Consider the following 56,463-nt stretch of genomic DNA (forward strand, 5'->3'; position numbering starts at 1 on the left):
TGTGCAGCATCCACGGAATTGGGGGGAGAAGCCGTGGACAAACCGTGGATGAAAATCCGTTACAGGACAAAGACTTAGGGTCTGATCCACGGTTTCGGGGGAATTTTAGGTGTGTGTGTGTCTGGCTGAGCGGCGAGAAAGACGCGGCTTACAATCAACCGCTAATGGCCATTTTCAGCCGTTCGTTCGCTCAACTCGAAAGGCCGTTTTCACTTCGGAAACGGTGGTCGTGGCGGAAAGCGAGTTATTCGCCCTAGCGTATTTTAGTATTATCAAGCTCGTCTACAGTTGCCATCACCACAGCCTCGGCATACTTAAATGCCTTCCGCTTTGCGGAGCCACGGTTCCCCCTGGAGACTACAGTCTTTTAGATCTAGCGTACGCGGTTATGTATCCAACATTCCAACAAGCACGGAGCGACGTTTAAAAAATGGGAAAGCATAACAAGCGCCCTCGCAAAACCAAGCGAGCATTTCCGGACGAAGCATTCTCCTACGGCCCGTTCCAAGTCGCCCGGTTTGGGAAGCAAGTCATGCTGACATCTAACTGGACTGAAGAGCAACATGCACAGGTCCTTGCAAAATTGTCGGCCCGGTACGCCTCTGTCGTTCAGGAGATAGACGACGTTGTCAGGCGGATCGTCTCTGTGGTAGGTGTTCTGCCGCCAGATAAACTATTGACTCGGGCATGGCAGGAGCAGGTCATGTCTAGCCGGCACATTCAGGTCGAGTCGGACGTAACTCAAGATGACGCTATTGCATTGCGGATGATCGACTATGTGCAAAGCGTGATCGCGGCGGCTCCGCGGGGCGGAGTGCAAAAGAGTGAGCTATCCGACGAGGATTGGAACGATCTTCGAATCGACATCGCCGCGCTTTTCAAAAAATTGAATTTCGAGTATCCAAGCTGCGCGACGGCTCATCGAAAAGCGACCGGGACAGTGTACGACGATGCAATGGAGGAGTTCTTTGTTCGCGCCCAGATGCATTGGTGTAATGTTCGGGGCGACTACTATCAGGTACATCAAGTCGACGCCATCGCAGATTTGCTGAGAAGCCAGTCAAAACTGATCGAAGCAGCATATGGGATCCCGTCGGACTGTCTTGTGGCGGAACTCAAGAAGATTTGGCGGTCGTTGATTTTTGGCCTTCATGAGGCAATGACTTCGATGATGAACTTTCACACCGAAGTCATGCCGGAAGTCCAGCGGATGATTGAGCAGAACGAGGCCGACTTGGAGTCTCAATCTGTAGGTGAATTTATTCTTGCGGTAGCTGAACGTCTTGGTCATGGCGACACCTTGACTCGAAGCGCTGGCGCGCTCGGGAATATGGATCTCTTCGACCTTCGAAAGGTTACGGATTTGCCAGTAGCCTTTCTCGACGATTTCTCGTGGGCGCCGGGCCAAGAAACAGATTTTCTTGCCGATGGCGAGTTCAGCGGCTGGCCGCTCCGGATCCAGCCGATATTCCGACGACCGTTTCTGAAACTCAACAATACGTACTACTGCTTCGAACTTCATTCGCTTTTTGACAACTTCTATCGCCAGCTAGAAAAACGAATATTTCAGCAGTCAGAGGCTGAAAAACAAGAGTGGATCCGGAACCGGAAGGAAGTCTCGGAAAACCTACCGGTGGATTATTTCAGCCGACTGCTGCCAGGGGCGACCGTACTTCGTGAGATCTACTATCCGATCGTCTCGGAATCTGGCAGCGCAAAAAATCTAGCTGAAGCCGATTGCGTCATCATTTACGACGACCACCTGTTTATTATTGAGGTGAAGGCCGGTGCTTTTACTTACACCTCACCTGCCAATGACCTACCTGCGTACGTCAAGTCATTGGAAGCACTTGTCGCTGCGCCAAGCAAGCAAGGACAGCGGTTTCTGAAATATTTGGAAAGTGCTGACGAGGTCGAAATCTTCGATGCCAAACATCAGCCAGTCGTCAAGCTACGCAAGGGCGATTTTCGTTGCAAGACCATTTGCGCAGTCACGCTTGACCCGTTTACCGAACTCGCAGCTCAAGCCCAGCATCTGCACAAAATTGGAGTTGATGTTGGCGAGGTGCCAGTCTGGTCCCTTTCGCTGTCAGACCTGCGTGTGTACGGCGACATCTTCGCCGGCCCACTCGATTTCCTCCACTTTGTCGAGCAGCGCATGCGTGCCGCGTCGTCTGACAGACTTCAACTTGACGACGAACTGGACCACCTCGGGCTCTACCTTGAGCACAACAACTACGCGATGCACGCCGACGATCTTTCGAATACAGGGGCGCGATTGTGCTTCAACGGCTATCGTTCTGCGATCGACGCGTACTTCTCAGCTAAGCTCAAAGGAGCCGATGAACCAGCCTTGCCGACGCAAAAAGTTTCCCCTCGACTCCGAGAGCTTATCGATTTCCTAGCGAAGCAAAGCCAGTTCCACCGCTCCCGAATCGCGAGCTACCTGCTCGATCTTGCTGGGGATTTGCGGTCGGACTTGAGCAAATGGATTGATGAGGAGCTAGCGGAGATCCCCAAACGCGGTCGCTGTTTGCCCTTATCGACGGTCGGTAACGTCCGGTTGACGATATTTGTAAACATCGAAGGGATAGTCGAGCAGAGCCACGAGAAGGCCACTGAACATGCGCAAGCCGCCATGATTGCCACTGGCGAATCGGACCGTGTTCTGCTTGAGTTAGCGTACGGGCCCAATGGCCCCGCTCGAGTCTCGATGTCGACCGTCTCGTTGCAGGGAATTTCTCGCGAAAACCTGGAACAACTGAGAAAGGCCGCGACCGATTTGAAAAAGAAACGCCTAGCGCGATCCGTCGCCAATTTTGGCAAAGTCGGTCGCAATGAGCTTTGCCCGTGCGGAAGCGGCAGGAAGTTCAAGCGATGCTGCATACCTAGCCCGTGAGCGGTCAGGAAACCTAGCCATCTCGACATTCACTGACCATCGGGTGTTTCAAAGCGGCCATAGCTATAGCCGTAAACGAATGACGGCAATGGGTCGAAATTTGCCATTCAACAATGGCAATGATTCAGCGCTGGGGGCATCGACGGGGGCATTTCAAAAAATCAACACCAAAAAATACATTAAATATCAATAATTTGAAACACCAATTCTACACCTGTCGGGGGCGCCACTTCTGCTTACAAAACAATGTGCACCACAAATCAAAAAGCCGCGTCCGGCAAACGGCGCGGCTTTTTTGCGTCCCGCTTGGCATGCGGATCAGGACGAGGGCTGCGGGCAGCTCAGTTCGAAGCGGCATTAGAAACCTCCGCACAGCCAGATCGAAATTACGCCCATCATCAAAAATAGCGGAAGCGATTATTGTGTAGAAGTTCAGACCCCATCTGACAGTCTCCCGCTTTGTCCATGCCCAACTATCAGATCAAATTCAAATCGCCCACCCCGCCCCCCGCCTTGCAATCCCGCGCCCGTGGATACAAACATAAAGCTGTACCACCCCATTGGCCGCACCAAGATGAAGCTTCTCTCCCACCTCTGGCCGCACAGTTTCCGGCTGCGGCTCAGCCTGCTGTTTGGCGGCCTGTTCCTGCTGGCCTCCTTGCTGGACGCCGCGCTGGAGCCGCAACTGAACCAGGGCCTGCTGCAAGACAAGGGCGAAGCGCTGCAAGCCACCGCGCGCGGCATCGCCAAATCCCTGGCCGCCGGCCTCAGCCAACGGCGGCGGGAACTGGCGCTGCACACGCAAACCCCGGTTTTCCTCAGCGCCCCGCTGGACAGCCCGGCGCTGCACAGCGGCCTGGAGCGGATCAGGCTGCACAACCCGGACTACGCCTGGCTGGGCGTGATAGCGCCGGATGGCCGCATCGTCTCCGCCAGCGGCGCTGCGCCGTCCCCCCGCATCGAATTCGCCGCCCCGCTACACGACGAAGCCGGCAAGCTGCGCGGCGCGCTGGCCGCCCAAAGCGCCTGGAGCTGGGTGGCGAAGCTGATCGCCGAACGCCTGCCGCTCAACAGCGCCGGGGACACGCCGCAAGTCTTCATCGTCAACCAGAACAACGCCCCGCTGTTTCCGCCCGGCGCGCCGGACCAAGCCGGCATGCCCGCGCCGCTGAGCGGGCCGGGCTATCAACAGGGCGACTGGGCCGACGGCGAAACCTACCTCTACGCCGATGCCAAGATAGACGACGCCCCCGGCCCCGGCTGGCGCGTCATCGTCCGCCAGCCTCCGCCGCAAGCGCCGGCCACGCTCAGCCGGCTGCGCTCCGCGCTAAGCCTGCCCGGCTTGATCACCACCCTGCTGCTGATGATCGTGGTCTACCGGCTGGCCGCCGCCTTCAGCCGCCCGCTGGAAACCCTGGCCCACACCGCCCAGCGCGTCAGCGCCGGCGACGAACAGGCAGACTGGAGCCTGCGCAGCGGCGCCCGTGAACTGCAACAACTGGCCCAAGCCATGCAACAGATGACCGCCACCCTGCTGACGCGCCGCGGCGAACTGGCCGCCATCAACGCCAGCCTGGAACAAAAAGTGGAAGAGCGCACCGAAGCGCTGAGCGAAGCCAAGCGCCAACTGGAGGAAAGAGCGACGCAACTGGAACAACTGGCGCGCAGCGACGCGCTGACCGGCCTGGGCAACCGCATGGCCGCCGCGGAACGGCTGACGGCGGAATACCAACGCTTCCACCGCAGCCGCGCGCCCTACTCCGTGCTGCTGCTGGACACCGACCACTTCAAGCGAGTCAACGACAACCACGGCCACGCGGTGGGCGACCAAGTGCTGCAACAGATCGCCGCCGCCCTGCAAGGCGCGGCGCGCGCCACGGACTTTGCCGCCCGCTACGGCGGCGAGGAGTTTCTGCTGCTATTGCCGGACACCGACGCCGAAGGCGCGCTGGTGCTGGCCGAGCGGGTGCGCGCGGCGGTATCCGCCGCTTCCAACACCGTGGCCGGCATGGTCACCGTCAGCATAGGCGCGGCCACCGCGCATGACGACGACGCCAGCCACGAAACCATCGTCCAGCGCGCGGACGAGGCTTTGTATCGGGCTAAGGCGAATGGGCGGAATCGGGTGGAGGGGGCGGGGTGAGCTTGCTATTGGGGTGTAATGGTGATGTGGCTCATTGAGCGAGGGCTTGTTGGCCATGCGGCTGGGTATGCTTTTACGCTAGCATGACAGCTATCGGCCACAAGCTACTATTGAATTCGGCATCCCCAAGCGGGTATTAGAGTCACAAAAATGCGTCAACGACAGTCATGATCCTAAGCCAATCAACCCGATAGTCCTCCGTGGACGCTCTTTGCCCCAACAACAAGTTATTTTCAATATCAGGCATTATTTATCGTGACTATTGATCTCTCTTCCGAACCTATGCTCGGCCACTGGGACGTTTCTCCCAGCGTTTCTCAGTGCGAATACCAATTTGGCCAGAGACTAGTATACGTACAGCACCCCAAGGGTATTTCTCACTCCCCGTACATTGCAATAGCTCAGAAAACCATCATTGAAACCTGGAAAGACATCCCTAATGCGGTCCATTTTGCAGAGGAAATTTCACGTAGTTTAATTCCAGGCTTTTGGGAAGCACACGATGCAAGCCAGATATCCAGCCCACGGTTTGATGTTTACTCAATTCACTATGAGTTAGATAACCCTCATCCTAGCTACATGATTGGCGTTAATCATGATTTTGATTTTAGCTACGTAACTTACGCCGATGACGATCTTTGGAGGGAAAATCCAATCACAATAGAGCTACCGGAACCCCCAGATAATTTTTTCTTGTCAGTACGACGCCTTGGGGCAAATCACTTTAAAGATACCGACAACTCAGGCACATCACCATGACAAAATAAAGGCACTTCAAAAGTGGCTCGCCACGCCATCAAAAATTACTCATTTTAAAATTAAACCATACGCTCACTCCCCCCACCCTTGACGCCCCCTCCCAGCCTGTTTAGGCTTGGTTCCGCGCCGTGCTCAATCACACAGCGCAGGGCTGGCAAGCCCAAACTAGCTTCTCCCGCAGACACAACGGTCCGCTTTGGCACCGTTACGTCTGTTGCCACGCCGTACCCATTCGGGGCGGGCCGTGGCAGGGAACCCGTTAGGGTTGCCGGTTCTTTGGAAGAAGCTAGCCGGTCTTGCCACCTTGTCATGTGCCTGCCCTAGCCTCGCCTGGGCAGGTTTCCACAGATGACATGGAGACCGTGATGACCTTCTCTACCTTTCCCCCCGCTATGCCGCCGCCCGCCTGCCCCCATTGCGCAGGCCAAGCCGCCACACCCGCCGCTGCCCCGTTAATGGAGCAGTTGCACCGCTGTTCCCAGCGCTTGCCCGCCGTTGCCGGCGATATGGTGCTGCTGGGCGAACTGGGCCAGCAACTGAACCATTGCTATGTCGAACTGGACACCGCCCTGCTGCGCGGCGTGATGGACATGCGCGCCGCCCACACGGGCTTATTGGCCTTGATCACCCTGTTGGAACGCCGCGACGAACCGCTGTTGTTCACCAGCGAAGACGCGCTGGCCTTGCTGGAACCGATACAGCAGCGCTTGAAACAAGGGCTGGAACACCTTAACGGCGTGCTGTGATGGCTATTAGGGAGAGCATTGCCATGATGAAGCTGCTGATCCAGCAAAACCAGGCTCTCAAGCGCGCCGCCCGTTTGATCATTGCTTATGAGATGCGCCTGGGGGTGATTTCTCTGGCGGAGAACAATCCAATCCATCCGGCCAACACCGAAGACATCCATCAGGAAATCAATCAGGCGTTGACGGCTTTCCACCTTTGGCGCAAATGGCGTGGCGAGCACGAGCCTGCCCGCGCCGCTTTATTGGAGATGTGGGCGTCCGGGAAGTGGACCAACCGCGATACCTGTGTGCGGCAGTGTTATCGCCTGGCGGGGTTCAAGAATATGGTCACCGCCCGCCAGGCGCTGGTGGGCGCGCCGATGCCAGAGCCTTTGGCCGTCCGAAGGCAACGCGCCATGTGGGAGACGCCATAGGCGGCTGCTCGGCGGGCCTATCGCATTGAATCGTTTCCGCGTGGGTATCGCTGCGCTTCTCCCACCCTACGATTGGGGGCGTAGGGCGTTTTAGGCGCAGCTGCCGAAGGCCTTCAGCCTCTCCACATCCACCAGTGTGATGTCGCGTCCGTCCACCTGGATCAGCTCCGCTTCGATCAACTGGTGCAGCATGCGCGAGAAGGTTTCCGGGGTCAGGTTGAGCCGGGAGGCGATCAGGCTTTTGTTCACCGGCAGCGATACCTGCGGCGTGGGGCTGTCGCCCTCCTCCGGGATGTGTTGCAGCAGATAGCCAATCACCCGCTGCAAGGAGCTTTCTATGGAGTAGCGCTCCACGTCCCGCACTAGGCCATGCAGGCGCAACGACAGGCCGGCCAGCAAGCGCCGGGCAAAGGCCGTGTCGTGGTCTATCGCTTGCAGGATGCCGGCTGCTTCCACTTTGAGCAGCATGCCGTCTTCCAGAAACTGGGCCATTACCGGGCAGGGCCGGCCCAGGAACATCACTGCCTCGGCGAAGCTCTGGCCGGGGTGGACGATTTCCATCACTTTTTCACTGCCCTGCGCCGAGGACAGCGCCAGCTTTACCCGGCCGTACACCACCAGGAACATGCCGTCGCAGGGATCGCCCTTCTGGAAGATCACCTGGCCTTTAAGGCCGCGCAGTTCTTGGGTGTACGGCACCAGCGCTTGTATCTGTTCCGGGGAGAGTTGCTGAAACAGCGGCTGGTGGCGCAGGAAGGAGGGAATGTCCAGATGGCTCATGACGGTGTGGCTCGATAAGGGTGGGGGCTTACACTATAAAATCGCGCTCCGCCCACGGCCATGCGCCATTGGCAGCAGCGGCCTAGTTCGATGTGATTAGAGCCGGCCGCGTGGCGGGAGAAACGGGGAATTGTCTTGTCAGCCGTCTTTGAGCACGACAGGCGAGTCTTCCAGGCCCCAGTCGCCGTGCAGATACCAGTCATCGCCCAGCACTTCCGCCGGATGTTGCGTGCGGCTGGAGCCGTTGCCGCATTGCAGGGAGTTGGCGGGGCAATAGAGGTCGCAACCCCAGCAGATGCGTTCGGGGTGGGCGGGGTGCAGCGGGAATTTTTTGGCCATGGAATCCTTCTGTGTTCGCGATGTTCATCATTTTCGAATCCGCTTCGCGGATGATGATTTAGGGCCGGTTCCGCCCGGCAAACGGAAAGGGAGATTTGCGCGGCCAAATCTCCCTTTACCCTAAAGGCCGCCCTGCAAGCCTGGCCTACGGCTTCCCGCCGGGTCCCGTCAGGCCCGAGGCGCGGCTGAACTCGCACCGCGCTAACGTCGCGGTGCTCGAACAAGCAGCCGCTTAAAACCTAGGGCCTGCCACCCGTCGGCAGGCTTGAAGGGAGCTGGGGCACGTCGAATTCGTATTTGCCTGCGTCTCTTAACCCGCCCCTCGGGAACCTGAAAAAGAAACGGAACCATGCCATGCATAGCGCAGACGGACTTGGCGCAACATCAAACAATTGCCATTCAGCCCGCTAAAGCGGCTAACAAAATCCCTGAGGCAAGGCGCGCCGACGCAGACAGTACATTGAGTACGGCAAGTCGGCGCAACGCAGCATCAGGGATTTTGTTTGCTGCGTTCATGCGGTAAGGCTGGCATACAGCCGGGTCAACGCCTGCGGCAACCTCTCCGCCTGCCGCACCAGCGCATAACCGTTGCGGCCGAACAGATGCGGCAGGTAGTCGCCCGCTTCGCGGTCTATGGTGACGCAGAACGGCGTCAGGCCGGCGCGGCGGGCTTCCAGCACCGCCTGGCGCGTGTCTTCTATGCCGTAGCGGCCTTCGTAATGGTCCAGATCGTTGGGCTTGCCGTCCGAGATCAGCAACAACAAACGCCGCCGCGCCGGCCGCTCGCTCAGAATGCGGGCGCACTGGCGGATGGCCGCGCCCATGCGGGTGTAGTAGCCGGGCCGGATGGCGAGGATGCGGCCGCGTGCGGCGTCGTCGTAACGCTCGGCAAAGTCTTTGAGGATTTGCAGCCGCACTTCCTGCCGCCGCAGCGAGGAGAAGCCGTACAGGCCGAAGTCGTCGCCGCTGGCGCTCAGAGCCTCGGCGAACAGCAACAGGCTGTCGCGGATCACGTCGATTACCCGGCCGGTTTCGCCCAGCCAGCTTTCGGTGGACAAGGACAGGTCAGCCAGGGTCAGGCAGGCAAGGCTGCGCTCGCCCGGCGGCCAGTCCTGATACAGCGCCGGCTCGCTGAGCGCCGCGCCGCCGCGTCGTTCCGCGAGGAAGCGGATCAGCCGGTCCAGGTCGATGTCCGGCCCGGCGGTTTCGCCGCTGCGCCGGCGGCGCTCCGGCGCCAACGACTGGAATTGCCGCCGCAGCCGGCGCGCCAGCGGCTGCAAACGCTCCGGCAGCGGGGACGGCGCGGCGTCGCGCGGCAGCATCGGCCGCAATAGGCAGTGGTCCTCCACCAGGCATTGCCGCTTCCAGTGCCATTCCGGCAGCTTGATGCCCGGCCCCAGCGGGGTGTCGTCGTAGGCGGCGGCCGGCAGGTCCAGATCGAAACGCAGCCGGCTGCCGCGAGTGTGGGCGTCCTGGCCCAGGGTCAGCCGGTTCATGTCTTCGGCGGCGATTTCGCCGTTGCCGTCATCGTCGTCGTCATTGTGGCGGTTGACTTTGACGTATTCGTCCCAGGTGAACAGGCTTTCCGCGCGGAACACCATCAGCATGCCGTTCTTGCGCTGGTCCTGTTCCATGCGCCGGGCGCGATAACGGCGGCGCTGACGCTGGGCGTCCTTGCCGCCTCCGCGTTCGCCGTCGGCGTGGCGGCTGCCCTGCCCGTCCACCTCCGTCAATGGCGGCTGCGGATGCAGCCACAGCGGCACCGGCTGCGGCGGCCGGCTCAACGGCGGCAGCGTCACGGCGTGTTCCGGCCGGCTCAGCGCCGCCTGGATAGCGCGCTCCACCGCGGCCTCCGCCGGCGGCAGGCTGGCGGGGTTCGGCCGCAGTTCCAAGGCGGCCGCCGCCAACTGGTGGTAAACGGCGGCCAGGCCAGGCATGTCCGCCAAGGCGCGCGCCGCGGCCAGGCGGTTGCGGCTCAGCCAGTCGCCATCGCTACCGGCGGCGTAAGCGGCCTGGGCCAGCAGCCAGAAATAGCAGTCGCGGTTGAGGGGGGCTCTGGGAAAGCAGTCGATGCGCTCCGGCAGGTAGAGCGCCTGGCTGTCGCGCCAGGCCAGTTCCACCCGCGCGCCGGTGCCGGCCAGCCGCTGCAGCCAGCCGCGGCGCGCGCCGTGCTCGGTGCCCACGGTGGAGCGCAGCGCCAACGCCGGGTCGCCGCCCATGGCGCGGAAGAACAGCGGCGCTTGCGCCGTCACCTGCGCCAGCTCCGCCGCGCATTCCGGAAAGCCGCGCCGCGCCGCGCGCCGCGCCAATTTGTCCCACCAGCCGCCGACTATGTCTTCCATGCCGCTCAGTCCGGGAATTGGGTCTGGATCACCGCCAGCAGCGCCGCCACGGTGTCGGCGTCGTCGCTCAGCGGCTCCGCCAGCGCGGTGCGGCAGGCTTGCCAGGGCGGCAGGCCGGCCTGGATCAGCTTGGCGGCGTACACCAGCAACCGGGTGCTGGCGGCTTCTTCCAGGTCGTAGCCGGACAAGCGCCGCAGTTGGCCGGCCAGCGTCACCAGTTGGCGCGCCAGCGCTTCGCCTATCCCGCTTTCCCGCACTAGCACGCCGATTTCCACTTCCGGCGGCGGAAAATCGAAAGCCATGGCGACGAAGCGTTGGCGGGTGCTGGGTTTCAGCGTTTTCAGCACGTGCTGGTAGCCGGGGTTGTAGGACACCACCAGCATGAAGCCCGGCGGCGCTTGCAGCACTTCGCCGGTGCGTTCCACCGGCAGGATGCGGCGGTCGTCGGTCAGCGGGTGCAACACCACGGTGGTGTCTTTGCGCGCTTCCACCACTTCGTCCAGATAACAGATGCCGCCTATCCGCACCGCGCGGGTCAGCGGGCCGTCGCACCAGACGGTGGCGCCGTCGGCTATCAGGTGGCGGCCCACCAGGTCGGCGGCGCTCAGGTCGTCGTGGCAGGAGACGGTAATCAGCGGCAGGCCGAGCCGCGCCGCCATATGAGCGACGAAGCGGGTCTTGCCGCAGCCGGTGGGCCCCTTGATCAGCACCGGCAGTTGCTGGCGCCAGGCGGCTTCGAACAGCTGGCACTCGGCGCCTTGCTGCTGATAGAAGGGAACAGGAATAGTCAGGAGTTCAGGCACGTTCATCGGCGTTCCTTCAGATAAAGCTGAGCAGCAGCGCGGCCGACACCAGCGCCAGCCAGCCCTGCACCAGCGCCCGCAGCCAGCGAGGCGCGTCGCGCAAGCCCATATAGCGCTCCGCCAGCAACACGCCCTTGAACCAGGCCAGGCCCAGCGCGATCAGCGCCAGATGCGGCAACCGGCCGCCTTCGGCCAGCCAGGCCGCCAGCAGGGTCAGCCCGGACAAGAGCAGCCACAGGCCGGTTTGCGCAAGAGGGGTGGGATAAGTCATGTGGCTAGGATGCCGATGCGGCGCGGCGGCCGCCTTGATGCGAAATAAGGCTTTGCGCGGCCGCGCTATCTCGCCACGTAGACCAGGGCGAACAACAGCAACCACACCAGATCCACCATATGCCAATAGGCGGCGGCGGTTTCCACCTCATCCATGGACTCCGGCGTGTAACGGCCGTTGCGGGCCAGTCGCCACACCGCCGCCACAATCACCATGCCCAACACCACGTGCAGGAAGTGAAACACCGTCAGCGACAGGTAGAACATCCAGAAGTCGTTGCTGGACAAGGTAATCCCTTGCAAGGCCTTGCCCACCAATTCATAGCCTTTCAAACCGAGAAAGCCGCCGCCGGCCAGCAAGGTCAGCGCCAGCCAGCGCCGCCCGGCGCGTTGCCGCCCGGCGGAAAAGGCGCTGAGCGCGGCCAGCATGGCGGCGCTGCCGGCCAGCAGCAGCAGGGTGTTGAGCGTGGGCAGGCCCAGCTCCAGTTCGCCCTGCCCGGCGGCGAACAAGGCTGGCTGTTGCCGTCGGGCCCAGGCGTAGGCCAGAAAGAACACGCCGAACACCGCCAGCTCGGCCAGGATGAAGCACCACATCGCCAGATCGCCCGGCACGCGGCGCTCGGGCGGCGCGCTCAGCTCCATGCCAAGATCTTCCGCGCCGCCATCAATCCTCGCGCTTGCCGGTGACGAAGAAGCTGATCACGTACAACACCAGCCCGCAGAAGAAGCTGATGCCAAACACCCAGCGCCCCCAGTAGATGGGCATGATCCGTTCCTGCGTTTCCATGAAGGACAGCGGCGTAGCGGACATCCGCTGCAACCACACCTGCACCGCGCCGGCGGCGGTCAGACACAGGGTGATGGCCACGATGGACAGGGTCATCACCCAGAACGCGTTTTTTTCCACCTTCTGCGCCTGCGCGCAATTGGCCTCGCGGCCGCGCAGCAGCGGCATGGTGTAGGAGATCATGGTCAGCACCACCATCACGTAAGCGCCGTAGAAGGCCATATGGCCGTGGGAGGCGGTCACCTGGGTGCCGTGGGTGTAGTAGTTGACCACCGACAGCGTGCCGATGAAGCCCCACACCCCGGCGCCGAGGAAGGACATCACCCCGGTGCCCAGCGCCCACAGCGTGGCGGCCTGGTTGGGGTGCTCGCGGCGGCGGCGTTTGACCATATTGAAGGCGAACAGGGTCATCATGAAGAAGGGCACCGGTTCCAGCGCGGAGAAGATGGAGCCCCACAGCTGCCAGTAGGCCGGCACGCCTATCCAGAAATAATGGTGGCCGGTGCCGATGATGCCGGTGATCAGGGTCATGGCGATGATCAGGTACAGCCATTTTTCGATCACCTCGCGGTCCACCCCGGTCACCTTGACCAGGACGAAGGCCAGCATCGCGCCCATGATCAGTTCCCACACGCCTTCCACCCACAGGTGCACCACCCACCACCAGTAGTACTTGTCCAGCACCAGGTTGTCCGGGTTGACGAAGGAGAACAGGAAAAACACGGCCAAGCCCCACAGGCCCAGCATCATCACGATGCTGATGCTGGTCTTGCGGCCGGCCAGCAGGGTCATGGACAGGTTGTAGAGGAAGGACAGCGCCACCAGCACGATGCCCACCTTGGTGATCAGCGGCTGTTCCAGATAGCCGCGGCCCATGGTGGGCAGCAGGTCGTTGCCGGTGAGCCGGGCCAGCTCATGGTAAGGCAGGCCCAGGTAGCCGAGTATGGTCAGCGCGCCGGCCACCAGGAACACCCAGAAGGTGACGATGGCCAGCCGCGGGCTGTGCAGCTCGCGCTCGCTCTCTTCCGGGATCAGGTAGTAGCCCGCGCCCATGAAGCCGAACAGCAGCCAGACGATCAAGAGGTTGGTGTGCACCATGCGCGCGGTGCCGAAGGGCACGGCGGGAAACAGGAAGTCGCCGATCACGTATTGCAGGCCGATGATCAGACCAAACACGATCTGGCCGATGAACAGGCCGATGGCGGCGATGAAATAGGGTTTGGCCACGGCCTGCGAGCGGTAGCGCACCTGCGCGACGGCTGCGGTCGCGCCGCGCGGCGGCGTGGCCACGGTAGCGTTGCTCATTGTGTTCTCCAAAGATAAAGGGATGGGACGGGATCAGCCCTCGATATTGGGCGGCCAGTTATTGGTGTTGATCTGCGACGCGTACTTCAGGAAGGCCACCAGGTCGTCCAGCTCGGCCGGGTTCAGATGGAACTGCGGCATCTGGCGGCGGCCCGGCGCGTTGGTCGGCATCGCCTGCATCCAGCCCTTGATGAATTCCGGGCCGCGGCGCACGTAGACGTTGCCCAGCTCCGGCCCAAAGTAAGCGCCTTCGCCCAGCAAGGTGTGGCAGCCGCCGCAGCTGCGCGTCTCCCAGATTTTCTTGCCGCGCACCGCCTGCTCGGTGAGCTGGGCCTTGGCGTTATGGCTGGGCAGGGCCAGGGTGGTGTCCAGGGTCAGCCCCAGGAACAACAGGAAAAAGAAAACCGAGCCGCCGTAAAAAATATTGCGGGCGGTCGATTTGGTGAAGCTCGCGCTCATCATGTCCTCCTCGAATGCTTGCACCGCCGGCGCGGTACTCGGGCCGAACTGTACGGATTCGGGCATTCCGGGAGCATTGATTCGAATCAACGATTTCCGGCAGTCCGGCTGCCTACACGGCGCCAGCCGCCATCGCCAGCCACAAGGAGGCCGCCATGATCCGCCCTGTCCCCCCTTCCCCGCGCCGGACTGGACGCCGCCGCCGCCATACTTCGCGCGCCATCCCACGAGTACTCGCAATGCGCGCCATCGACATCCTTGTTGAGCAACACCGAGCTTGCGACGCGCGTTCGCCGCCGGTGAAACGGCGATCCTCGCGCAGGACTGGGCCTTGGCCCTAAGAACGTGTTTACGATCTCGCGAGCTAAGGTGAAACAAGACGAAAACGGTTGAAGAAGCGGAACGTACAGGTGGTACATGAGCATTCTGAAAGCGTTTTTAACGCCCGCCTGAACTACATCGCGCCGGCAGGCGCGTCTTATCCCGAGGCGCTTCCCAAAAAAACAAACCCGCGCCGGCAATGCGGGCGCGGGTGCGAGAGCGCTGGCTCAGCCTATCCTCAGTCCCACTGCAGGGCGCCCTTCTTCCATTCATAGATGAAGCCGACGACCAGCACGCCCAGGAACACCGCCATCGCGCCCAAGCCAAAACCGCCCAGCTCCTTCAGCGTCACCGCCCAGGGGATCATGAAGGCGACTTCCAGATCGAACAGAATGAACAAGATGGCCACCAGGTAGTAGCGGACATCAAAGCGCATGCGCGCGTCTTCGAAGGCCTCGAAGCCGCATTCATACGGCGATAGTTTTTCCGGATCCGGCCGGTTGGGCCCCAACAACTTGCCCATTAGCAGCGGCACCACTCCCACCAGCAGTCCGACAACGATGAATAACAGGATGGGAAAGTAATTCTGCAGCATGGGGCCGACTCCTCCGGATAGTTTGCAAAAAGAGATAGACCGCCCCCAAGCGCCAAGTTTGCACCCCGAGGAAAATATACCGATGGAAAGCGGCCCGTCATGACGACCAGGCCGGGGGGGGAGAGCAACGGGGATATCGGTTACACTGGGGATTCCCGCGTCGTCCGGCCACCCCGAGCGACGCGGCTCACGGCCCCGCGTCCGATCGGACCCGCTCGCCCCCGCCGCCCTGCGGCAAGCTCGCCCGCCACCCGCGGCCAGGCAGACATACCACCGCTTCGCCGGACACCTCGCTCACAACTCATATCAAGCTTCGGCGTTGCGGACCGCTCTTTACACGACCCATGACAACACAGGGCCGGCTCATCCGCTCGGCCCGCCACACCAAAGGTCTTGTCCATGCACCATGCTCTGCAAACTTTATTGGACCGGGTTCGCCTGCGCGACCCGGAACAAATCGAATTTCACCAAGCCGCGGCGGAAGTGCTGCACGGCCTGGACGATTTCCTGGGTAGCCATCCTCACTTCTTCGACCACGGCTTGCTGGAGCGGCTGCTGGAGCCGGAGCGCGTCATCCTGTTCCGCGTGTCCTGGGTGGACGATCACGGCCACGTCCAGGTCAATCGCGGCTACCGGGTGCAGATGAACAGCGCGCTGGGCCCGTACAAGGGCGGCCTGCGCTTCCATCCCTCGGTGACGCTGGGCACGCTGAAATTCCTGGCTTTCGAACAAACCTTCAAGAACGCCTTGACCGGCCTGCCGCTGGGCGGCGCCAAAGGCGGCGCGGACTTCGACCCCAAGGGCAAGAGCGAGGGCGAGGTGATGCGCTTCTGCCAGGCCTTCGCCAGCGAGCTGTTCCGCCACATCGGCGCCGAAACCGATGTGCCGGCCGGCGACATCGGCGTCGGCGCGCGCGAGATCGGCTATCTGTTCGGCCAGCACAAGCGCTTGAGCAATCAGTTTTCCGGCGTGTTCACCGGCAAAGGGCCCAGCTACGGCGGTAGTCTGATGCGGCCGGAGGCCACCGGCTACGGCCTGGCGTATTTCGTCGAGCGCATGCTGGCCACGCGCGGACAGACGCTGGCCGGCCAGCGTGCTGCCTTGTCCGGTTCAGGCAACGTCGCGCTGTACGCGGCGGAAAAGCTGCTGGCGCTGGGCGTCCAGGTAATCAGCCTGTCGGATTCGGAAGGCACGCTCAGCCTACCGGAGGGCCTCAGTCCGGACTTGCTGGCGGCATTAGTCGAACACAAGCACCAACGCCGCGGCCGGCTGGCCGCTTTCGCCGCCAACCACGGCCTGGACTTTCTCGTTGGGCAACGGCCGTGGCGTTTGCGCTGCGATATCGCGCTGCCCTGCGCCACGCAAAACGAACTGGACGCCGACGACGCGGAAGCGTTGTTGGCCAATGGCTGCTTCTGCGTGGCGGAAGGGGCCAATATGCCCTGCTCCGCTCAAGCGGCGCAGCGCTTTCAGCGGGCCGGCGCGCTGTACGCGCCAGGCAAGGCCTCCAACGCCGGCGGCGTGGCGGTGTCCGGCCTGGAAATGAGCCAGAACGCCACCCACTTGCCCTGGAGCGCACAAGAGGTGGACGCCCGGCTGCGCCGTATCATGGAGGAGATTCACGAGGCCTGCGTGCGGCACGGCGCCCAGCCGGACGGCGCCGTCGACTACGCCCGCGGCGCCAATGTGGCGGCCTTTGGCAAGGTGGCGGCGGCGATGCTGGCGCAAGGCGTGATCTAAGCTAGCCGCCCATGCAAAAGCCCCGCCGGGAGGCGGGGCTGTGCAGCATTGAATGGAACACGTTTTTAGAACAACTGGTCTTTGACGTTCTCCACCGCATCCTGAGCGGCTGGCTTGTCCGGCGTCTCGCTGGCGCCGCCGCTGGCGTCTCCGCCCGCGCCCGGCACTGCTCCATGGTTGTCCACTTTCAGTTCCGGATTGGTCTTTTGGAACTCTTCGTAGTAGTACTCGTCGCCGCCGCGCTGGCCGGCGCCGGCCTTGACCACGATGCCTTCCGGCACCGGCATGTCCACCTCCGGCTGGCCCTTGAGCGCGTTGGCCATGTAATTGATCCACACCGGCAGCGCCGCGGTGCCGCCGTAACCGTAGCGGCCCAACGAGCGCGGTTGATCAAAGCCCACCCAGGCGGCGGCCACCAGGTTGGGGTTGTAGCCTACGAACCAGGCGTCCTTCCAATCCGAGGTGGTGCCGGTTTTGCCGGCCAGATCGGTGCGGCCCAGGCTCATCGCTCGGTAGCCGGTGCCGTAGCGCACCACGTCCTTGAGCATGGAGCTCATGATGAAGGCGTTGCGCGGGTCTATGGCCTGCGGCGCGTTCTGGCCTGCGACGGTGGGCACAGTCTTGGCCAACACGCGGCCGGACTGGTCTTCGATACGGTCGATGAAATAGCCCTTGCTGCGGTAGCCGCCATTGGCGAACACCGAGTAGCCCTCCACCATTTGCAGCGGCGTCACCGCGCCGGCGCCCAGCGCCATGGTCAGGTAGGCCGGATGCTGCTTGGCGGCGAAGCCGAAACGCTGGATGTATTGCTGGGCGTAATCGGTGCCGGTGGCCATCAGCACCCGCACGGACACCAGGTTTTTGGACTGGGTCAGGCCGCTGCGCATGGTGATCATGCCGGCGAATTTGCCGTTGTCGTTCTTGGGTTCCCAGCGCTGACCGTCCGCGCCCACCACCGACAGCGGCGCGTCGTTGATCATCGTGGACGGCGTCAGGCCGCGTTCGATGCCGGCGGAGTAGATAAAGGGCTTGAAGGTGGAGCCGGGCTGGCGCCAGGCCTGGGTCACATGGTTGAAGCTGCGACGGTTGAAGTCGAAACCGCCCACCAGCGAGCGGATCGCGCCGGTGCGGGTGTCCATGGACACGAAGGCGCCCTCCACTTCCGGCATCTGCACGATTTCCCAATAGCCTTTTTCATGCGCGCGGATGCGGATGACCGAACCGCGGCGGATCTGCTGCGCGGCGCTGACCTTGCCGCCCAGGGCGCGGCGGGCGAAGTCCAGGCCGTTGCCCTTGATCACCGCCACCTTGCCGCCGCGCATATAGGCGCGCACTTCCGCCGGGCTGGCGGACAAGACGATGGCCGGCAGCATGTCGCCGCTGTCGCGCAGTTCGCTGATGGCGTCGTCCAGCGCCTCGGTCTGCTGTTCGCCTTCGGCGCCGGACAGTTCCACTGTGCTCTCTGGGCCGCGGTAGCCCATTTTGCGGTCGTAATCCACCAGGCCGGCGCGCAAGGCGTCGTACGCCCATTTCTGGTGGCGGCTGTCCAGCGTGGTGTAAACCTTGAAGCCTTCGGTGTACGCCGATTCGCGATAGCGCTCATACATCGCCTGGCGCACCATTTCCGCCACATACTGTGCCGGCTGGCTGCTGCTGTCCGCGCTCTGGCTGGCCAGCTTCATCGGCTCCGCCAAGGCGGCGTCGTATTGCTCCTGAGTGATGAAGTTGAGCTCGCGCATCCGGCGCAGCACGTATTGCTGGCGCAGACGGGCGCGGTCCGGGTTGACGATGGGGTTGTAGGCGGACGGCGCCTTGGGCAGGCCGGCCAGCATCGCCATTTCCGCCACGGACAAGTCCGCCAGCGGCTTGCCGTAATAGGCCTGCGCCGCGGCGGAGAAGCCGTAGGCGCGCTGCCCCAGATAGATCTGGTTGAAGTACAGCTCCAGGATCTGATCCTTGGTCAGCGTGTGTTCGATCTTGAAGGCCAGCAGCGCTTCGTTGAACTTGCGGGTAAAGGTTTTCTCGCTGGACAGAAAGAAGTTCTTTGCCACCTGCATGGTGATGGTGCTGGCGCCGGAACGGGCGTGTCCGGACACCAGATTGCCAACTGCCGCGCGCACCACGCCAACGTAATCAACGCCGCTGTGCTGGTAGAAACGCTCGTCCTCTGCCGCCATCACCGCCTGCTTCATGAGCTGCGGCACTTCGTGGATGCGGGAGAAAGAACGACGCTCTTCGCCGAATTCGCCTATCAGTTGATTGTCGGCGGAATATACGCGAAGGGGAATTTTCGGACGATAGTCCGTCAGTACATCAAGACTCGGCAAGCGCGGGTAGGTTATGATGATTGCAATGGCGCCTGCGCCAGCAACCAATACGGCTCCACCTAGAAACAGACCTGCAAGTATTGCGAGGATTCGTCTTAGCATATTTACAATGGGCTTTCACTGGAAACCGGATTATAACGTCTTGTGAAAGCAGGCAAGACAAACAATGGCAGCGACAGGCCAAAAAACTGTCGCATAGGACCAATCGAGGCACCTGATGCTTATCGACAAACTCAAATCCGCCCCTCCCTGGCTAGAACAACTAGGATTGGGGAAGGCTAAAAATGTTCCAATGTTGGGACTGGATATCAGCAGCACCGCCGTCAAAATGGTGGAGCTATCCCGCTCGGGTAAAAATTGCCAGGTTGAGCGCTATGTGATTGAAACCTTGCCCAAAGACGCGATCAGCGACGGCAACCTGGTGGACATCGAAGGCATAGCGGAAACCCTGCGCCGCGCCTGGAAGCGGCTGGGCAGCCCCACCCGCCACGTCGCCATCGCCATTCCCACCGCGATGGCTATCTATAAGAAGCTGCTGGTGCCGGTCAGCCAGACCGACAACTTGGCGGAATTGATCGAATCCGAAGCCAACCAGAGCATTCCCTTCCCGCTGGAAGAGGTGAATCTGGACCATCAGGTACTGGGGCCGGCTCCGTCCAGCATCGACGATCTGGAAGTACTGCTTTGCGCCGCCCGCAAGGAAAAAGTGGAAGAACGCGTAGCGGTGGTGGAGATGGCAGGCCTGCGCGCTCAGGTGGTGGACGTCGAGTCCTTCGCCATGATGACGGCCTTTGAACAAGTCGAGCAGCAGTTGCCGGAACAGGGCATGAACCAAACCTTCGCCCTGTTCGACATCGGCGCCACCCGCATCCACTGCAACGTCATTCGCAACAACCAGCAAGTTTATTACCGCGAGCAGGTGTTCGGCGGCCAGCAATTGACGCGCGACATCCAGCGCCGCTACGGCATCAGCTACGAAGAAGCGGAAAGCGGCAAACGCGGGATGAGCCTGCCGGACGGCTATGAGTCCGAACTGATGCATCCTTTCGTCGACTCGCTAGCGCAGGAGATACAGCGCGCGCTGCAGTTCTTCTACACCACGGTCAGCGTGTCGCAATACCTGCGCGTCGACTACATCCTGTTGGCCGGCGGCTGCAGCATGCTGCCGGGGCTGGACGACGCGGTGGCCGGCCGCACCCAGATCAGCACCATGATCGCCAACCCGTTCAGCACCATGGTGCAATCCAGCCATATCCGCCTGAAGGAGCTGCTGATGGACGCGCCGGCACTGCTGGTGGCCTGTGGCCTGGCCATGCGGAGGTTCGACTGATGATACGCATCAACCTCCTACCGCACCGCGAACAGAAAAAAGCGGCGCATCGGCTGCGCTTCCAGGTGATGTTGGGACTCACGCTGGTGGCCTCGCTGGCCTTGGTGGTGCTCAGCTATCTGATCATCGGCGGCCGCCTGTCTCATCAACAACAGCGCAACGATTTCCTGCAAGGCGAAATCTCCAAGCTGGACAGCCAAATCAAGAATATCGGCACCTTGAAAAAGCAACGCGACGATCTGCTGTCGCGCAAGCAACTGGTGGAACGGCTGGAACAGGGCCGCAACGAGGGCGTCCACGTTTTCGACCAGCTGGTGCGCCAGACCCCGGACGGCGTCTATCTAAAAAGCTTCAAGCAAGCCGGCAACCAATTCACGCTGTCCGGCTACGCGCTGTCCGGCGCGCGGGTTTCCAACTATATGCGCAGCCTGGCCCAATCCAATGTTTTTGACGCGCCGGTGCTGGTCGAAGTGAAGGCCTCAAACATCAACGGCCAGCGCGCCAACGAATTCACCCTGAACTGCAGCCTGCGCGAAGCCGCCCCGCCCAAAACCGGCCAGCCCGCCGCCGCCCACGGAGCCAAACCATGACGCTGGACGAATTGCGCACGCTGGACCCCAAGGACATCGCCAACTGGCCGCTGCAGGGTCAGGCCATCGCGCTGGCGCTGCTGGTCGCCTGCTTCGTGGGCCTCGGATATTTCTTCGTGCTCAGCGATGAACTGGACCGCCTCAACGGCGCCAAGCAGCAGGAAGAACAGCTCAAGCAGACTTACGTCGACAAGAAACGCCAGGCGGTCAACTTGGACGCGCTGCAACAGCAATTGAAGGAAATCGACGCCTCTTTCGGCGCCCTGCTCAAACAGCTGCCGACCAAATCCAACATGGACACGCTGCTGACCGAGATCAACCAAGCCGGCATCGGCCGCGGACTACAGTTCGAGCTGTTCCGGCCTAATCCGGAAATCAAGACGGCCGAAATGGCGGAAGTGCCGATCACCATTCGCCTGACTGGCAGCTATAACGACTTGGCCGCCTTCGTCAGCGATGTGGCACAGCTGTCCCGCATCGTCACCATCGTCGACATCAGCCTGACGCCGGACGCCAAGGGCGCGCGCCTGACCATGGACGCCACCGCCAAGACCTTCCGGGCGCTGGAGCCCGAGGAGCGGGCCATACAGCCGGCCCCCGCCAACAAGTGAGCCGCAAAACCCATGACAAGAACTCTCGCTTGCTTACTGCCCTTGCTGCTCGCCGCCTGCGGCAGCAGCGATACCGATGATCTGCGCCAGTGGATGCAAACCAGCACCCAGGGCCTGCGCGGCCAGATCGAGCCTTTGCCTCAGGCTCAGCCCTACCGGCCGTTCGCCTATCAGGCCTTTGACCTGCTAGACCCCTTCAACTCGCAGAAACTCGCCGCGGCCAAGAACCAGAACCTGGCAAACGCGCCGGACATGAAGCGGCCGCGCGAAGCGCTGGAAAACTACGATCTGGACAAGTTGAAGATTGTCGGCGTCATCCGCCGCGGCGGCGCCAACTACGGCTTGGTGCGCACGCCGGAAGGCGCGATTTACCGCGTTCAGGCCGGTAATTTCGTCGGGCCCAATTTCGGCCAGATCAAGAAAGTCGGCGACACGGACATCCAGTTGACCGAGACCGTGGAAGATTTGAACGGAGAATGGGTGCAGCGCAACACCAGCATGTACCTGGACGAACAAGGGCAAAACAAATGAGCAAGCACTCCATCAAACTGTTGTCCGGGCTGGGCCTGTCCCTGCTGTTCAGTTTCGCCGACGCCGGCCCGGCGATCACCGCGATCCAGCTCGCCAACGGCGACGGCGACCAACAGGTGCTGCAAGTCAGCTTTGACGGCCCCGCCGTCCAGCCCAACAGCTTCGCCATCGCCAACCCTCCGCGCATCGCCTTCGACTTCGCGGGCGCCAGCGTCAAGATGGCCAAGCCGCAGCAAGACTTCGGCGGCCCGCTGGTTAAATCGGCGGTGGCGGTGGAAGCCAACGGCCGCTCCCGGCTGGTGCTGAGCCTGAGCCGCAACGCGCTGTACAGCAGCAGCGTGGCCGGTAACACGCTGCGGGTCACGCTGAACCCGAATCTGGGCAATGCCGCTCAAGCCGCCACGCCGGTAGAGCGCCCCGCCGCAAGCCCGCAAACCGCCGCGCGCCCAAGCCAGGCTCAGATCGCCAGCGCTCAGCCGCTGGCGCTGGACTTCCGCCGCGGCAAGAACGGCGAAGGCCGGGTGGAGATCAAGCTGCCGTCCGCCAATACCCCGGTCGATATCCGCCGCGAAGGCAAACAATTGCTGGTGGACGTGCTGGGCACCCAACTAGACAGGCAGAACCAGCGACGCCTGGATGTTTCCGACTTCGGCACCCCGGTGTCCAAGATCGACGCCCGCAATCAGGGCGGCAACAGCCGCATCCAGATTCAGCCGCAGGGCGACTGGGATTTCTCCTCCTACCAGACCGACGGCCAGTTGGTCGTCGAAATCCGCCGGCCGGCGCCGGAATCCGCCGCCAGCGCCGACAGCAATCAGAAACCGCAGTACAAGGGCGACAAGCTGTCGCTGAACTTCCAGAACATCGAAGTGCGCACCGTCTTGCAGGTGATTGCCGAATTCACCGGCCTCAACATCGTCACCAGCGACTCGGTCAACGGCAATATCACGCTGCGGCTGAAAGACGTGCCCTGGGACCAGGCGCTGGACCTGATCCTGCAGACTAAGGGCCTGGACCAACGCCGCGCCGGCAACATCATTCAGATTGCGCCGCGCGAAGAATTGCTGGCGCGCGACAAGCAGGTGCAGGAAGCCAGGCAGCAGCTGGCCACGCTGGAGCCGGTGCGCTCGGAAACCTTTGTGCTGCGCTACCGCTCGGCGGAAGACTTCAAGAAGGTGCTGGACGGCACGAACACCACCGGCAAGAAGGAAAGCATTCTGACCGAGCGCGGCAGCGCGCTGATCGACCCCAAAACCAATACCCTGATCATCAACGACACCGGCAGCACCATAGACAAGATCCGCGACATCATAGGCAAGACCGATGTGCCGGTGAAGCAGGTGCTGATCGAGGCGCGAATCGTCGAAGCCACCGACAACTGGAGCCGCAATCTGGGCGTCAAGCTGTCCTATGACCGTTTTACCAGCAACGGCATCATTTCCGGCGGCGGACTGGACAACGCCATCACCAACGCCAATGGCCGTCTAAACAACGCCACCGCCAGCCCCTACGTCATCAAGCCCGGCATCAATCTGCCCATTACCAACCCCGCCGGCTCGCTAACCGCGCTTTACACCGTGGGCAAATCCGCCATCATCGGCCTGGAGTTGCAAGCACTGCAGACCGAGAACAAGGGACGGGTGATTTCCAGTCCGCGCATCATGACCGCGGATAGGCAGGAAGCCACCATAGAACAGGGTACCGAGATTCCCTATCAGGAAGCCTCGTCCAGCGGCGCCACCTCCACCTCGTTCAAAAAAGCGGTGCTCAGCCTGAACGTCAAGCCGCAGATCACGCCGGACAACCACGTGATGCTGGACATCAAGGTAAACAAGGACAGCGTCAGCCCAACGCTGACCGTGGGCGGCACTCCGGCGCTGGACACCAAGAAGGTCACCACTCAAGTGCTGGTGGAGAACGGCGGCACCGTGGTGATCGGCGGCATCTACCAACAGCAGATCAGCGACATCGTCAACAAAGTGCCGCTGCTAGGCGACATTCCCTTCCTGGGCGCGCTGTTCCGCAGTTCGCAGAAGTACGACAACCGCACGGAATTGCTGGTTTTCATCACACCGCGCGTGGTGGAGGACCTGAGCGGCAATAATCAGTAAAACCCCGGCCGCGCAGCGCCCTTGGCGCTGCTGCAACGCCGAAAGACAGCGCGGCCAAGCTCGGCTACAATGCCTGCCATGGAGAAACCGGCAGGCAATTTTTTTCTGGTCGGCTTGATGGGCGCGGGCAAGACCACGGTGGGCCGAGCTTTGGCGCGGCGCACCGACAAAACCTTTTACGACTCTGACCACGAGATCGAGGCCAGGACTGGCGTGCGCGTCGCGACCATCTTCGACATCGAGGGGGAGTTGCGCTTCCGCGACCGGGAAACCTCGGTCATCGCCGACCTCGCCCGCTTGGACAACATCGTTCTGGCCACGGGCGGCGGCGCCATCATCCGCCCGCAAAACCGCGCCTGCCTGGCCGCTCACGGCACCGTGATCTATCTGCGCGCCACCATAGACGATCTGCTGGCCCGCACCCTGCACGACAAAAACCGTCCATTGCTGCAAATCGCCGACCCCAGGGCCAAGCTGGAAAGCCTGTTCCAGGAGCGCGACCCCTTATACCGCGAGGTGGCCGACATCGTCGTCGACACCACGCAGCAGAATGTCAGCCTGCTGGTTGCCCGCCTGATGGAGCAACTCGCCGGCCTCCCCCCCAAACACAGACCCGCACAAGGAAGCTGATTGTGATTACCCTCGACCTGATCCTGCCCGACACCCGTTACCCGATTCACATTGGCCGGGACTTGCTGGAACAGGTCGAGTTGCTGCTTCCCCACCTGCCCTTGCCCAAGGTCGCCATCGTCTGCAACGAGACCGTGGCGCCGCTCTATCTGGCCCGGCTGCAACAGGCGCTGGCCCAACATCGGATCGAGTCCTTCAGCGTTGTGCTTCCGGATGGCGAGCAGCACAAGGACTGGAATACGCTGAACCTGATTTTCGACGCCTTGCTGTCGCGCAACGCCGAACGCAAGACCACCTTGATCGCGCTGGGCGGCGGCGTCGTCGGCGACATGACCGGCTTCGCCGCCGCCTGCTATCAACGCGGCGCGCCCTTCATCCAGATTCCCACCACTCTGCTGGCGCAAGTCGACTCCTCTGTCGGCGGCAAGACCGCGATCAATCATCCGCAGGGCAAGAACATGATAGGCGCGTTCTACCAGCCCAAAGCGGTGATCGCCGACATGTCGCTGCTGGACACGCTGCCGGAGCGCGAGTTGTCCGCCGGCCTCGCCGAAGTGATCAAGTACGGTCTGCTGGGCGACGCGGCCTTCCTAGGCTGGCTGGAGGAAAACATGCCGCGCCTGCGCGCGCGCGACCCCGACGCGTTGCAGCATGCGGTCAAGCGCAGCTGCGAGATGAAAGCTGACATCGTCGGCCAGGATGAAAAGGAGCAAGGCGTGCGCGCCCTGCTCAATCTGGGCCACACCTTCGGCCACGCCATCGAAGCCGGCCTGGGCTACGGCGCCTGGCTGCATGGCGAAGCCATCGGCGCCGGCATGGTGCTGGCTGCCGCCGCCTCCGCCGAACTGGGCTGGCTATCCTCCTCGGACGTCGAACGCGTGCGCGGCCTGGTGGCCGCCGCCGGCCTACCAGTCAAAAGCCCGCGGATGCCGCTGACGCGCTGGCTGGAGTTAATGAGCCACGACAAGAAGGTGGAAGCGGGCACCATCCGATTTGTGCTATTGCAACAACTGGGACGCGCCACTATTCAGGCCGGCCTGCCTTCTGCAATACTCGAGAAAATACTGGACAGAAATAGTTAACGCTCAAACGGTATCGGTACAGATCCGATAAGGATTTCTACGGATTGCCGCTTGCGCCGCTTCATCAGAATAATGAATCTACCGGAGATGGAGAAGGCCGGCAGGTCAGCCCCGCGCAAAGCTTGAAGCCCGAGCGCATAATATCGGGGAACCGCCGGCGAGGCCAAGTCGTTGCAAAGCGGAAGGGGAGAAGCCACATGGTAGCGTTGAGCGCGTTTGCCGCCAGTTTTGGACTGATGGCGGGATATTACGCCCTGCAATTCTTTTGGAAGAAAGTACGTTATACCAAGCCGTGCCAGCGCGGCATTGATCCTGTTGGCGAGGCGGAAGTTTTCCTCGCCTACGGCCGTACCCGCGACGCGGTGCGGGTACTGAAAGATTCGCTGCGCGACAATCCGGACAACCTTCCGGCCAAAGTCACTTTGTTGCGGGCCTATTCCAGCGAATGCAATCGCGAAGCCTATTGCCTGCTGGCGCGCGATGTTCAGTCGCAAGTGCAAGGCCAGCCGGTTTGGCACACCATTCAGGAGAACGGCCGCCGCTTAGCGCCGCAAGACCCGTTGTTTGAAGCCAAGCTCTGAATCACAGTCCACACAACAAATCGGCCAAGGCATCCGCCTTGGCCGATTTGCGTTCACCGCCATAACCGCTCAGCCCGCCTCGCCGTCCTCGTCCTTGAACTGCAGGCTGTGCAGCTTGGCGTAGAGTCCTTCGCGCGCTAGCAGCTGCGCGTGCGAGCCTTCCTCGGCGATCTCGCCGTGATGCATCACCACGATACGATCGGCGCTTTCAATCGTCGACAGTCTATGGGCGATCACGATAGTGGTGCGATTCTTCATCAGGTTTTCCAGCGCGCTTTGCACTAGTCTTTCTGACTGCGTGTCCAGTGCCGAAGTCGCCTCGTCCAGAATCAACAGCGGCGCGTTCTTCAGCAGGGCGCGAGCAATCGCCAGCCGCTGACGCTGGCCGCCGGACAGGCGTACGCCGTTTTCGCCTATCAGGGTGTCAAAGCCCTCCGGCATCGCCTCGATGAACTCCAGCGCATTGGCCGCGCGCGCGGCTTCCACCACTGCTTCGCGGCTGTGCGAGGCTTCGCCGTAGGCGATATTGGCCGCCACGCTGTCATTGAACAACAGCACGTCCTGGCTGACCATGGCGATATGCCGGCGCAGATCGTTCAAGGGCATGTCCTGCAAGCGCACGTCGTCCAAACGGATTTCGCCGTCGTCCGGATCGTAAAATCGCGGAATCAGGCTGACCAGGGTGGTTTTGCCGCTGCCGGACGAACCGACCAAGGCGACGGTTTCGCCGGGATTGACCTGCAGGTTGATGTCTCGCAACACCTGCCGCTCCGCCGCCGGGTAGCGGAAATTCACCCCCGACAGCTGCAACTTGCCGCGTGTGCGCGGCAAGGCGGTGCGGCCGTGATCGGGCTCTTCCGGCAAGTCGAGGAAATCGAAGACCGACTCCGCCGCCGCCAGGCCGCGCTGCATCGCCTGGGCAATGCCGGTGATGCGTTTCACCGGCGCGAACAGCAGCATCATCGCGGTCAAGAAGGACATGAAGTCGCCGGCGGTGAACGCGCCGCCCTGCGCGCGCAGCGTGGCGAAATACAGGATGGCGGCCAAGGCGCAGGCGATCATCAGCTGAGTGACGCCGGTGTTGGCGGAGGTCGCCGCGCTCTGCTTGACCGCGTTGCGGCGGATGGCCGCCGCCGCCTGGTGAAAGCGCTCGCTCTCGCGCGCTTCGCCGCCGTAGACCTTGATCACGCGCTGGCAACTGATGCCCTCGCCCAAAACCTGGGTCAACAAGGCCATATTCTGCTGGTTCTCGCGCGACAGATTGCGCAGGCGCTTGCCCACCACCCGCATGCAGAACGACACCACCGGCAGCACCAGCAGACAGATCAGCGTCAACTGCCAGTCTATGTACAGCAGCCAGGCCAGCAGGCTGATCGCGGTGACGCCGTCCTTGACCGTGACCGTGATCACGCTGAAGCCGGCTTCGGTGACCTGGTTGACGTCGTAGGAAATCCGCGACACCAGACGGCCGGACTGGTTGTCGGCATAGTACTGCACCGGCAGGCGCAGCATCTTGGCGAACATCTGTTCGCGCAGCGTCTGCACCAGATGCCCGGTCAGCCAGCTGGAGGTGTATTCATTGATGAAGCTGGTAACGCCGCGCACCGCGAACACGCCGATGATGGCCAAGGGCACCCAGGCGATCGCATGCGGGTCGCGGTTGACGAAACCGTTGTCGATCAAGGGCTTCATCAGGCGGGCGAAGGCCGGCTCGGTCAAGGCCGCCACCGTCATCGACACCAGCGAGATCAGAAAGACCTTCCAATAACGGCCCAAATATCCCAGCAAGCGGCGGTAGATCGCCCAGTTGCTATGCAAAGAATTCTTCATTCGTTCCTATCGTCCAACGCCCGCGTCCGCGGGCGGTCATGAATCAGAGCCTCACAACCCCGGCGCGTTCAAACCGCCAAGTTCAAGGATGCGCCGCAAATTCTGTTCCGGCGCGAAGCGCGAGCGTACATCGACGCGCCCGGCCTGAGCCCAGGCCTTCATCATTGCCGGCTGGCTCAGCGCCTGGTCGATCGCCTCGGCCCAGGCGGCAGCGTCGCCCGGCGGCGCCAACACGCCGGTTTCGCCGTGGCGCATGGTCTCGGGAATGCCGCCGGTATCGCTGGCGATCACCGGCACGCTGAGGCCCAACGCCTCGATCTGCGACATGCCCAGCGGCTCATAGCTGGACGGCATCAACACCAGATCGGCACGCGCCAGTAGAGCCGCCACCGGGCTTACCACGCCGGCGAGCAAGACTCTGTGCTGCAAGCCCAATTGCCGCGCCAGTTCGGCGATCGCCTGCTGCTCCGGCCCTTCCCCCGCAATCACATAACGCGCGTCCGGCCATTTGTTCTTCAGCAAGCCCAAGGCCGCCAACACCGTCCTATGTCCTTTTTCACCACGCAACATCGCCGCCTGCACCAGCAAGGGGCCTGCGGAACGGGACAGCCACTGTTCCAGCTCTGGCGGCAAGGGCAGCGCGGCGGCCTGGTCCAGAGCGTCGAAATCAATGCCGGGATAGACTACGTGCAGCTTGTCGGCTCGGATCGCCGGATTCTCCAGCAAACAGCGCTTCAGATAAGCGCTGGGCAACATGGTCGCGTCCATCAGCTGGTTATAGCTCCAGGCCGACGCCTGGCCGGGCTGATAAGTGCGCGAACGCAGCAGGAAGGGCCGGCCCCGCCCCGTCAGTCGCGCGGCAATGGCCAGATTATTGCTGTCGTGACCGCTGTGGCAGATGGCCAGCCGCGGGCGATGACGCCGCATCCAGGCGCTCAAGGCCAAAATAGACGGCAGGTGGAGACTGTTGCGAAAACGCAGCGGCAATACTTCCAAGCCGCGCCGGCAAGCCTCCTCCATCACCCGCGTCTGCGGCCGGCAGGCCAGCACCGGACGAAAACCGCGCTCCCCCAACAGGCGCATCTGCTGCATCAGCTGCAACTCCTGCCCGCCGACATTGGGGGAGGACTCGGTGAACAACACCCAATCACTCATGCGCCGCGCCTTTCTCCCGCTGTCTCAGCTCCGCCAACAAGGCGGCGGCGGTGAACAGAAAGATATGCAGCATATGATCCTTGTTCACGCTTTCCAACAACATGCGCCCGAGGAAACCGCAGCTCACCAGCATCAGCACCAGCCCCAGCGTATCGCGGCGCAGACGGAAGGCTTGGTAGCCGGTCCAGATCAACACGCCGCAAAACGCCAGCCATAGGGCGATGCCGACCACGCCCAAGCCCACGCCCAGATCGATGAAGCCGCTATGACTGTGGCCTACTTGATTGGGATGGCCCGTCGCCGTCAAGGCATTGGTGAAAGCATTGCGGCTATAGCCATAACCCATGGGCTTGGCTGCAATGAGGTCAAGACCGCTGTGAATCCAGGCCACTCGTTCGTAGGCGGACGGGTCCACGGACTGACCATTGGCCATCTTCGGATAGGGCTCCATCCGCAGCCAGGCCTTGGTGCCGGCATAGTGCCATCCGGCAGCCGCCGACTCTACAAATACCTGATTCCGGCTATCCTGCTTGATCGTATACGCGGCGATACTGCCCGCCGCGGCCAGGACCACGCCGGCAATAAGCAAAGTCTTGCCCCAGCCTATCTTCAGCCCTTCAAACACGGAATAAACCAGCAGCATGGACAACATCAGGTAGACAAGACCGATCATGCCATTGCGCGCCCCCGCCTTGAGGCTGACAAACAGAATCAAAGCCGCAGCCAAGCCCAAAATCCAGCGGGGAAAGCGCGTCAGCGGCTGGGCCCCGCGTTGCCCGAAGCAAAACGCAGCCACAATGAAGGCCAGCACAAAGTTCATGAAGAAGGTGAACTCCAGCTTGGTGGCAGTGGTGAGTACTGCGTGGTACGGCCACTGTCCGACGGTCAGATAGACGTAAGCGCCATGGCCGAACTCCGCCAAGGCCAATACGCAGCCGGCGACGATGACCAAGTCCGAAATCGTCCAGCGCCGAGGCGCGCGGAACAAAGCCAGGCCAGCCGCAAACCACAAGCCGCCGATCAATAGCTGGCTGCGGAATTCGCTGACGGAGGCTTCCGACCACATTGAAAGCAATAGGGTGTGCAGCAATGCATATAACAAGAACGCGCCTACGGCGACAACAGGCCCGCGCTGCTCGCGCCATTGGCGCTTGAGCCCGGCATAGTCTTTCGCCACCAGGATCAACATCACCAGCAAGATCACATAGCGCAGCGCAATCGTGTGGGACACATTGGCCAAGGTCAAAAACGCCAGGGACAGGCCAACCGCCAAGCGGCCATGCCAGCGGGGTTCGATACTCAGATGATCATTCATGCAGAAGTTTTTCCAAGGTCTCGGCCACCTGCCCGGCTGGCACAGCGGCCATGCACTGCGCCTGACGGCATTCGCCGGCCTGATCGCCAAATTTTCTGAAACAACGCAAAGCCCAATCGACATCGCGATAATGCACGCTGCGCTGGTTGCGGCAAGGAAACCATGCGGGGCCGACGCCGACGCAGGTGAAGCCGGCGAAAAAACGGCTCGCGCCGAACAAGGTCTCGCTGCCCGGTCCGAACAGCATCAGCAAGGGTGCGCCCGCCACTTTGGCCAGATGTGCGATGCCGGTGTCCGGACACACGCAGGCACGGGCGCGGCTCAAGACGGCGCGCAATTGCACCAGGCTCAGCGTGCCGGCCATGACGATATCGTCAGGCTCCACATCAATGGCCGACAGCAAATGCTGCTCCCCCGGCCCACACGACCACACAACCGTGCACCGGCAATCCCGGACAGTGGCAGCAACCCGGTTCCAACTTCCCACGGGCCAGAAGCGGGTCGCCGAACTCGCGCCGACGTGCAAAACGACGAAACGCGGCGGCAAGGGCGGTACCCCTTCAGCCGCTACCTGCCAATCCTGCAAACGAAACGGTTGGGGCTCGGGCCCGTCGATCAAGCGCGCCGCGGTATCGGTCCAGGCTTCCGGCTGCCCGGCGTACGGCACCGCCTCGTCCAGCAGCCAGTTCTTGTAGCGCGGCGTTTCCCCGGCGAAGCCGACAATCCAGCGGGCGCCGATCGCGCGCGCCAGAAAGCTCAGCCGGTTTTCGCCCATCAGGTAGGCGATATCGAAACGCTCCTCGGCGAACAAACGCCGGATTGAAGCAAAATCGCGCGGCTGCCAGGGCAACGGCCGAATACCATAGGGGCGCGTTTCATACAGCGGCGCTTGTCCCGGCGGACAAGCCAGCACGATCTCCGCCTTGGGAAAACGCTCACGCGCCTTGGCTAGCAGGCTGGTCGCCATCAAGGCGTCGCCCAGCAGAAACTGATGCAGAATCAGTATCCGGCGCGCGCTCTCGGGGTCCGGCTTGCGGCGCAGCCACTGCCAGGGCAGCCGCAACAACAGCGCCGCGAAAATCAGCAAGCGTCCGGGAAAGCGTCCCGGCCTCATCGCCAGTCCCTCATTCGCCAGCTCCGCGCCCGCCGCCGACGGCCGACAGCTCCCGGTACAAGGCCAGCATCTGCGCCACCATATTGCTCTCGCTCAAGCCCGCCACCCGCGCGCGCGCAAGCTCGCCGCTGCGCGGCCAATCCGCGCGCGCGGCCAGCCAGGCCGCCACATTGTCTTGCCAGGCGGCGGCATCCCCCGCCGCGGCCAGCCAGCCGGTGACGCCCGGCTCCAGCAACTCCGCACCGCCGCAACGGGTGCTGGTCAGCACAGGCAGGCCACAGGCCATCGCCTCTATCACCACCGAACCAAACGGCTCGTACAGCGTAGGCAGGATGAAGCCGTCCGCCAGGCCGTAATAGCTGCGGACATCGCGCTGCGGACCGGTGAAGTGCGCGCGCTCGGACACCCCCAAGCGCGCCGCCAGGCTCTGATAGCGCGCCAGCTTCTTGTCGCCGCCCACCACCACCAGATGCACGGCCGCGTGCGGCGCGATGGCACGCAGCGCCTGCGCCACGCCCTTGCGCTCGAAGCCCGAGCCCACGTAGACCAGCACCGGCGCCGTTTGCGGAATGCCGTATCGCTCGCGCAGCGCTTCCCGCTGCTCGCGCGCCGCCGCCGGATTGAAAAAGTCGCTATCCACGCCGTTGCGGATCACCGCGCAACGCCTAGGGTCCACGCCGAAACGGCCCACCACGTCGTCGCGCACCAACTCCGAATTGCAAATCACCGCCCGCAACGCCGGATGCCGGAACATCGCGCGCTCGGTGCGTAGCATGAAATGGTGGTAAGGGTTGCAAAAGGTGCTCAGCCGCCGCCACCAGGACGCGCCTTCCAACCGCGCGTCCAGCCAGGCGGCGTGCACGCCGTCGCCGGCGCGGAACACATGGCAACCGGGAATGCGCTCGTGCGATTGCACTAGGTCGGCGCCGGCCTTCTTCCACGCGGCACGGGCGGCGCGGGCAAAACTCCAGTCGCGCCAAACACTACCCAAATAGAATGGTTTGATCCCTACCGTTTCCACGCCCGGCAGGGTTTCCCAATTGCGGCTGATCAACAGCGGGCTGAACTCGCCGCCGGCCTGCAATTGCTTGACGATGGCGCTGACGATGCGCTCCGCGCCGCCCGCCGGGTTGTATTTCTGCCGGATAATCGCCAGCCGCTTCATGCGCTCTCCTTCAAGACCGCGTCCACCGCCGCCAGCACTGCGTCCACTTTGATGCGCTGCAGACATTCGCTCTGCCAGCCTCCGCCGCAGCCGGCGTTGCCGCAGGGGCGACAGGGCACCGGCTCCGACACCACCCGGTGCGGCACCTGCCACGGCCCCCATTCAACATCCCCCGACGGACCGAACAAGGCGACGCAAGGCGTCTTCATCGCCGAGGCGATATGCATGGGCACCGAATCCACGCCGATGTACAAGCGCGCCTGATCTATCGCCGCCGCCAGCTCCTTCAGGCTCAGCTGGCCGGCCAGGCTGGCCACCGGCCGTTCCAGCCGCGCTTCGATGTCGGCGATCATCGCCATTTCTTCCTCGCCCGGCGCGGCCGACAGCACCAGTTGTTCGCCGCGCGCGCTCAAGGCGTCGATCAGCGCGCTCATTTTCTCCGCCGGCCAGCTCTTGAACGACCAGCGGGAGGTCGGGTGCACCAGAATGTAGGCGCCCGGCCGCAAACCGCGCTCGGCCAGCTTGGCCGCCAGCGTGGCCTCTGCGTTGTGCCCCGGCACCAACACCAGCTCACGCTGGCTTTCATTCGGATAAACGCCAATCCGCCTCAAAGCGTCCAAATGGATTTCAATGGTGTGGCGGCGGTTGCCCGGAACCTGCAGATAGCGGTGAGTAAAGCTCTTCTTAAAGAAGCGCCCGTAAGGGCCCTGCGGCCCCACCGACCAGCGCGGCGCGAGCAAGCGCGCCAGCCATGCCCCGCGATTATGCTCGGTCAGCGTGATCACCAGATCGTAGCCGCGGGCGCGCAACTGGCTCAGCAGAGCCAGTTCAGCCCGAGCCTGACCCAGCGGCCCACGTTTTTTCCAGTTGCGGTCTATGGTGTGCAGTTGCGCAATTGCCGGGTGAAGGCTCAGCATCTCACGGGTGTCATGGTAGACCAGCGCGTCGATCTCCAGATGCGGCGCCTGCTGCTGCAGCGCGGAAAACAGTGGCGAAGTCAGCAGCACGTCGCCATGGTGGCGCAGCTTGATGACCAGCACCCGACGCACGGCGTTCAGGTCGATGGGATCGTTCAGCATAAGAAAGGAAAAAGCCGGATCAGACACCCGGCTCGGCATTCAGTTGTTGCAAAAGATCGGCGATTTTATCAGGGTCTTCGGTTCTAAGCATGCGCGCCGCAATCGGCGCGATCTGATCCAGGTGAGTATTGAGCACCTGTTGCTTGACCGCCAGCAGGTTGGCCGGATGCATGGAGAACTTGCGCAGGCCCATGCCCAGCAGCAAACGCGTCAGTCTGGCGTCGCCGGCCATCTCACCGCAAACCGACACCGGCACCCCGCCCTTGATGCCGGCCTTGATGGTGTGCAGGATCAGCTTCAACACCGCCGGATGGATGGGATCATACAGATGGCTGACCGAATCGTCGTTGCGGTCGATCGCCAGCGTGTACTGGATCAAATCGTTGGTGCCCACCGACAGGAAGTCGATATGCTTGAGAAAGCTGCCCACCACCAGCGCCGCCGACGGGATTTCAATCATCGCGCCCACTTCGATCTCTTCCGAATAGGCGATCTTCTCCTCGCGCAGCTCCTGCTTGGCGTATTCAAACTGCGCCAGCGCCTGCTTCAGCTCCGGCAGCGAATTCACCATCGGGAACAAGACCTTGATCTTGCCGTGCACCGAGGCGCGCAACAGGGCCCGCAGCTGCGCGCGGAACATCAACGGCTCGGCCAGGCATAGTCGAATGCCCGTCAGGCCCAACGCCGGATTGTCCGCCACCGCGTGGTTCAGCCACTTGGGGTTTTTGTCCGCGCCCAGATCCATCGTGCGGATGGTCACCGGCAAACCCTTCATGGTTTCCGCCACATGCCGGTAGGCTTCGTACTGCTCGTCCTCGTCCGGCAAAGTATCGCGGCCCAGAAACAGGAATTCGCTGCGGAACAGGCCCACGCCCACCGCGCCGGACTTGCGCACGTCTTCCACGTCCTGCGGCAACTCGATATTGGCCAGCAGTTCGATCGCGGTGCCGTCCTGGGTCTTGGCATTGGACTTGCGGATAGACGACAGCTTGCGCCGGGCGTCGCGCCAGGCGCGCAGCCGGCGGCGGTACTCAGCCAGCACCAAATCGTCAGGATTGATGATCACCACGCCTTGCAGGCCGTCGACGATGATCAACTCGTCTTCACGGATCAGTTCGCGCGAGTGATGCAAGGCGATCACCGACGGCAGGTCCAGGCTCCGTCCCAGAATCGCGGTATGCGAAGTGGCGCCGCCGACGTCGGTGACGAAGGCGGCGAAGTTGGAGTCCTTGAAATAGACCATATCGGCCGGCGACAGATCATGCGCCACCAGAATGTGGTCGTCGACCAAGTCTTCCGGCGCAGGCAGTTGCGGCACGTCGCCGTCCAGGTTCTTGAAGATGCGCTCCACCACTTGAAGCACATCGTTCTTGCGTTCGCGCAGATAATCTTCCTCGATCGCGTCGAACTGCTCGACCAAGGACTCGCATTGCAGCTTCAGCGCCCACTCGGCGTTGCAACGCTGTTTTTCGATGATTTCGCGCGGCTCGCGCGAGATGGTGACGTCGCCCAACAGCATGATGTGCAAAGACAGGAAGGCGCCCAGCTCCGCCGGCGCGTTCTCCGGAATACTGCCCCACAACATTTCCAGCTCTTTGCGAGTATCGCGGATGGCTTCATCGAAGCGCGCCAATTCCGCCGGGACTTCCTCGTCCTCCAGCAGATAGTGCGCGACATCGTCCATGCTGCGCGAAATCAAATGGGCGCGGCCAATGGCAATGCCGCCGCCTATGGCCACCCCGTGCAGGATGATGCTCATCGTCCCGTCCTTAGGCTCCGGCTTATTCGGCTTCGTCGAATCGGTTATTGATCAGGGCCACCAGGGCGTCCAACGCCACTTGCTCATCCTCCCCGCTCACCTCCAACTCCACGGTCGCCCCCTTGGCCGCCGCCAGCATCATCACGCCCATGATGCTTTTGCCGTTGACCCGGCGATTGTTGCGCGCAATGAAAATATCGCTTTTGTAGCGGCTGGCCAGCTGAGTGAACTTGCTGGAGGCGCGGGCATGCAGGCCGAGCTTGTTGATGATTTCCACTTCAATTCGCAGCATTGCCTTCCCCCGGAATAATATAAAGCACGCCCTCCAGGCCGCCGGTGATCGCCTTGCTCACGACGATTTCCAATGGCTGGCTGCTATAGCACAAGGCTCGGACTACCATGGGGAGACTCGCCCCCGCCACCGCCTCCACTCGCCCCGGCCGGATCAACCGGCTGGCGATATTGGACGGCGTGCCGCCATACATATCGGTCAGGATCACCACCCCGTCACCCACGTCCAGCCTGTCCACCAGCAACTGGGCTTCGGCTTGCTTGCTTTCCGGGTCATCGGTCTTGTCGACCGCCATCAATGCCAGATTTTCCGGCTCACGACCCAGGATATGCCTGGCGCAATCCGCCAGACTGCGCCCCAAGTCGCCATGCGCGATTATCAATACACCTACCATGCCTGATTCTTCATGTTGGCAGCGTCGTCGGCGCGGGGCCGGGACGCTGAAGCAAAAAGGTTGATCAACACGTCAGTCTGCCATTGTATCAGCAGTATTCTCCGAGGGTCTGTCGACATCTTATTTACCCGCGTCCTTCCGCCTTGTATAGCGCGCTTTTCCCAGCCAGCGCAACGGTAAAACAAACGTCAACAGACTCGGGTCCGGTACCAACCCAGTTTGTCCGCCAATCCCACCACCTCGCCGACAATGATCAAGGCGGGCGAAGCAATATGATGCTTGGACATCAGTTCCGGCAGATCCCGCAGCGTGCCCGCCACCGTTCGCTGCCGTTCGGTGGTCGCCCATTCCACCGCGGCGGCCGGCGTCGTCGCCGGCTTGCCGTGCTCGATGAAAGCGAGGCACAGTTCCTGAGCAGTGGACACGCCCATGTAGACTACTACGGTCTGAGCCGGCCGCGTCAACGCGGGCCAGTCAAGGTGAATGCTTCCGTCCTGCTTGTGTCCGGTCACGAAGGTCACCGACTGCGCGTAATCCCGATGGGTCAGCGGTATGCCGGCGTACGCCGCCGCACCGCTGGCGGAAGTGATGCCGGGCACGACTTCGAAGGCGATGCCATGCGCCGCCAGCGTCTCGATTTCTTCGCCGCCACGGCCGAAAGTAAACGGATCTCCGCCCTTGAGCCGCAACACCCGCTTGCCTTGTTGCGCCAGTTCTACCATCAAGAGATTGATGTCGCCTTGCGGCAGCGCATGGTTGGCTCTGGCCTTTCCCACATAAATGCGCTCGGCGTCGCGTCGCACCAGCTCCAGCAGCTCCGGCGCCACCAGATTGTCGTGCAAGACCACGTCGGCCTGCTGCATCAGCCGCAGCGCCCGGAAGGTGAGCAAATCCGGATTGCCCGGTCCCGCCCCCACCAGATAGACCGCGCCCTGCGCAGTCTGCTTGCCGGCGTCCTCCAGCCGTCGCTCCATCGCCTGCACGGCGGCAGCCTCGTCTCCGTTGATCACCGCTTCGGCCAGCGGCCCCTCCAGCACCGACTCCCAGAACGTCCGACGACGTTCAACGTCGGGAATGCCGGCTTTGACCCGGTCACGGAAACCGGCGGCAAAACGCGCCAATCGCCCAAACCCGCTGGGAATCAGGCTTTCCAGCCGGCCGCGGATCAACCGCGCCAACACCGGCACTCCGCCGCCGGTGGACACGGCGATCACCAAGGGCGAACGATCCACAATGGACGGGGTGATATAGCTGGACAGATCAGGGTCGTCCACCACATTGACGGGAATATTCAAGGTCTGACAGGACACGGAAACTTGGCGGTTGACCTCGCGCTCGTTGGTGGCAGCCACCACCAGGCGCCTGCCGCTCAGTTGGGCCGGCTCGAAACAGGCGCGCAAATGCGTCAGTTGGCCCTGCTTCGCCATCTCGGCCAATTCCGGTGTCAACGCCGGCGCCACTACTGTCAGTTCCGCTCCAACGGACAGCAAAAGGCGCGCTTTGCGCAGCGCCACCTCGCCGCCGCCCACCAGCAAACAGGGCGCGCCTTGTAATTTAAGGAAGATCGGGAAGTAATCCATTTGGCCAGCTCCACAACAATGTTTGCAGCATACTGCATTTGTTGCATAAAAACGACGCTGGCGAATGCTATCAATATTACGAAAAGCGCCCTGCTTTGCGCCAGGTGCCATCATTGCAGCTTTGCGCGCCGTCGCGCCTCCGGAGAACCGCTTGAACCCAGCCTTACGCCGCCCGGCCAGTGCGCACTGTCGACTGTTCGCCGCCGCGGGCTCGCTGTGCCTGTTCGGGGCCGACTACGCGCAAGCCGCGACGCCGGATTGGCTCGCCGGCTGGCCGCTGTTCATCCCCTTGCTGGCGCTGCTAGGCCTGACGCCATGGCGACGCCGACGACAGCTGGCCACGCTAAGCCGGCAGGTTCGGGACAGCAGGCAGCCGCTGGCGTTGGCCGACGCCGACGGTAGCCTTCTCGCCGTCTCCGGCCATGCGCCTGCGCCCGCGCGCCAAGACAGCGGTCTGGCCGGTTACGGCTTCAGCCGGCACGACCTCGCGCTGCTGCTGGACCCTACCCACCCTAGTCATCGCGACGGCCTGCTGGCGGCCCGTGCCGATTTGCTGGCCTTTCCCTTGCCCTGCTCGCTTCCCGGTCATCTTTTGCTGCACCTGCAGCCTCCCGCCGCTCACGGCCCCGGAGGCGACTTGGGCGGCTGGCGCCAGGCGCTGCAGGACGCGCGGCTGGGTTTGCTGGAGTTCGATCTGGCCGGCCAAGCGGTGCGCGGCGCGCCTCAAACGCTGCACGCCCTGTTGGGTCTGCCGGCGGACGCCGAGCGCATGGCTTTTTCACGCTGGCTGGAGCTGCTTCATCCGGAAGACCGCTCGCTGTTCACCGCCTTGCTCAGTCACCCGGAGCAAAGACAAGAAAGCGCCTGCGGCATGGAGTTCCGCGTGCGCCACGCTCACGGTCATTGGGAATGGCTGGAGCAACGCACCCAGTTTCATAAAGACGAAGTGGGCCGCATCAGCCATATCCACGCGCTGTGCCAGATCGTCACAGCGCGCAAACTGGCCGAGTCCGCGATGCTACGGCGCGAACAGGAGTTCCGCACTCTGGTGGAAAACTCGGAAGACGTCATTGCCCGCTACGATCTGGACCTGCGCTGCCAATTCATCAACCGCAGCGTCAGCCGCTACTCAACGCTGACGCGCGAGGAGCACCTCGGCCGCAGCGTCCACGACAAAACCTGGCCGGAAGCCGCGCGCGCGCGTTTTGCCGAGGAGTGCGAGGTTCTAATCGCCGGCGGCGAGGCCCGCCGCTTCGAGCTGGAGCTGAGCATGGGCACCCGGCGCTTTATTTTCGAGGTGAGGCTGTTCCCCGAATTCGGGCTGGGCGGCGAGCTGCGCAGCATTCTGGCGGTAGAGCGCGAAATCACCCACAGTCGCCAGAGCGAACGTCTGCTGGCGGAAGAAAACGCCGTGATGGAGATGATTGCCGGCAATGCGCCGTTGCAAGACACGCTTAACCAGATCTGTCGAATGATGGAGTCGCAGCTGAACCGCGGCGTCTGTTCCATCATGCTGTTGGACGCCGCCGGAGAAACCTTGCGGCTGGCGGCCGGCCAAAGCCTGCCGCCTGGATATCGCAAGCTGCTGGAACAAGTGCCGGTGGGCCCGGAGGCCGGCTCCTGCGGCACCGCCGTCCACCGCAAAAGCCTGGTGATCGTCGACGATATCGCCAACAGCCCACTTTGGGCCGGCTACCGCGACCTGGTGGCCCCCTTCGGCCTGAGCGCCTGCTGGTCCACGCCCATATTCTCCAGCGACCGCCGACTGCTCGGCGCTTTCGCCATCTATCACCCGGATCCGCGCCAACCCGAGCCGGAAGAGTTGCAGTTGGCTCAACGCAGCACCCACCTGATCGCCATCGCGCTGCAACGCGACGCCCACGAAAAGAAACTCTATCAGCTCGCCACCCTGGATGAACTGACAGGCCTGTGCAACCGCCGCCAGTTCATCGCGCTGTCCAGCCGAGAAATCGAACGCAACCGGCGTTATCAATTGTCCTTGACCGTGCTGATGATGGATTTGGATCACTTCAAGAACATCAACGACCGTCATGGCCACGCCAAGGGCGACGAAGTCATCGTCCACTTCGCGCAAAGCTGCCGCAACGTGCTGCGAAGCACCGACATTTGCGGCCGCCTGGGCGGCGAGGAGTTCGCCGCGGTGCTGCCGGACACGCGGATGGAAGACGCGCTGCTGGCGGCGGAGCGCCTGCGCCGCGTCGTCGCGGAAGCCCGTTTGCCGGACGGCGAGGCCGGCACTCTGCAATACACGGTCAGCATAGGCGTCGCCGTGCTGCGCGCCGACGAGACTGAAATCGACGAAGTGCTGGGCCGGGCGGACAAACAGCTGTACCAGGCCAAACACAATGGCCGCAACTGCATCAGCGGCGAGGAATTGCTGCTATTGCGCTAAAATGCCGGCCTGAATCTTTTTCCAAGATGTCCACCGTGAGCGCCTGGCAAACCGACTATCTCTCCCACCCTCTATATCGGCCCGTACGCGACGCCGCCGAGCTGATCGCTCCCGCCTCCTGGCCGGAGCAAGAGGACTACGACCTGCTGCTGCGGCGCTACCGGCAACAACGCCCGAACGCGCTGCCCCCGGCACTGCGCTTTGCCTGCGATCTGGAGCCGGAAGCCTATTACGAGATGCACATCGGCCACACCGGAGAGATCCCCACCCGCAGCGGCAACTGGCACGATTGGTTCAACGCCTTGGCCTGGCTGGCTTGGCCGCGGAGCAAGCAAGCGCTGAACCGCCGCCACCTGCGCGCCATCGCCCGCGGAGAGACCAAGCGCGGCCCGCTGCGCGACGCGGCCACGCTGTTGGACGAATGCGGCGTCATCGTCGCCGTCGCCGATCCGGCTTTCAGCCGGATGCTGGACGATATGGAATGGCAGCGTCTGTTTCTGGAACATCGCCAAGATTGGGACCGTCGCATCGGCGTTCACGCCATCGGCCACGCGCTGTTCGAAGTCGGCCTGCGGCCGCATATCGGCTGGTGCGGCAAGGCGCTGCCGCTGGCGGTGCCGGAAGCCTTCTTCCGCTGGGACGAAGCTCGCCGGCGGGACCATCTGGACACGGAGTTGGCGCGGCGACTGGACGACGACGGTTTCATGCCGGCCCCACGCTCGCTGTGGCCGCTGCCGCTGCTAGGCATTCCCGGCTGGTGGCCGGACAATGAAGATCCGGCCTTCTACGCCAACCGCGATTATTTCCGGCCAACGCGGCGGGCGAAATCCTCCAGCGTCACGGACTGAAGCTCGGCCGTCATCGGCCCCAATAGGGTTTCCACTCCGGCTCCGACATCGTCGTCGCGGTAGTTGTCGCTGCGATACACGAACAGTTCGAACAGCTCCACCATGCAGATGGCCGACAACTTCTTGCCCAGAACCCAACCGTCGCGCTGGCTTTTCTGAACAAAACCGCGGGAGCTCAACATGTCCAGCACCCAGCCCAGCTCGTCGTAGCCCACCTTCACCTGGCTGCGCAACTGCACCGGGCTCAGCAGTTCGCCGCGGTTCTGCGCCTCGTCCAGCAGCAGCAACACCTCCACCGCGTCGAGAAAACGCCGCCTAGGCTCGAAGCGACGCCGCCATGCGTCGCCCTCCCAATAAGACAACGATGCCGTGAACACCGCGCCGCTGAGCACCACCATCCACAGGCAATACACCCACAACAGGAAAATCGGGATACTGGCGAAGGCCCCGTACACCAATTGGTAATTAGCGACCTGACCGATGTAGAAGCCGAACAAGGCGCGCGTGGCCTCCAGCAAGATCGCGGTCAGCAAGGCGCCCACGCTGGCGTGCTTGATCGGCACAAAACGGTTGGGCACGATGCGGTACAACAGCGACAGCACCAGGGCAGTCAGCAAGATGGACCCGCCGGCTTCCACCATATTGGCCAATACCGGCAGCGCGTGATCGAACTTGCTGACCTTGAACAGACTGCGCCAAGCCAGCAGGCTGCCACCCAGCACCAGCGGCCCCAGCGTCAGCACCGTCCAATACACCATGCTCTGCTGCAATAACGGCCGCCCGCGGCGCACGCCCCAGATGGCGTTGAAAGTACGGTCTATGGTGGACATCAGCATCAACGCGGTAACGCCCAGCATCACAATGCCGGCGGCGGTCAACTTCTCTGCGTTGTCGGCGAACTGGCGCATGTAGACGGTAATCACCTTGCCGGCGAACTCCGGAACCAGCGTGGACAACAGCATGATCTTGAAACGGGTGCTCAGATCCGAGAATACCGGAAACGCGGAAATCACCGTCAAGGCGATGGTGAACAAGGGTACCAGCGCCAACAGCGTGGTGAAGGTCAGGCTACCGGACACTTGCGCGACGCGATGGCTGCCCATGCGCCGGGCAAGAAAGCGCGCAAAGCCCAGATAAGGTTCGATTCGACTCATTTGCATCTCGGCAAAATAATGGCAAAGCGCGGATCAGGCAAGCCGCACAGAGTTGCTTTATCATGCATCCGCTTGCGCGGCGGCGCGCGACCTATCGTTTTTGATCTCACAAGGAAGGCCCCAAACCCATGCAAGACCTCTTGGTGCTCTACTACAGCCAGCACGGCGCCACCCGCGAACTGGCCCGGCTGATCGCCCGCGGCATTGAAAGCGTGCCTGGCTGCCAGGCCCGGCTGCGCACCGTGCCCAAGGTGTCCGCGGTCTGCGAAGCCACCGAGGCCGCCGTCCCCGAGGCCGGCGCGCCCTATGTCGAGGCCGCGGATCTCGTAGAATGCATCGGCCTGGCGCTGGGCAGCCCCACCCGCTTCGGCAATATGGCGGCGGCGGTGAAATATTTTCTGGACGGCACCAGCCCGGAATGGATGCAGGGCGCGCTGGCCGGCAAACCCGCCTGCGTGTTCACCAGCAGCGCCTCGCTGCACGGTGGGCAGGAATCCACCCTGTTGACCATGATGGTGCCCTTGCTGCACCACGGCATGCTGATGGTGGGCCTGCCCTACACGGAAACCGCGCTGACCCGGACCAGCACCGGCGGAACGCCTTATGGCGTCAGCCATGTCGCAGGCGTGCGCAATGAACAAGCCATCAGCGACGACGAGAAACAACTGGCGCTGGCGCAGGGGCGCCGGCTGGCTGAGATTGCGCTGAGGCTGGCCGCCCCGTTCTAAAGCTGCAGCGCATCGAAGAAAGCGCTCGGCGACGCACCCAATTCGCGCTTGAACATCGTCGAGAAAGCGCTGGGGCTGGCATACCCCAGATCCAGCGCCACCTCCAACACGCTGGCGCCACGCGCCAGACGCTCCAAAGCCGCGATCAGCCGCGCTTGTCGCCGCCACTGCCCGAAGCTCAGCCCGGTCTCGCGCTGGAAGCGGCGCTGCAATGTGCGCGGATCCATCGCCGCCTGCGCCGCCCACTCGGCTACGCCGCGCGCGTCGCCGGGGTGGCTGAGCAACTGCCTACACAATTGGTCCAGCGCCGCCGACGCCGGCTGCGGCAAGGACAAAGCCAAACTCGGCAGGCTGCGGATCTCGTCCAGAATCAAACGCATCACCCGTTCCGCCCGGCTATCCGGCGGGTAAGGCACCGCAATGCCGGTTGCGGCCTGAATCAGCTCGCGCAACAAGGGCGACACCGCCAGCACGCAACACTCCGCCGGCAGGCCGGCCAAGGCGTCCCCGCGCACATATACCGTTCGCATCCGAACCCGGCTCAACATATTCACCTGATGCCAAGTAGCGATGGGCAGCCAGATGCCGCGCGTCGGCGGCACAATCCAGCGGCCCTGATCGGTGGTGACCATCATCACGCCTTCCACTGCGTACAGCAGCTGTGCCGTGGGGTGGGCGTGGCGCGGCGAAACACCGCCGGCCGCGTAATCGCGCGCCTTGCCCACCACCGGGGCCGCGCCGCCGTCATAGTCATGCAAATGGTCGAAGTCCGCCACAATGCCTCTTTTGCGAAGATAACTGCCTTATTTTGGCAGGACGGACGCTATTTTGCTCGTTAGTATGACATTCACCCACTAGCTGAATGATTCTCAAGCCCATGACCACCGCCACCGCCGCCGCGCCTGATCAAGACAGCACTCGTTTCCGCGTGCTGGGCGCCATCAGTTTCTCCCATTTTCTCAACGACATGCTGCAGTCGCTGCTGCTGGCGATCTATCCGCTGCTTAAAGGCAATTACCAGCTCAGCTTCGCCGAAATCGGCCTGATGACCTTGACCTACCAATGCACCGCCTCGCTGCTGCAGCCGCTGGTGGGGCTCTACACCGACAAGAAACCGATGCCATACTCGCTGGTGCTGGGCATGGGAGCCACCCTGTGCGGCCTGCTGCTGCTGTCCAGCGCCGGCAGCTTCCCCCTCCTCCTGCTGGCCGCGGCGCTGGTGGGCACAGGCTCCTCGGTATTTCATCCGGAATCGTCGCGGGTGGCCCGCATGGCCTCCGGCGGCCGCCCCGGCCTGGCCCAATCCATTTTTCAGGTGGGAGGCAACGCAGGCAGCGCCAGCGGGCCGCTGCTGGCGGCGCTGATCGTCATCCCCTTGGGCCAGGGCAGCATCGCCTGGTTCGGCCTGGCCGCCTTGCTGGCGATGGCGGTGCTGTTCAAGATCGGCCAGTGGTACAGCCATCAGCAGCGCAAGGCCAAAACCGCCGCCATCGCGACGCCGCCTCAGTTGTCGCCAGCGCGAGTGAAGCTGACGCTGTTCGCCCTGCTGGTGCTGCTGTTCTCCAAATACTTCTACACCGCCAGCATCACCAGCTACTTTACCTTCTATCTCATCAAGCACTTCGGCCTGGGCGTGCAAGCCGCGCAGTTCCATCTGTTCTTGTTCCTGTTGGCGGTCGCGCTGGGCACCATCTTCGGCGGGCCGATCGGAGACGCCATCGGTCGCAAGCGGGTGATCTGGTTCTCCATCCTCGGCATCGCGCCGCTGACCTTGCTGCTGCCCTACGTCAATCTGTTCTGGACCAGCGTGCTGTCGCTGGGCATCGGCTTCGTGCTGGCCTCTGCCTTCCCCGCCATCATCATTTACGCGCAGGAACTGTTGCCGGGCCGGGTGGGCATGGTGTCAGGCATGTTCTACGGCTTCGCCTTCGGCATCGGCGGCATCGGCGCCGCTGTGCTGGGCCAACTGGCCGACAGCCGCGGCATCGAATTCGTCTATCAGCTATGCGCCTTCCTGCCGCTGCTGGGCCTAGTGGCCGCACTGCTGCCGGATCTACGCGGCGACAAGGTTTGACACTGGCGCCGCCCTGCCCGGATACTTCCGCCATTCAATTTTTCCAACGCGCCTGCGGCGCCGTCTGAACGCTCTGCGTTACGCGGCTTGCCGGGCGCGTTGCCCATTCGGACGGAAAATCATGTGTGGAATCGCCGGTTTCTTCTCTCAACGCCCCACCGCCGCGGCCACCGCCCAGGCCATGTTGACGGAGCTGGGCCGGCGCGGACCCGACGCGGCCAATCAATTATTGCTGAACGCCGACTGGCAAGCGGCGACGGACGGCGACATCCACAACGCGCTGCTGCACGCGCGCTTGTCCATCATCGACCCGCGGCCCATCGCCAACCAGCCGATGGCCAGCGACGATGGCCAGGTCTGGATCTGCTACAACGGCGAAGTCTATGACTGGGCCGCCGACAAGGCCGAATTGGAAGCCGGCGGCGCGCGCTTCGCCACGCACTCCGACACCGAGTTCATCCTGCGCGGCTACCAGGCCTGGGGCATTGAAACCCTGCTGCAGCGGCTGCGCGGCATGTTCGCCTTCGCCATCCTGGATTTGAAACAACGCAAAGTGCATCTGGCGCGCGACCGGATGGGCGAGAAACCGCTGGTCTATTCGCTGCTGGACGGAAACTTCGCCTTCGGCTCGCTGGTGCGCTCGGTGCTACCCTTCTTGCCGCCGCAACGGCGAGACTTCTCCGCCGACGCCATCGACGCCTATCTAGCGCACCGCTACATCCCGGCGCCCGCCACCTTGTTCAGCCACATACAGCGCCTGGAAAACGGCCACCGGCTTGAGTTTGACCTAGACACCCGCTCGCTGCGCAAGTTGCGCTACTGGCAGCCAGCCAAGGACAGTGGCGACTGGCTGCAAGAGCTGGACCGCGCGGTGGCGATGCGCACCGTCGCCGACCGCCCGCTCGGCGTGCTCTTGTCCGGTGGCATCGACTCCACCGTGATCGCCAGCCGGCTGGCCATGCAACAGTTGACGCAATTCAGCAGTTTCACCGCCGCCTTCCCCGGCTCCAAGCTGGACGAGGCCGCCGACGCCGCCGACTCCGCGCGCAGAATGGGCCTGGCCAACCTGGCGGTGCAGATGCCGGACAATCTGGCGGCCGACTTCGAACGCATCGTCGCCGACCTCGACCAACCCTTCGCCGATCCGTCCAGCTTCCCCACCTGGTATCTGGCGCGCGAAGTCAGCCGCCACGTCAAAGTGGTGCTGTTGGGCGACGGCGGCGATGAATTGCTGGCTGGGTACAAGCGCGTCAACAAGCATCTGCGCACCCGCTGGCGCAGCTTGCTCAAGCTGCCGCTGGCGATCCAGCCCTCGCTGGACGGCAAGGGTGCCGGCAAGCTGGCCACCGAGCTGGCGATGAGCTGGCAGGACGCCTACTCGCTGCGCTTTTCCGGCTTCACCCCCGGCCAACGCCTGTTCCTGCAAGGCAACCGGCCGCTGACGCGGCTCTGCCACTGGCGCGCGCCCGACGACATCGGCCCGCCGCCGGCCAATGCGCCAGCCGGCCTGCATCATTTGCTGGCGATAGACTTCGCCAACTACCTGCCGGACTACATCCTGCAAAAGTCGGACCTGTGCACCATGGCCCATGGCCTGGAAGGCCGGGCCCCGCTGGTGGACCACCGCTTCTATCAAGCCTTGTTGGCGGTGGACGGCAAACAACGCTTCACCCAGCCGGCCAAGCTGATCTTCCGCCGCGCCATCCACCCGGCGCTGCCGGCGGACTTCTTCCAGCGCAAAAAGCGCGGCTTCAACCCGCCCTTGTCCGGCTGGCTAAAGACCAGCCTGGCCCCGCGCATGGACGGCCTGGGCGAACGTCTGGCGCGGCTCAGCCGCGGCCAGCTCGACGCAGCGGCAGTGGACGCCTTCGCCGCCGCCTACCGAAACGGGGCCGAGCATCTGGCCGAGCAGATGCTGCAGTTGCTGATTTTGGACGAAAGCCTGGGACAGCTCAGCCGGCTGTCGACGCAAATCTGAACGCCACGCGGTGCATGCCATTCCTATGGCCAGCGCCGCCCGACGTCGCATCTGCTACATTCGACACCACATTTTCGTTTGAAAACGATAATGATTAGCATTAGTATTTTTAGGCAGGCCAAGCAAACCAATAATAAAGCGCTTATCCGCCCGGCCGGCGTCCTTCGCCGCCAAGCAGTGCCCTATTCAATTGAAACCAAAAGGAAACAATATGCGTCGCTTTGTCCAACTGGCTATCGCCACCGCAGCACTCACCGCTTCCGCCGCCTCCATGGCCAAGGAATACCCGATCGGCAAGCCGGCCCTGAAGAACGGCATGGAGATCGGCGCGGTCTACCTGCAGCCGACAAAGATGGAACCGGAAGGCATGATGCGCAAGGCGGAAGAATCCGACATCCACCTGGAAGCCGACATCCACGCCACCAAGAACAACCCGAACGGTTTCGAAGAAGGCGCATGGATGCCTTACCTGGTGGTTAAGTACGAACTGAGCAAGGTGGGCGGCAAGGAAGTGCTCAAGGGCGATCTGATGCCGATGGTGGCCAACGACGGTCCGCACTATGGCGACAACATCAAGCTGCAAGGCCCGGGCAAATACAAGCTGAAATACACCATCCTGCCGCCGTCGGCCAACCAGCACGCTCACTTTGGCCGCCACATCGATAAGGAAACCGGCGTGGGCCCGTGGTTCAAGCCCTTTGAACTAAACTACGAATTCACTTATGCCGGCATCGGCAAAAAAGGCGGCTATTAATCCCGTTGTTCTTGCAAAAACAGGATTAATGCGAATGAGAATGTAAACGCAAGCCATTCTCATGCGTTAAAATAAGACAGCGCATGCCTTCGCCTGCGCTGTTTTCAATCCGGAGACCCATTCCGATGAAGTTCGCGCCCTTGACCCTGGCCGCCGCCGCGGCCTGCCTGTTGTCCATGTCGGCCATAGCCGACGACATGCCGGTGTTCAAACTGGTGATGAAGGACGGCGTGTTCACACCCGCCCGCCTGGTGGTCCCCGCCGGCAAGAAGTTCAAGGTTGAAGTGATCAATGCCGGCAAGACCCCGGCCGAATTCGAAAGCACGCCGCTGCGCAAGGAAAAGGTGCTCGGCCCCGGCGCGGAGTCCTTCCTGGTTTTCCAGCCGCTGTCCCCCGGCGAATACAAGTTTTTTGACGAATTTCACATGAAGACCGGCCAAGGCGTCATCGTCGCCAAGTAAACGCGGCCCATCCGCTGTGTAAGCCGTATTCAGGAGTAGACCTCATGGGACAAGTCCTATTCATCGTCTGGCGCGAAAGCGTCGAAGCCTTGCTGGTCGTGGGCATCCTCAATGCCTGGATGAACCAGAACCCGGCCGGCGCCGCCGGAAAACGCTATTTGTGGGCCGGCGTGGCGCTGGGCCTGCTCGCCGCCGTCGGCCTGGCCGTGGCCCTGTTCGCCGCCAGCAGCCTGATGGCCGGCGCTCAGGACATCTTCCAGACAGTGATGGTGTTCACCGCCGCGGCGCTGATCGTGCACATGGTGCTGTGGATGCGCGAGCATGGCCGCACGCTGAAGAAAGAACTGGAGGCCGGCCTGCGCGAAAACGCCAGCAATGCCAACTGGTGGGGCGTCACCCTGCTGGCCGCCATCGCCATCGCCCGCGAAGGCAGCGAAACCGTGGTCTTCCTCTACGGCATGTTGGCCGAGGCTGACGGCTCCACGCTGGCCAGCATGAGCTTTGCCGCCATAATAGGCCTGGGCCTGGCCTTTCTGACCTTCTATCTATTGCAGCTGGGCGGCAAATATCTATCCTGGCGCTTGTTCTTCCGCATCACCGAAATCATGCTGCTCCTGCTCGGCGCCTCGCTGTTCCTCAGCGGCGTGGAGAAGCTGATCTCGATGGACATTCTACCGGCGCTGGTCGACCCGCTGTGGGACAGCTCCGCGCTGCTTGACGACATGAGCCCGGCTGGCGGCGTCGTCGCCTCTCTCACCGGCTACCGCGCCCACCCCGCCCTGATGAGCCTGATCGCCTACGCGCTGTTCTGGGCGACGATCTGGGCGCTGTTCCAGTGGCGCAACCGCAAGCAGACACTGGCCGTATGAAATCCGCCCGCCCGCCGCTTCCCCATTCCGCCGACGTCGCCGCGCGCGCCGGCGGTTCCTGTCGCCAGCCGACGGCCCAGGGTTTCATGGCCGCCGTCGGCTTGTGGCTGCGGGATCACGCCGGCCTGCTGCGCGCGCTGCAATGGGGCGTGGTAGTGGTCTACGCTGCGCTGCTGATCGTGCCGGCCTGCCTGGACTTGCCGGAAGACAGCGCCCGGATCTGGAACAATCTGACCATCTTCGCCCAATTCGTGTTCTGGGGCATTTGGTGGCCGTTCGTGCTGTTGTCCATGGTGTTGTTCGGCCGGCTGTGGTGCGGCGTTCTCTGCCCGGAAGGCGCTTTGTCCGAGTGGGCGGCCAAAAAAGGCCTGGGCCGCCCTATCCCGCGCTGGATGCGCTGGGGCGGCTGGCCCTTCGTCGCCTTCGCTCTGACCACCATCTACGGCCAACTGGTCAGTGTCTACCAATACCCTAAGGCCGCATTGCTGGTGCTAGGCGGCTCCACCGTGGCCGCGGTGATCATCGGTTTCATCTATACCCGCGGCAAACGCGCCTGGTGCCGCCACCTGTGCCCGGTCAACGGCGTGTTCGGCCTGCTGTCCAAGCTGGCGCCAATGTATTACCGAGTGGACGAGGCCGCCTGGAAAGCCTCACAGCAAGGCAAAACCATCCCGATACAGGCGGTGGATTGCGCGCCGCTGCAACCGCTGCGCCATATGCAAGGCGGCAGCGGCTGCCATATGTGCGGCCGCTGCAGCGGCCATCGCGACGCCATCGAACTGAGCCTGCGCTCGCCCACTGAAGAAGTGGTCAAGGTCGCAGCCAAAGAGGCCGATGGCTGGCAAACCGCCTTGATTGTCTATGGCTTGCTGGGCGTGGCAATGGGCGCCTTCCACTGGACCATGAGCCCTTGGTTCGTGGCCATGAAACAGGCGGCGGCGGAATGGCTGGTGGACCATGACATCCTGTGGCCGCTGGATACCGAGGCGCCGTGGTGGCTGCTGACTCATTATCCGCAGCACAACGACGTGTTCTCCTGGCTGGATGGCGCGGCGTTAATCAGCTACGTGCTGGCTACCGCGCTGGCGCTGGGCAGCGGCCTGTTGCTCTGCCTGGCCGCCGGCGTGCGCATCGCCGGCCCTTGGCGGACTCAACGGCTGCACCACCTGGCCCAAAGCCTGATCCCGCTGGCCGGTTGCGGCGTGTTCCTTGGCCTGTCCGCGCTGACGGTGACGCTGCTGAAGGCGGAAGGGGTGCCGATGTTCTGGGCCAACGACGCGCGGCTGACCTTGCTGGCCGGAGCCAATCTGTGGTCGCTATGGCTGGGGCGGGCCATTCTCGCGCGCTGGAGCTCCGGCCCGCGCCAGGCGCTCGCCTTGATGCCATTGTTGGCGGCGCTGGCCTTGGTGGACGCCGCCTGGGGCTTCATGTTCTGGTGGTGGTAGCCGCCCGGCTGGCGGCGGGGTGGGCGCTGTGCGATAACAAAGCATGCTCCCACCCTGATCCTGGAGTCGCGCCATGTGGCGTCCGCTGCTGCTTGTTCTCTATTGCCTGGCCGCGCCCGCCCGCGCCGAAACACCGGCGATAGACTTCGCTACGGGCGAGTGGCCTCCCTATGTGTCGCGCAGCTTCACCGCCGACGGCGTCTTCGCCGACATGGTGCGCCAAGCTTGCCGGCGCGCCGGCTATATAGCACGTTTTCACTATATGAGCTGGCCTCGCGCGGAAGCCGAAATCAAGGCCGGCCGCGCCGCGGCGGCCTTTCCCTATCGGCCGACGCCGGAACGCGCGCTCAGTTTCGACTTTTCCCCGCCGCTAATCCACAGCAGCAGCTACTTCTTCTATTACAAGCCCCGGCTCGCCCATCCCCCCGCCGACTTCCGCAGCCTGGCCGACTTGCGCGCCTACCGCATCGGCGTGCAGCTGGGCTATTGGTATCAACCGCTGTTCCGGCAATACCGGCTCAACACGCTGAACACCAGCGACGAGGAAAGCGCGATCAAGCTGCTGCGCGCAGGCCACTTGGACCTGGCGCCGCTGACGCTGGAGCGCGGCCTATTCCTGATCCGCACCCAGGCCGCCGGCCATGAACAGGACTTTGCCTATATTCCCACTCCGCTGGACAACGCCACCTCGCTGTCCCTGATGTATTCACGCAGCTACCCAAACATCGCCAAGCTGCGGCCGGCAATCGATCAAGCCTTGCAAGCAATGCAGGCCGACGGCAGCCTTCACGCCATCTACCAGCGCAACTTCCCCGAACTCAAGCCGCGGCGCTGACCAGAGTCGGTTTCAGCACCTGCTCGGCGTCCTTGGGATCGACACCGATCAGGAAACCGCGCTTGCCGCCGTTGATATAGATGCGCTCCAACTCCAAGATGCTGGCTTCCATATACACCGGCATCTCATGGCGGGTGCCGAACGGGCTGGTGCCGCCCACTTGGTAGCCGCTATGCTTGTCCGCAGTCTTGGGATCGCAGGGATGCACCTTCTTGACGCCGATCTGCTTGGCCAGCATGCCAGTGCCCACTTCGCGGTCCCCGTGCATCAACACGATCAACGGTCGTTTGTTCTCGTCCTCCATGATCAAGGTCTTGATCACGCAGTGCTCGTCCACGCCCAACTCTCGCGCCGACACCGTGGTGCCGCCCTTTTCCTCGTACTTGTACACATGCTCGCTAAAGCTGACATGATGCTCGCGCAATACCCGGATCGCCTGAGTGACCGGGGCCTTTCCCTTGGACATGATCTTCACAGCCTGAAAAAACAAAACGCCACTGTAGAAGTTTGCGCGCCGCGAGGCAAACCCCAATCCGCGCCACGTCGCCGATGTCGGCAGCGAGCTTGCCCGAGATCAAACGCCGCTCGGCCGACGCCAACGCCACCACAGCCTCAGCCCAAGCAGCAGGGCCAGCACCGCGGCGTAGATCAAGGGCTGGCTCAAGTCCTTCTTCACCAGCCACCAGTAATGCACCACCGCCAGCAGCGCCGTCGGGTACACCAGCCGATGCAGCCGGCCCCAATTGCGCTTGAGCCTGCGCATCCAACCTTGGGTCGAGGTCAACGCCAGCGGCGTCATCAACAACAGCGCGGCAAAGCCGACGGTGATGAAGGGGCGTTTGTAGATATCCCTGACGATGCCTGCCCAATCAAAAAACTGATCCAGCCATAGATAGGTCAGGAAATGCAGGCTCAGATAGAAAAAAGCGAACAGGCCCAGCATGCGCCGGCACTTAAGCGGCCAGCCGCCAACGCCAAAGCGCCGCAACGGCGTCATCGCCAGCGTCGCCAACAACCAAACCAGGGTCCAGGTGCCGGTGGAACGAGTGATGAACTCTACCGGGTTCACCGCTTCTCCGGACAACACGACCCAGGCGGCGCGCGCCAGCGGCAACAGACAGGCCACAAACAACAGGCATTTGAACCCGGCCAACACGCGGTCGGCAGGACGGGCGGCAGCGGATTTAAGGCGCAAAGTCGTCATCCCCGCTCCATCAATAGTTCTTGCGCAGATCCAGACCGCGGTACAAACCCGCCACCTGCTCTCCGTAGCCGTTGAACATCAAAGTCTTGCGCTTGAAGAATTCGCCGATGCGGCGCTCGCTGGCCTGGCTCCAGCGCGGGTGATCCACTTCCGGATTCACATTGGAATAGAAACCATACTCGCGCGCATTCGCCAGATTCCAGCTGGTGGCCGGCACGGTTTCCTGCAAATGGATGCGCACGATGGATTTGATGCTCTTGAAGCCGTATTTCCACGGCACCACCAAGCGGATGGGGGCGCCGTTCTGATTGGGCAAGACATCGTTATAGAGGCCGACGGCCAGAATGGTCAGCGGATGCATCGCTTCGTCGATACGCAGACCCTCGCGATAGGGCCAGTCCAGCACCCGGCCGCGCTGGCCGGGCATTTCCGCCGGCCGCTGCAGAGTTTCGAAGGCCACGTATTTGGCGCGCGAGGTCGGATTCATCTGTTTAAGCAGGCTGGCCAGTGGAAAGCCCACCCAAGGAATCACCATGCTCCAGCCTTCAACGCAACGTAGCCGGTAAATCCGCTCCTCCAGCGGAAATTTCAACAGCTGCTCGATGCCGAAGCTGCGCGGCTTGGCCACCTCCCCGTCCACCAACACATTCCAGGGTCGGGTTTTCAGACTGCCGGCGTTTGCCGCCGGATCGGCCTTGTCGGTGCCGAATTCATAGAAATTGTTGTAGCCGGTAATCTCTTTCAGGCTATTGGCTTTGTCGTTGCCGGCCAGGGTCGACAGTGGGCTTTTCTTGGCGGCCAGCGCCGCCAAAGTCTCAGCGGACAGCAGCAGGCCCGCGCTGCCCAGCATGAAATGGCGGCGGTTCAGATATACGCCTTCCGGCGTGATGTCCGACGAGGAAATATCGGCGGGTTTCTTGATCAGCATGGCGGTGTCTCCGGTCTCTACCCCCATGAGTCGGGAGCGGCTCCTGAATCTGACAATCGTTCACGCAGATAATTTACGCAAGTGGTTCCTCATCCGCCCGCCAGGCGCGCCCCAAAGCGCTGCCCTGGCCGCCGTCACGCGCCAGAAGCCGGCCTATCGCCTGCAAGGCGGTCCAGCGCGGGCCGCACCAGTCCGGCGCGATCAGGGTTGGCGCCTGCGCGGTGGCCGACACTCGGTGGTACACCACTTGCGGCGGGGTATGGCGGATCAGGCTGGCCGCCGCTTCCGCGTAATCGTCCAAGCTCCACGGCGCCACTTCGCCCCGCCGGTATTGCGCCGCCATCCGCGAACCGCGCACCACCATCAGCGGATGCAACTTCAACCCTTCCACGCCGATGTCCAACACCGCGTTCAGCGAGGCATGGACAGCGGCAGCGTCCTCTCCGGGCAGGCCGGCGATCAAATGAGTGCACACCTTGAGCCCGTGGCCATGCGCTCGCCGCACCGCATCGCGATACTCAGCCAAGCCGTGGCCGCGCCGGATCAGGGCCTGGGTCCGGTCGTGCGCGGTCTGTAGTCCTAGTTCCAGCCATACCTCGCCGCCTTGCTGCTGGTATTCCGCCAGCAAGGCCAGCGCGGCGTCCGGCACGCAGTCCGGCCGGGTACCCACGCACAAACCCACCACATCGGCGCCGGCCAGCGCCTCGTCGTACAAGCGGCGCAGTTGCTCGGTTTCGGCGTAGGTGCTGGTATAAGCCTGGAAATAAGCCAGATAACGGCGCGCGCGGTCAGTCTTGATTTTCTCCCGCGCCAATTGCTCGCTGATCGACAAGGCCGCCGGATCGCGGCCGAAACTGCGCACATTGCAAAAGGTACAGCCGCCACGCCCCAAGGTGCCATCGCGGTTGGGACAGGTGAAGTCGCCCGCCAGCGATAATTTATGCACCGGCTCGCCAAAACGGCGCTTCAGATAATAACCAAAGGTATGCAGATGCCGGGTCAGGTCCATTGCCAAACAACGCCCAAAGCCGGGCAGTCTAGCCAGCGAGCGGGCAGGAGGCGCTGAGCGGGATCAAGGATGGGCGCAATGGCTCTCTGTAAAGCAGTTCATAGTCTCGTTAGCAAGAACGAAACAAGGCGAGAACGGCTGAAAAAGCGGAGTGCACACACGCTACATGAGCATTTTGAAAGTGCGCTTACCGAGCCAGGTTTCACGACGCGTGGCAGATCGTAAACAGGTCTTAAAGACGGTGCCAGCCCAATAGATACAGCACCGAAAACAGCCCCGCGCTGACTAGCAGCGCCAGGGCCAGCGTGCTGAACAGCTCGTGCAGGCTCTGCCGCTGACGACGGTTGAGCAGCCAGCGGGCCAACATCAGCAGCACGCCGCACAGCACGAAGAACTTGAAGAGACGACCGAGCATGGCGGGCCAGAGAAGGAAAGTCGCCCGATTATCCGGCGCGCCGCCGCGGCTGGCAAGACGCTGTCGCCGGCGGCTCAAGACATGCTAAAGTCCTGACTGTAGCCTACAGGAGGCTCCGCGACGAGAATGGCCGGCACAGACCGGCCGCCGGTGGAGCGACAGCATGAGCATGGCCAACGCCGCGCATGCCGAAAATAGCAAAAGAGGCACTCAAGTCATCATGTCCGACTCCCACGACTCCGTCGGCATCGTTACGGCTCAAACCGCCGTGTTCGATACCCCCTTGCCGCTCAATAGCGGCGCCATACTGCAAGGCTACCAGCTGCGCTTCGAGACCTATGGCGAACTCAATGCCGCCAAGAGCAACGCCATCCTGATCTGCCACGCCCTGTCCGGCCACCATCATGTAGCCGGACGCTACCAGGCGGACGACAAGGCCGCCGGCTGGTGGGACAATATGGTTGGTCCCGGCAAGCCCATCGACACCCGCCGCTTCTTCGTGGTCGGCGTCAACAATCTGGGAGGGTGTCATGGCAGCACCGGCCCCTCCAGCGTCAATCCCGCCACCGGCCAGCCCTGGGGCTCCGCCTTTCCCGTCGTCACCGTGTCCGACTGGGTCTACAGCCAGTCGCGCTTGGCGGACCGATTGGGCATAGAACGCTGGGCGGCGGTGATAGGCGGCAGCCTGGGCGGCATGCAGGCCTTGCAATGGAGCATCGACTACCCGGAGCGCATTGCCCACGCGCTGGTAATCGCATCCGCCCCCAAGCTGTCGGCTCAGAACATCGCCTTCAACGACGTGGCGCGCCAAGCCATCATCACCGACCCCGAATTCCACGGCGGCGACTTCTACGCCCATAATGCGCTGCCGCGGCGCGGCCTGCGGCTGGCGCGCATGCTCGGTCACATCACCTATCTATCCGACGACGGCATGGGCGCGAAATTCGGCCGCATGTTGCGTTCCGGAGACTATCGCTTCGGCTACGACGTGGAGTTCGAGATCGAATCCTATCTGCGTTATCAGGGCGACAAATTCTCCGACGCCTTCGACGCCAATACCTACCTGCTGATGACCAAGGCGCTGGATTACTTCGACCCGGCCAAGAGCTTTGGCGGAGATCTGGTCGCTGCGCTGAAAAAGGCCAGCGCCCAATTCCTGGTAGCCAGCTTC

At 62.7% G+C, this 56,463-nt stretch carries 52 protein-coding genes (1 of these 52 only partly in view); 25 read left to right on the forward strand and 27 right to left on the reverse strand.

Annotation, left to right across the window (positions count from 1 at the left end; all coding sequences use genetic code 11):
• The first annotated feature begins 532 nt into the window (after positions 1–532).
• The 5 genes from GYH29_RS20625 to GYH29_RS20645 all read left to right on the forward strand — a co-directional run bounded on the left by GYH29_RS20625 (position 533) and on the right by GYH29_RS20645 (position 6,960).
• Positions 533–2,899, forward strand: a complete 2,367-nt coding sequence (locus GYH29_RS20625) for a YecA family protein (protein ID WP_161524320.1) — start codon at positions 533–535, stop codon at positions 2,897–2,899.
• Between the two features lie 529 nt (positions 2,900–3,428).
• Positions 3,429–5,042, forward strand: a complete 1,614-nt coding sequence (locus tag GYH29_RS20630) for a sensor domain-containing diguanylate cyclase (protein ID WP_161524321.1) — start codon at positions 3,429–3,431, stop codon at positions 5,040–5,042.
• A gap of 255 nt (positions 5,043–5,297) precedes the next feature.
• Positions 5,298–5,801: a hypothetical protein gene (locus tag GYH29_RS20635; RefSeq protein WP_141113255.1), complete on the forward strand. Its 504-nt coding sequence runs from the start codon at positions 5,298–5,300 to the stop codon at positions 5,799–5,801.
• A 365-nt stretch (positions 5,802–6,166) separates the two neighbouring features.
• Positions 6,167–6,547, forward strand: coding sequence for a DUF1484 family protein (locus GYH29_RS20640; RefSeq protein ID WP_141113256.1), 381 nt, complete (start codon positions 6,167–6,169; stop codon positions 6,545–6,547).
• Positions 6,548–6,570: 23 nt separating this feature from the next.
• Positions 6,571–6,960: a hypothetical protein gene (locus tag GYH29_RS20645; RefSeq protein ID WP_081575847.1), complete on the forward strand. Its 390-nt coding sequence runs from the start codon at positions 6,571–6,573 to the stop codon at positions 6,958–6,960.
• Between the two features lie 90 nt (positions 6,961–7,050).
• Here the strand turns inward: GYH29_RS20645 and GYH29_RS20650 are convergent, their stop codons facing one another.
• The 9 genes from GYH29_RS20650 to GYH29_RS20690 form a co-directional block, all read right to left on the reverse strand.
• Entirely contained in the window at positions 7,051–7,740 is a 690-nt protein-coding gene (locus GYH29_RS20650; protein ID WP_019099977.1) for a Crp/Fnr family transcriptional regulator, read from the reverse strand.
• 138 nt (positions 7,741–7,878) lie between these two features.
• Complete coding sequence (locus GYH29_RS20655) at positions 7,879–8,079, reverse strand: DUF3079 domain-containing protein (RefSeq protein ID WP_118268366.1); 201 nt, start codon at positions 8,077–8,079, stop codon at positions 7,879–7,881.
• 512 nt (positions 8,080–8,591) lie between these two features.
• The gene (locus tag GYH29_RS20660) at positions 8,592–10,421 is read right to left on the reverse strand and encodes a nitric oxide reductase activation protein NorD (protein WP_161524322.1); all 1,830 of its coding nucleotides are present in this window, start codon (positions 10,419–10,421) and stop codon (positions 8,592–8,594) included.
• Between the two features lie 5 nt (positions 10,422–10,426).
• Positions 10,427–11,230 carry a CbbQ/NirQ/NorQ/GpvN family protein gene (locus tag GYH29_RS20665; RefSeq protein ID WP_161524323.1) on the reverse strand — a complete coding sequence of 268 codons (804 nt, stop codon included), beginning with the start codon at positions 11,228–11,230 and terminating at the stop codon, positions 10,427–10,429.
• 10 nt (positions 11,231–11,240) lie between these two features.
• Positions 11,241–11,495, reverse strand: coding sequence for a cytochrome C oxidase subunit IV family protein (locus GYH29_RS20670; protein WP_161524324.1), 255 nt, complete (start codon positions 11,493–11,495; stop codon positions 11,241–11,243).
• Between the two features lie 65 nt (positions 11,496–11,560).
• A complete protein-coding gene (locus GYH29_RS20675) occupies positions 11,561–12,136 on the reverse strand; it encodes a cytochrome c oxidase subunit 3 (protein ID WP_161524325.1) in 576 nt (191 codons plus the stop codon).
• A 22-nt stretch (positions 12,137–12,158) separates the two neighbouring features.
• A complete protein-coding gene (locus GYH29_RS20680; protein WP_161524326.1) occupies positions 12,159–13,586 on the reverse strand; it encodes a cbb3-type cytochrome c oxidase subunit I in 1,428 nt (475 codons plus the stop codon).
• A 33-nt stretch (positions 13,587–13,619) separates the two neighbouring features.
• Positions 13,620–14,111: a c-type cytochrome gene (locus GYH29_RS20685; RefSeq protein WP_269473792.1), complete on the reverse strand. Its 492-nt coding sequence runs from the start codon at positions 14,109–14,111 to the stop codon at positions 13,620–13,622.
• A 493-nt stretch (positions 14,112–14,604) separates the two neighbouring features.
• Positions 14,605–14,961, reverse strand: coding sequence for an NADH-quinone oxidoreductase subunit A (locus GYH29_RS20690; RefSeq protein WP_019103334.1), 357 nt, complete (start codon positions 14,959–14,961; stop codon positions 14,605–14,607).
• Positions 14,962–15,360: 399 nt separating this feature from the next.
• On the opposite strand from GYH29_RS20690, the gene gdhA reads away from it, so the two are divergent.
• Positions 15,361–16,701, forward strand: a complete 1,341-nt coding sequence (gene gdhA / locus GYH29_RS20695; protein ID WP_081575854.1) for an NADP-specific glutamate dehydrogenase — start codon at positions 15,361–15,363, stop codon at positions 16,699–16,701.
• A gap of 65 nt (positions 16,702–16,766) precedes the next feature.
• Here gdhA and GYH29_RS20700 read toward each other — a convergent pair whose 3' ends face one another.
• Positions 16,767–19,130: a penicillin-binding protein 1A gene (locus GYH29_RS20700; protein WP_043589791.1), complete on the reverse strand. Its 2,364-nt coding sequence runs from the start codon at positions 19,128–19,130 to the stop codon at positions 16,767–16,769.
• A gap of 190 nt (positions 19,131–19,320) precedes the next feature.
• On the opposite strand from GYH29_RS20700, the gene GYH29_RS20705 reads away from it, so the two are divergent.
• The 8 genes from GYH29_RS20705 to GYH29_RS20740 all read left to right on the forward strand — a co-directional run bounded on the left by GYH29_RS20705 (position 19,321) and on the right by GYH29_RS20740 (position 26,494).
• Positions 19,321–20,358, forward strand: a complete 1,038-nt coding sequence (locus GYH29_RS20705; protein WP_019103337.1) for a pilus assembly protein PilM — start codon at positions 19,321–19,323, stop codon at positions 20,356–20,358.
• Entirely contained in the window at positions 20,358–20,948 is a 591-nt protein-coding gene (locus GYH29_RS20710; protein ID WP_019103338.1) for a PilN domain-containing protein, read from the forward strand. Before GYH29_RS20705 ends, GYH29_RS20710 begins: the two co-directional genes overlap by 1 nt.
• Positions 20,945–21,559, forward strand: a complete 615-nt coding sequence (locus tag GYH29_RS20715) for a type IV pilus inner membrane component PilO (protein WP_043589788.1) — start codon at positions 20,945–20,947, stop codon at positions 21,557–21,559. Before GYH29_RS20710 ends, GYH29_RS20715 begins: the two co-directional genes overlap by 4 nt.
• Before the next feature lie 12 nt (positions 21,560–21,571).
• Positions 21,572–22,090 carry a pilus assembly protein PilP gene (locus tag GYH29_RS20720; protein ID WP_039756086.1) on the forward strand — a complete coding sequence of 173 codons (519 nt, stop codon included), beginning with the start codon at positions 21,572–21,574 and terminating at the stop codon, positions 22,088–22,090.
• Positions 22,087–24,201 carry a type IV pilus secretin PilQ gene (gene pilQ / locus GYH29_RS20725; protein WP_043589785.1) on the forward strand — a complete coding sequence of 705 codons (2,115 nt, stop codon included), beginning with the start codon at positions 22,087–22,089 and terminating at the stop codon, positions 24,199–24,201. Before GYH29_RS20720 ends, pilQ begins: the two co-directional genes overlap by 4 nt.
• 69 nt (positions 24,202–24,270) lie before the next feature.
• On the forward strand, positions 24,271–24,831 hold the full coding sequence (aroK, locus tag GYH29_RS20730; RefSeq protein WP_081575855.1) for a shikimate kinase AroK: 561 nt from the start codon (positions 24,271–24,273) through the stop codon (positions 24,829–24,831).
• Positions 24,832–24,833: 2 nt separating this feature from the next.
• Positions 24,834–25,913, forward strand: a complete 1,080-nt coding sequence (gene aroB, locus GYH29_RS20735) for a 3-dehydroquinate synthase (protein ID WP_019103343.1) — start codon at positions 24,834–24,836, stop codon at positions 25,911–25,913.
• Between the two features lie 197 nt (positions 25,914–26,110).
• Positions 26,111–26,494: a type IV pilus assembly protein FimV gene (locus GYH29_RS20740; RefSeq protein WP_019103344.1), complete on the forward strand. Its 384-nt coding sequence runs from the start codon at positions 26,111–26,113 to the stop codon at positions 26,492–26,494.
• 69 nt (positions 26,495–26,563) lie between these two features.
• Here GYH29_RS20740 and msbA read toward each other — a convergent pair whose 3' ends face one another.
• From msbA to cysG, 10 genes are all read right to left on the reverse strand, one after another.
• The gene (msbA, locus tag GYH29_RS20745; protein ID WP_043589778.1) at positions 26,564–28,324 is read right to left on the reverse strand and encodes a lipid A export permease/ATP-binding protein MsbA; all 1,761 of its coding nucleotides are present in this window, start codon (positions 28,322–28,324) and stop codon (positions 26,564–26,566) included.
• A 51-nt stretch (positions 28,325–28,375) separates the two neighbouring features.
• Positions 28,376–29,479 carry a glycosyltransferase family 4 protein gene (locus GYH29_RS20750; protein ID WP_043589777.1) on the reverse strand — a complete coding sequence of 368 codons (1,104 nt, stop codon included), beginning with the start codon at positions 29,477–29,479 and terminating at the stop codon, positions 28,376–28,378.
• On the reverse strand, positions 29,472–30,794 hold the full coding sequence (locus tag GYH29_RS20755) for an O-antigen ligase family protein (RefSeq protein WP_161524327.1): 1,323 nt from the start codon (positions 30,792–30,794) through the stop codon (positions 29,472–29,474). Before GYH29_RS20755 ends, GYH29_RS20750 begins: the two co-directional genes overlap by 8 nt.
• Complete coding sequence (locus GYH29_RS20760) at positions 30,787–31,908, reverse strand: glycosyltransferase family 9 protein (RefSeq protein ID WP_081575858.1); 1,122 nt, start codon at positions 31,906–31,908, stop codon at positions 30,787–30,789. Before GYH29_RS20760 ends, GYH29_RS20755 begins: the two co-directional genes overlap by 8 nt.
• Before the next feature lie 10 nt (positions 31,909–31,918).
• On the reverse strand, positions 31,919–33,073 hold the full coding sequence (locus GYH29_RS20765) for a glycosyltransferase family 4 protein (RefSeq protein WP_043589773.1): 1,155 nt from the start codon (positions 33,071–33,073) through the stop codon (positions 31,919–31,921).
• Entirely contained in the window at positions 33,070–34,152 is a 1,083-nt protein-coding gene (gene rfaQ, locus GYH29_RS20770) for a putative lipopolysaccharide heptosyltransferase III (protein ID WP_043590010.1), read from the reverse strand. The genes GYH29_RS20765 and rfaQ overlap by 4 nt, the downstream gene beginning before the upstream one ends.
• A gap of 19 nt (positions 34,153–34,171) precedes the next feature.
• On the reverse strand, positions 34,172–35,911 hold the full coding sequence (gene ptsP, locus GYH29_RS20775; protein ID WP_161524328.1) for a phosphoenolpyruvate--protein phosphotransferase: 1,740 nt from the start codon (positions 35,909–35,911) through the stop codon (positions 34,172–34,174).
• Positions 35,912–35,933: 22 nt separating this feature from the next.
• Positions 35,934–36,203 (reverse strand): HPr family phosphocarrier protein, encoded by a 270-nt coding sequence (locus GYH29_RS20780; RefSeq protein WP_019100446.1) that lies wholly within the window; start codon positions 36,201–36,203, stop codon positions 35,934–35,936.
• Positions 36,190–36,597: a PTS sugar transporter subunit IIA gene (locus GYH29_RS20785; protein WP_019100447.1), complete on the reverse strand. Its 408-nt coding sequence runs from the start codon at positions 36,595–36,597 to the stop codon at positions 36,190–36,192. Before GYH29_RS20785 ends, GYH29_RS20780 begins: the two co-directional genes overlap by 14 nt.
• A gap of 188 nt (positions 36,598–36,785) precedes the next feature.
• Positions 36,786–38,177 carry a siroheme synthase CysG gene (gene cysG, locus GYH29_RS20790; protein WP_161524329.1) on the reverse strand — a complete coding sequence of 464 codons (1,392 nt, stop codon included), beginning with the start codon at positions 38,175–38,177 and terminating at the stop codon, positions 36,786–36,788.
• A 151-nt stretch (positions 38,178–38,328) separates the two neighbouring features.
• Here cysG and GYH29_RS20795 point away from each other — a divergent pair, with 151 nt between their 5' ends.
• Together GYH29_RS20795 and GYH29_RS20800 are read left to right on the forward strand one after the other, a co-directional pair.
• Positions 38,329–40,590: a sensor domain-containing diguanylate cyclase gene (locus tag GYH29_RS20795; RefSeq protein ID WP_161524330.1), complete on the forward strand. Its 2,262-nt coding sequence runs from the start codon at positions 38,329–38,331 to the stop codon at positions 40,588–40,590.
• Between the two features lie 26 nt (positions 40,591–40,616).
• Positions 40,617–41,438, forward strand: coding sequence for a DUF3025 domain-containing protein (locus GYH29_RS20800; RefSeq protein WP_408610169.1), 822 nt, complete (start codon positions 40,617–40,619; stop codon positions 41,436–41,438).
• Here the strand turns inward: GYH29_RS20800 and GYH29_RS20805 are convergent.
• Positions 41,390–42,592 (reverse strand): YihY family inner membrane protein, encoded by a 1,203-nt coding sequence (locus GYH29_RS20805; protein ID WP_081554562.1) that lies wholly within the window; start codon positions 42,590–42,592, stop codon positions 41,390–41,392. The genes GYH29_RS20800 and GYH29_RS20805 overlap by 49 nt on opposite strands.
• Positions 42,593–42,720: 128 nt before the next feature.
• Here GYH29_RS20805 and wrbA point away from each other — a divergent pair, with 128 nt between their 5' ends.
• On the forward strand, positions 42,721–43,320 hold the full coding sequence (gene wrbA / locus GYH29_RS20810) for an NAD(P)H:quinone oxidoreductase (RefSeq protein WP_019100453.1): 600 nt from the start codon (positions 42,721–42,723) through the stop codon (positions 43,318–43,320).
• Here wrbA and GYH29_RS20815 read toward each other — a convergent pair.
• Positions 43,317–44,096 (reverse strand): AraC family transcriptional regulator, encoded by a 780-nt coding sequence (locus GYH29_RS20815; protein ID WP_081575861.1) that lies wholly within the window; start codon positions 44,094–44,096, stop codon positions 43,317–43,319. The genes wrbA and GYH29_RS20815 overlap by 4 nt on opposite strands.
• A 101-nt stretch (positions 44,097–44,197) precedes the next feature.
• On the opposite strand from GYH29_RS20815, the gene GYH29_RS20820 reads away from it, so the two are divergent.
• The 7 genes from GYH29_RS20820 (at position 44,198) to GYH29_RS20850 (ending at position 51,736) form a co-directional block, all read left to right on the forward strand.
• The gene (locus tag GYH29_RS20820) at positions 44,198–45,394 is read left to right on the forward strand and encodes an MFS transporter (protein WP_232060429.1); all 1,197 of its coding nucleotides are present in this window, start codon (positions 44,198–44,200) and stop codon (positions 45,392–45,394) included.
• 121 nt (positions 45,395–45,515) lie between these two features.
• Complete coding sequence (gene asnB, locus GYH29_RS20825; protein ID WP_019100456.1) at positions 45,516–47,372, forward strand: asparagine synthase (glutamine-hydrolyzing); 1,857 nt, start codon at positions 45,516–45,518, stop codon at positions 47,370–47,372.
• Between the two features lie 211 nt (positions 47,373–47,583).
• Entirely contained in the window at positions 47,584–48,126 is a 543-nt protein-coding gene (locus tag GYH29_RS20830) for an iron transporter (RefSeq protein WP_043589767.1), read from the forward strand.
• 125 nt (positions 48,127–48,251) lie between these two features.
• Positions 48,252–48,587: a cupredoxin domain-containing protein gene (locus GYH29_RS20835; RefSeq protein WP_019100458.1), complete on the forward strand. Its 336-nt coding sequence runs from the start codon at positions 48,252–48,254 to the stop codon at positions 48,585–48,587.
• Between the two features lie 44 nt (positions 48,588–48,631).
• Positions 48,632–49,456 (forward strand): FTR1 family iron permease, encoded by an 825-nt coding sequence (locus tag GYH29_RS20840; RefSeq protein WP_161524332.1) that lies wholly within the window; start codon positions 48,632–48,634, stop codon positions 49,454–49,456.
• Complete coding sequence (locus tag GYH29_RS20845; protein ID WP_161524333.1) at positions 49,453–50,901, forward strand: 4Fe-4S binding protein; 1,449 nt, start codon at positions 49,453–49,455, stop codon at positions 50,899–50,901. The genes GYH29_RS20840 and GYH29_RS20845 overlap by 4 nt, the downstream gene beginning before the upstream one ends.
• 73 nt (positions 50,902–50,974) lie before the next feature.
• Entirely contained in the window at positions 50,975–51,736 is a 762-nt protein-coding gene (locus tag GYH29_RS20850) for a substrate-binding periplasmic protein (RefSeq protein WP_019100461.1), read from the forward strand.
• On the opposite strand, the gene ybaK is transcribed toward GYH29_RS20850, so the two are convergent.
• From ybaK to GYH29_RS20875, 5 genes are all read right to left on the reverse strand, one after another.
• Positions 51,720–52,202: a Cys-tRNA(Pro) deacylase gene (gene ybaK / locus GYH29_RS20855; RefSeq protein ID WP_039753797.1), complete on the reverse strand. Its 483-nt coding sequence runs from the start codon at positions 52,200–52,202 to the stop codon at positions 51,720–51,722. The two genes, GYH29_RS20850 and ybaK, sit on opposite strands and share 17 nt — an antisense overlap.
• A 108-nt stretch (positions 52,203–52,310) precedes the next feature.
• Positions 52,311–52,940, reverse strand: a complete 630-nt coding sequence (locus GYH29_RS20860) for a protein-methionine-sulfoxide reductase heme-binding subunit MsrQ (RefSeq protein ID WP_161524334.1) — start codon at positions 52,938–52,940, stop codon at positions 52,311–52,313.
• Between the two features lie 10 nt (positions 52,941–52,950).
• Positions 52,951–53,895, reverse strand: a complete 945-nt coding sequence (msrP, locus tag GYH29_RS20865) for a protein-methionine-sulfoxide reductase catalytic subunit MsrP (RefSeq protein WP_232060430.1) — start codon at positions 53,893–53,895, stop codon at positions 52,951–52,953.
• 46 nt (positions 53,896–53,941) lie between these two features.
• A complete protein-coding gene (locus tag GYH29_RS20870) occupies positions 53,942–54,877 on the reverse strand; it encodes a TIGR01212 family radical SAM protein (RefSeq protein WP_019100465.1) in 936 nt (311 codons plus the stop codon).
• A 232-nt stretch (positions 54,878–55,109) separates the two neighbouring features.
• The gene (locus GYH29_RS20875) at positions 55,110–55,292 is read right to left on the reverse strand and encodes a protein MIGRI (RefSeq protein WP_019100466.1); all 183 of its coding nucleotides are present in this window, start codon (positions 55,290–55,292) and stop codon (positions 55,110–55,112) included.
• A gap of 220 nt (positions 55,293–55,512) precedes the next feature.
• Here GYH29_RS20875 and metX point away from each other — a divergent pair, with 220 nt between their 5' ends.
• A protein-coding gene (gene metX / locus GYH29_RS20880) for a homoserine O-succinyltransferase MetX (RefSeq protein ID WP_043590005.1) crosses the window boundary here: on the forward strand, positions 55,513–56,463 show its 5' portion. 192 nt of this gene lie beyond the right edge of the window; 951 of the gene's 1,143 nt are visible here — the first part of the coding sequence; its start codon is at positions 55,513–55,515; its stop codon lies off the right edge, out of view.

The organism is Chromobacterium haemolyticum, assembly GCF_009936155.1.
Lineage (GTDB): Bacteria > Pseudomonadota > Gammaproteobacteria > Burkholderiales > Chromobacteriaceae > Chromobacterium > Chromobacterium haemolyticum.

Bases quoted from the DNA above. Each gene is read 5' to 3' on its own strand.
- GYH29_RS20625 (WP_161524320.1), top strand. From the start codon at position 533: ATGCTGACATCTAACTGGACTGAAGAGCAACATGCACAGGTCCTTGCA.
- GYH29_RS20640 (WP_141113256.1), top strand. From the start codon at position 6,167: ATGACCTTCTCTACCTTTCCCCCCGCTATGCCGCCGCCCGCCTGCCCC.
- GYH29_RS20645 (WP_081575847.1), top strand. From the start codon at position 6,571: ATGATGAAGCTGCTGATCCAGCAAAACCAGGCTCTCAAGCGCGCCGCC.
- GYH29_RS20650 (WP_019099977.1), bottom strand. From the start codon at position 7,740: ATGAGCCATCTGGACATTCCCTCCTTCCTGCGCCACCAGCCGCTGTTT.
- GYH29_RS20655 (WP_118268366.1), bottom strand. From the start codon at position 8,079: ATGGCCAAAAAATTCCCGCTGCACCCCGCCCACCCCGAACGCATCTGC.
- GYH29_RS20660 (WP_161524322.1), bottom strand. From the start codon at position 10,421: ATGGAAGACATAGTCGGCGGCTGGTGGGACAAATTGGCGCGGCGCGCG.
- GYH29_RS20665 (WP_161524323.1), bottom strand. From the start codon at position 11,230: ATGAACGTGCCTGAACTCCTGACTATTCCTGTTCCCTTCTATCAGCAG.
- GYH29_RS20670 (WP_161524324.1), bottom strand. From the start codon at position 11,495: ATGACTTATCCCACCCCTCTTGCGCAAACCGGCCTGTGGCTGCTCTTG.
- GYH29_RS20675 (WP_161524325.1), bottom strand. From the start codon at position 12,136: ATGGAGCTGAGCGCGCCGCCCGAGCGCCGCGTGCCGGGCGATCTGGCG.
- GYH29_RS20680 (WP_161524326.1), bottom strand. From the start codon at position 13,586: ATGAGCAACGCTACCGTGGCCACGCCGCCGCGCGGCGCGACCGCAGCC.
- GYH29_RS20685 (WP_269473792.1), bottom strand. From the start codon at position 14,111: ATGCCCGAATCCGTACAGTTCGGCCCGAGTACCGCGCCGGCGGTGCAA.
- GYH29_RS20690 (WP_019103334.1), bottom strand. From the start codon at position 14,961: ATGCTGCAGAATTACTTTCCCATCCTGTTATTCATCGTTGTCGGACTG.
- gdhA (WP_081575854.1), top strand. From the start codon at position 15,361: ATGCACCATGCTCTGCAAACTTTATTGGACCGGGTTCGCCTGCGCGAC.
- GYH29_RS20700 (WP_043589791.1), bottom strand. From the start codon at position 19,130: ATGCTAAGACGAATCCTCGCAATACTTGCAGGTCTGTTTCTAGGTGGA.
- GYH29_RS20705 (WP_019103337.1), top strand. From the start codon at position 19,321: ATGTTGGGACTGGATATCAGCAGCACCGCCGTCAAAATGGTGGAGCTA.
- GYH29_RS20710 (WP_019103338.1), top strand. From the start codon at position 20,358: ATGATACGCATCAACCTCCTACCGCACCGCGAACAGAAAAAAGCGGCG.
- GYH29_RS20715 (WP_043589788.1), top strand. From the start codon at position 20,945: ATGACGCTGGACGAATTGCGCACGCTGGACCCCAAGGACATCGCCAAC.
- GYH29_RS20720 (WP_039756086.1), top strand. From the start codon at position 21,572: ATGACAAGAACTCTCGCTTGCTTACTGCCCTTGCTGCTCGCCGCCTGC.
- pilQ (WP_043589785.1), top strand. From the start codon at position 22,087: ATGAGCAAGCACTCCATCAAACTGTTGTCCGGGCTGGGCCTGTCCCTG.
- aroK (WP_081575855.1), top strand. From the start codon at position 24,271: ATGCCTGCCATGGAGAAACCGGCAGGCAATTTTTTTCTGGTCGGCTTG.
- GYH29_RS20740 (WP_019103344.1), top strand. From the start codon at position 26,111: ATGGTAGCGTTGAGCGCGTTTGCCGCCAGTTTTGGACTGATGGCGGGA.
- msbA (WP_043589778.1), bottom strand. From the start codon at position 28,324: ATGAAGAATTCTTTGCATAGCAACTGGGCGATCTACCGCCGCTTGCTG.
- GYH29_RS20750 (WP_043589777.1), bottom strand. From the start codon at position 29,479: ATGAGTGATTGGGTGTTGTTCACCGAGTCCTCCCCCAATGTCGGCGGG.
- GYH29_RS20755 (WP_161524327.1), bottom strand. From the start codon at position 30,794: ATGAATGATCATCTGAGTATCGAACCCCGCTGGCATGGCCGCTTGGCG.
- GYH29_RS20760 (WP_081575858.1), bottom strand. From the start codon at position 31,908: ATGAGGCCGGGACGCTTTCCCGGACGCTTGCTGATTTTCGCGGCGCTG.
- GYH29_RS20765 (WP_043589773.1), bottom strand. From the start codon at position 33,073: ATGAAGCGGCTGGCGATTATCCGGCAGAAATACAACCCGGCGGGCGGC.
- rfaQ (WP_043590010.1), bottom strand. From the start codon at position 34,152: ATGCTGAACGATCCCATCGACCTGAACGCCGTGCGTCGGGTGCTGGTC.
- ptsP (WP_161524328.1), bottom strand. From the start codon at position 35,911: ATGAGCATCATCCTGCACGGGGTGGCCATAGGCGGCGGCATTGCCATT.
- GYH29_RS20780 (WP_019100446.1), bottom strand. From the start codon at position 36,203: ATGCTGCGAATTGAAGTGGAAATCATCAACAAGCTCGGCCTGCATGCC.
- GYH29_RS20785 (WP_019100447.1), bottom strand. From the start codon at position 36,597: ATGGTAGGTGTATTGATAATCGCGCATGGCGACTTGGGGCGCAGTCTG.
- cysG (WP_161524329.1), bottom strand. From the start codon at position 38,177: ATGGATTACTTCCCGATCTTCCTTAAATTACAAGGCGCGCCCTGTTTG.
- GYH29_RS20800 (WP_408610169.1), top strand. From the start codon at position 40,617: ATGTCCACCGTGAGCGCCTGGCAAACCGACTATCTCTCCCACCCTCTA.
- GYH29_RS20805 (WP_081554562.1), bottom strand. From the start codon at position 42,592: ATGAGTCGAATCGAACCTTATCTGGGCTTTGCGCGCTTTCTTGCCCGG.
- wrbA (WP_019100453.1), top strand. From the start codon at position 42,721: ATGCAAGACCTCTTGGTGCTCTACTACAGCCAGCACGGCGCCACCCGC.
- GYH29_RS20820 (WP_232060429.1), top strand. From the start codon at position 44,198: ATGACCACCGCCACCGCCGCCGCGCCTGATCAAGACAGCACTCGTTTC.
- asnB (WP_019100456.1), top strand. From the start codon at position 45,516: ATGTGTGGAATCGCCGGTTTCTTCTCTCAACGCCCCACCGCCGCGGCC.
- GYH29_RS20830 (WP_043589767.1), top strand. From the start codon at position 47,584: ATGCGTCGCTTTGTCCAACTGGCTATCGCCACCGCAGCACTCACCGCT.
- GYH29_RS20835 (WP_019100458.1), top strand. From the start codon at position 48,252: ATGAAGTTCGCGCCCTTGACCCTGGCCGCCGCCGCGGCCTGCCTGTTG.
- GYH29_RS20840 (WP_161524332.1), top strand. From the start codon at position 48,632: ATGGGACAAGTCCTATTCATCGTCTGGCGCGAAAGCGTCGAAGCCTTG.
- GYH29_RS20845 (WP_161524333.1), top strand. From the start codon at position 49,453: ATGAAATCCGCCCGCCCGCCGCTTCCCCATTCCGCCGACGTCGCCGCG.
- GYH29_RS20850 (WP_019100461.1), top strand. From the start codon at position 50,975: ATGTGGCGTCCGCTGCTGCTTGTTCTCTATTGCCTGGCCGCGCCCGCC.
- ybaK (WP_039753797.1), bottom strand. From the start codon at position 52,202: ATGTCCAAGGGAAAGGCCCCGGTCACTCAGGCGATCCGGGTATTGCGC.
- GYH29_RS20860 (WP_161524334.1), bottom strand. From the start codon at position 52,940: ATGACGACTTTGCGCCTTAAATCCGCTGCCGCCCGTCCTGCCGACCGC.
- msrP (WP_232060430.1), bottom strand. From the start codon at position 53,895: ATGGGGGTAGAGACCGGAGACACCGCCATGCTGATCAAGAAACCCGCC.
- GYH29_RS20870 (WP_019100465.1), bottom strand. From the start codon at position 54,877: ATGGACCTGACCCGGCATCTGCATACCTTTGGTTATTATCTGAAGCGC.
- GYH29_RS20875 (WP_019100466.1), bottom strand. From the start codon at position 55,292: ATGCTCGGTCGTCTCTTCAAGTTCTTCGTGCTGTGCGGCGTGCTGCTG.